This window comes from Haemophilus sp. oral taxon 851 str. F0397, from assembly GCF_000242295.1.
In the GTDB taxonomy this organism is placed as follows: Bacteria; Pseudomonadota; Gammaproteobacteria; order Enterobacterales; family Pasteurellaceae; genus Haemophilus.
Genome location: NZ_JH591067.1, coordinates 57,672 through 115,342, shown reverse-complemented (window position 1 = coordinate 115,342; position 57,671 = coordinate 57,672). Strand labels below are relative to the sequence as shown.

Genomic DNA, 57,671 nt, shown 5'->3' with positions numbered 1-57,671 from the left:
TGGTTTGAACAGACTCAAAATCCCCTTGAGAAGAAACAGGGAACCCCACTTCCATTACATCCACACCTAAACGTTCAAGTGCTAAAGCAATCTGTAATTTCTCTTTTACCGTCAAACTTGCTTTTAATGCCTGTTCCCCATCACGCAAAGTCGTATCAAAAATAATAACGCGATCTGTCATAACAATGTCCTTACTAAAAGTTCTTCTGAAATCACTCCAAAAGTGCGGTGCGTTTTCCTGTATTTTTTAGACAAAAAAACCCGCAGCTTATAAAGTGCGGGTTTAAAATTGGGTATTTACATCTGACTGTTTTTTATCCACAACTTAGCCGCACACAAAATGTGAGAGCAGCAGGTTGAGAGATAAAGAAACAATACGAGACATAAATAAAAATCCTTCTGTGTAAAACGCTTTTCATATTACGAATAAAAAACTGGCTGTCAAACTATTTTTTAGCGTTTTATATCAAAAAAATTTATTTCAACACAACATAAAATATACATTTAACTAATAAATTCAAAATAAAAAGAATATTCAACCAAGTCTATTACAATCAGCAAATTTTTATTATTTAATTTTTTACATTTTCAAAATAAGAAAAATTTTGCAATTTTTTACTCATCAAAAAGAATTTTTGCGATCTATATCGCAAAATGCTTTCAAGTTAATCGTTTCTTTCACTCGTTTTTTCCATACTAAATTTTCAAATCAAAAAGGAAAAAGCATGCACGATATTACTTACACGCTACTCCGCCTAATGCAAGTCCCTAAACTTGGCGGAGTGGGCATTGATAAAATTTTATCCAATATTACGCTAGATGAGTTGCTCAATTATGATGATGTTGCTTTTCGACAAATGGGATGGGGAGCCATTCAAATTCGTCGTTGGTTCAAGCCTGAAGCAAAATTTATTGAGCCAGCGCTAGAGTGGTCACAAAAAGAGGGAAATCATTTGGTGAATTATTTTTCCCCTTTTTACCCCTTTCTATTGAAGCAGATAGCGAGCTTTCCCCCTCTGCTATTTGTAAAAGGAAATTTGACCGCACTTTCACAACGTCAAATTGCCATGGTGGGAAGTCGCTACTGCACGGCTTATGGTGAATATTGGGCTAAATATTTTGCTACGGAACTATCATTGGCAGGCTTTACGATTACCAGTGGACTAGCATTGGGAATAGATGGGCATTGTCATCAAGCAGTTGTTGATATTCAAGGACAAACCATTGCCGTTTTGGGAAGCGGATTAGAACAAATTTATCCCGTAAAGCACCGCAAACTTTCAGAACTTATTTTGCAAAACAACGGTACATTAGTTTCTGAGTTTTTACCAAACCAAGCACCAATTGCGACAAATTTCCCTCGTCGTAATAGGATTATTAGCGGGCTTTCGGTTGGAACATTAGTGGTTGAAGCCACGGAAAAAAGCGGCTCTCTGATTACCGCTCGGTATGCATTGGAACAAAACCGAGAGGTTTTTGCTGTGCCAGGCAATATTCAAAGTGAATTTAGCCAAGGTTGTAATCGTCTCATTAAACAAGGCGCAATGTTGGTGGAAAATGCAAAGGATATTTTGGAAACTCTCTACCAACATTCTATCCATAGCCAAACTGAAATTGATTTTGACCAGATTGCCGTGCCTAATTACACGCCACCACCCGATCCTCGCCGATTGGTAGAAGCACCAAGTCACCCGAAACTTTACTCGCGTATCGGTTACACGCCTGTGAGCATTGATGATCTAGCTGAAGAATTTAACTTGAGTGTCGATGTTTTACTTGTTCAGTTGCTCGATCTTGAATTGCAAGATCTCATCATAAGTGAAAATGGACTATATAAACGCGTTTAGTGTAAATTTTTATGCTAATATACGCCCATTCTTTTTTCATAAAAGGACAATTATGTTAGCCATTATCTCCCCTGCGAAAACCCTTGATTTTGAAAGTGCGGTAAAAAATTTTGCTGTTTCTCAACCGCACTTTACTGATTACAGCGAACAGCTTATTGAAGTTTGTCGTAAACTTTCTCCGCAAGATCTTTCATCTCTTATGTCTATCAGCGATAAGTTAGCTGGTTTAAATGCCGCACGCTTTGCAGAATGGACAAAAATTCACAATGAAAACAATTCTCGCGCTGCATTATTTGCATTTAAAGGCGATGTTTATACTGGTTTAGATGCTGATTCCCTTTCAGAAGATGATGTTGCCTTTGCGCAATCCCATTTACGTATGCTTTCAGGGCTTTATGGGCTTTTAAAACCGCTTGATTTAATGCAACCTTACCGATTAGAAATGGGCACAAAATTAGCCAATCCGAAAGGAAAAGATCTGTATGCCTTTTGGGGAAATGTGATCACTCAAGCGGTTCAACAAGCTATAGATGCACAAGGTGATAATGTTCTGATAAATTTAGCCTCTGATGAATATTATAAATCTGTTAAAGAAAACCAGCTTAATGCCAAAATTATTAAGCCAGTTTTCTTAGACAATAAAAATGGCAAATACAAAGTAATTAGCTTTTATGCGAAAAAAGCTCGAGGCTTAATGTGCCGTTATCTTATTCAAAATCGTTTAACCGACATTGAACAGTTAAAAGAATTTGATTTAGCTAGTTATTGGTTTGATTCAGCATCATCCACTGAAACCGAATTTGTATTTAAGCGAGATATCAATGAATAAAATTTTTGTTATATTGACCGCACTTATACTCTCTGGCTGTGCAACTAAACTGACTCAATTAAATGTTCCTACACAGTTAGAGCACAACGGTAAAAATTATGCCCTTACCGGCAGCCAAGATTTAGAAACCATTGCACGCTATGTTTATATAGCTAAGCCAGATACGCTAGAAAATTGGCAATCTGAAATTGAAATTCTCTTTGATCGCAATCAACCTACGCGTTCAATTAAAGAGCGGATCGCATTGAGAGAACGAATTTATCGTAATACAGGCGTAAAAGATTTCCATTTCGATGCTATTCCAGAAAATTCTACGAATCCAAATGAATTAAATGGGTATGTCATCTATTCGCCAACAAAGGAAAATCCATCTTGGCAAGTAAATGTGATGAAAGGACGACAATTACCACAATGTGGCTTTGTTCAGTATCAATATTCGCAAAAAGTACAGCAACCAACACTTTCTAAACATTTATCCGTCGATAAAGTGCAACAACATTTGCAAAAATACGTTGTGGACATAGAAAGAAAACATTTACAAGATTTGAAGTGGCAACTGTTCTGTCAAAAATAATGTAAAAAATTATGCCGGATCAAAATCTCATCAGATTTTGCTAGAGCAGATACCTCTAATGATGTAATCTTATGCCAGTTTCCAATTACGGTTAAAAGTAGGTAAATATGATTAAAAAAATTGCAGTTTTAACAAGTGGTGGCGATGCGCCAGGTATGAATGCAGCAATTCGTGGCGTAGTACGTTCAGCACTTGCAGAAGGCCTAGAAGTGTTTGGTATCTATGATGGTTACCAAGGCTTATACAACAATAAAATCAAACAACTAAACCGCTACAGCGTATCTGATGTGATTAATCGTGGCGGTACTTTCTTAGGTTCTGCACGCTTTCCTGAATTTAAAGATCCAAATGTTCGTGTGAAATGCGCAGAAATTTTACGTTCTCACGGCATTGATGCACTTGTGGTTATCGGTGGTGACGGTTCTTACATGGGCGCAAAATTGTTAACCGAAGAACATGGTTTCCCTTGTGTTGGCTTACCTGGCACTATTGATAATGATGTTGCAGGTACTGACTATACCATCGGCTATCAAACTGCATTACAAACTGCAGTCGATGCAATCGACCGTTTACGCGATACATCAAGCTCACACCAACGGATTTCTATCGTTGAAATTATGGGGCGCCATTGTAGTGACTTAACAATTTCTGCAGGTATTGCCGGTGGTTGCGAATATATCGTCGCATCAGAAATTGAATTTAATCGCGAAGAATTAATTCAACAAATTGAACGTAGCATTATTCGTGGTAAACGCCATGCAATTATTGCAATCACTGAACTTTTAACCGATGTTCATTCTCTCGCAAAAGAAATTGAAGCTCGCGTTGGGCACGAAACTCGTGCAACTGTTTTAGGGCATATTCAACGTGGCGGTTCTCCTTGTGCTTTTGACCGTATTCTTGCTTCACGTATGGGCGCATACGCGGTAGATTTATTGCTGCAAGGTAAAGGTGGCTACTGCGTAGGCATCCAAAATGAACAACTTGTTCACCATGATATTATTGATGCAATTAATAATATGCATCGTGAATTTAAAGCTGATTGGCTTAAAGTGGCAAAACGTTTGGAATAATCGTTTATTTACTTTATATAAATCACCAAAACTTAATTAATATTTTTATCTCACTTAAACAGACACAGCAATGTGTCTGTTTTTTTTACAAAAGTGCGGTGATTTTTTCTTGAGTTTTCTATAAATCCTTTATCTTTTAAAATTTGAAAATAAACGCGACTGCCAGTTCTACCTAGATGATCTTTTTTGCTATAAAAATAGATATCCGATAAAATGCGCCAAGCAAAATAAGGTATAAAAATTATGACAAAGAAAAAAGTAAAACCAGGATCAAACACTATCGCACTGAATAAACGTGCGAGACATGATTATTTTATAGAAGATGAAATTGAAGCGGGTCTTGAATTACAAGGCTGGGAAGTCAAATCAATGCGCGCAGGCAAGGCAAACATTAGTGATAGTTATGTCATTTTTAAAAATGGCGAAGCCTTTTTATTCGGCGCAAGCATTCAGCCATTAAATGTTGCATCAACGCATATTATTTGTGATCCAACTCGCACTCGTAAGTTATTATTAAATAAACGCGAATTAGCATCCCTATTTGGCAAAGCAAACCGAGACGGTTTTACCATCGTAGCGCTTTCTCTTTATTGGAAAAGTGCATGGGCAAAAGTCAAGATTGGTTTAGCCAAAGGTAAAAAACAACATGATAAACGCGATGATATTAAAGAGCGTGAATGGAAAGTAACAAAAGATCGCATTATGAAAAATGCACATCGAGGATAATATATAGCAAAAAGCCCGAAATTATTCGGGCTTTTTATTCATATCTTATAGCTATTTAGCAGTCGGAACTTTTAATTCTGGCTCATCTGGTTTTTCAATTGGTGCAAAAGTTTTATCTTTATTCGCATCAATAATTTTTTGGGTATCATTGGCTAATGCTGTTAAACCCATTTTTTCATAAGCTTCTTTCATCAAAGACAAACCTTCATAAGTTGCTTTAGCATCAGGATATTGTTTCAACATTCCAACTACACGGTTTGACACTGCAACCCAAGCATCACGTTTTGCATAGAATTTTGCAATATCTAACTCATGGCGAGCAAGTGCATCTTTAATATAAGCCATACGCGCTAAAGCATCTTGAGCATAAGGACTATTAGGGAATACACGAACTAAATTTTGGAAATTAGAAAAAGCGGTACGCATAGAAGTGGTTTCACGTGTCGCACGATCAATTCCAAAGAAATCTTGAATGAAATTATCACCTGTTGCGGCATTGGTTAACCCCGCCATATAGACTGCATAGTCTTGGTTCGGACTTTGTGGGAATTGATGTAAAAAGCTATCTACCGTCAATAATACTTGCGTATAATCTTGTGCTTTATAGTTTGCATAAATTAAATCTAGCATCGCCTGCTCTTGATAAATACTACCAGGGAAACGTTCAGTCGCCGCTTTTAAATAACGAATAGCTTCAGAATAACCGCCTTCTTGTAATGATGTAACACCTTTAGTGTACAACTCATTTACTGATGCTTGCTCAACATCTTTTGAACTACTTGAACATCCAACAACCAATGCTGCCACGGCAAGCAATGCCAAAGATTTTATTTTACGCATTGTTTTTTCCTTAATTTTTACGAAAACCAATAAATAAGATACAATTGTCCGCTATTGTATAGAACATTAATCAATAAGCCAACTTTTAAAATTTTTGAGAGCTATTTATGCCACAAATTACCCTTTCAGCTGAAGTGCAGCCAGAACAAATGGGACAGCGTTTAGACCAAACACTTGCAGAGTTGTTCCCTGAATATTCTCGCTCCCGATTAAAAACGTGGATTGAAGCCGATCTCGTAAAACTTAATGATCGTATAGCCAATATTCCTCGTGAGAAAGTGCTCGGAGGAGAAAAAATAGAAATCACCGTTGAAGTGGAAGATGAGACACGTTTTGAACCAGAAAATATTCCATTGAATATCGTGTATGAAGATGACGACATTATTGTGATTAATAAACCTAAAGATCTTGTGGTACACCCTGGTGCTGGCAATCCAAATGGAACTGTGCTCAATGCGCTACTCTATCATTATCCGCCGATTGCAGAAGTACCGCGTGCAGGAATTGTACATCGATTAGATAAAGATACGACAGGCCTAATGGTTGTTGCGAAAACTATTCCAGCACAAACTAAGTTAGTACGCGACTTACAAAAACGCAAAATTACGCGTGAATATGAAGCTGTCGCTTCAGGCATTATGACCAAAGGTGGCACAGTGGATCAACCTATGGCTCGTCATGCAACCAAACGTACTTTAATGGCGGTTCATCCAATGGGAAAACCAGCAGTCACCCATTATCGTATTATGGAAAATTACCGTAACTACACCCGTTTACGTTTACGTTTAGAAACTGGCCGTACGCATCAAATCCGCGTTCATATGGCACATATTGCCCATCCATTGCTAGGCGATCAAACCTATGGAGGACGCCCTCGTCCGCCTAAAAATGCGAGTGAAGACTTTATGGAAGTATTGCGCAATTTCAAACGTCAAGCTTTACATGCTGTCATGTTACGCTTAGCTCATCCAATTACAGGTGAAATGATGGAATGGTATGCCCCATTACCTGATGACTTTGTTGAATTGCTAAATGCACTCAAAGCCGACTATCTCGAACACCAAGATGAGTTAGATTATTAATATGCAAGCGATTAACCCAAATTGGAACGTTCCAAAGAATGTTCATGCCTTTACCACTACTCGTGAAGGGGGCGTGAGCTTAGCGCCTTATTTTAGTTTTAACTTAGGCGATCATGTCGGTGATAACAAAAGTGCGGTAAAAACCAACCGCACTTTATTAGTCGAAAAATTTGGTTTGCCACAAACACCTATATTTCTAACTCAAACACACAGCACTCGAATCATTCAATTACCTTATTCAGGACAAAATCTTGAAGCGGATGCAGTTTATACAAATGTACCTCATCAAGTTTGTGCTGTTATGACTGCTGACTGTTTGCCGGTTCTATTCACCACAACATCAGGCAATGAAGTAGCTGCAGCACATGCTGGCTGGCGTGGTTTATGTGATGGCGTATTGGAAGAAACGGTAAAATGCTTTCAGGCCAAACCTAAAGATATTATCGCGTGGTTTGGCCCTGCAATTGGCCCAACAGCATTTCAAGTTGGAATTGATGTTGTAAAACAGTTTGTTACGGTAGATGAAAAAGCCAAACTCGCCTTTCAACCAGATGCAATGGAAGAAGGTAAATACCTAGGTAATCTTTATCAAATTGCAACTCAGCGATTAAACAATCTAGGCATTACGCAAATTTATGGTGGAAATCACTGTACATTCAATGAAAAAGAATTGTTCTTTTCTTATCGCCGTGACAATCAAACGGGCCGAATGGCAAGTGTCATTTGGTTTGAATAAATAGTCTAAAAGCGCATAAAATGCGCTTTTAGTATCTTTATTTTATATTCTTTCTTCAATAATCCCGCCGCCCAAACAAACCTCACCAAGGTAAAATACGGCAGATTGTCCTGGTGTGACGGCTGGTTGAGGTTCATCGAAAATCACTCTAATAGTTTCATCATCAATAGGTTCAATAACACAAGGAATATCTTGTTGGCGATAACGCGTTTTCACCGTGCAACGTAATAATTCACGCATTGGTTCGCGATCAACCCAATGTAATTGGCTAGCAATCAAACCTTTAGAAAATAAACGAGGATGGTCATGCCCCTGAGCGACAATAAGTTCATTATTTTCCACATCCTTATCTACCACATACCAAGCCTCATCACCCGCATTTTGTAAACCACCAATGCCTAATCCTTTACGCTGTCCCAACGTGTGATACATCAAACCATCATGACGACCAATAATTTCACCATCAACAGTACGAATATCACCAGGCTGAGCCGGTAAGTAACGAGCTAAGAAATCCTTAAATTTACGTTCACCAATAAAACAAATACCAGTAGAGTCTTTTTTCTTCGCCGTAATTAAGCCAAGATCTTCAGCAATAGCGCGAACAATCGGCTTCTCAATTTCACCAACAGGGAATAAACTTTGCCCTACTTGTTTATGGCTTAAGGTATAAAGAAAATAACTTTGATCTTTATTGGCGTCTAGACCACGTAATAATTTTGCATTTTCATCATCACCGGCCCTACGTACATAATGTCCTGTTGCAATGTAATGGGCACCAAGATCTTCAGCTGCATATTCTAAAAATGCTTTAAATTTAATTTCTTTATTACACAAAATATCTGGGTTCGGCGTGCGCCCTGCTTTATATTCAGTCAGAAAATGCTCAAAGACATTATCCCAATATTCTGCCGCAAAATTAATTTTATGTAGTTTAATACCCAACTTATCACATACAGCCTGAGCATCTGCAAGATCAGCTGCTGCAGTGCAGTAATCCGTATCATCATCTTCTTCCCAGTTTTTCATAAACAGGCCTTCCACCTGATAGCCTTGCTGTTGAAGAATAAAAGCTGACACAGAAGAATCCACGCCGCCAGACATACCACAAATTACTTTTTTGGTACCATTTCTCGCAAGCTGTTCTTGTGTAAGTTGAGGAAAGTGTTGATTATAAGTATTTGAAATTAACATAGTTCTCCCGTAACTTCGGTTAAGGCGAAGCACATTGGTCATTGAATGAGAAAACGGCAAAATAATTTTGCCGTTAATTTTATTTTGCACATAAAGTGCGGTCATTTTTGAGCAAGTTATTTCACTTCATAAAATTGCGAATCATCATCTTTTTTCGCAAATTTTTGCTCATATTCAGCTTTCGCTTGTTCATCGCCCGCATCTAATTTTGATTGAAGCGTGTCACAAGGTTTATCACAATCGCAAGCTTTAGCAATACCAAGGGCAGATAAACCACCGCAGCTGCCTTTTAAACTTTGTTTTTTGATAATAAATCCGATAGACATCAACAATATAATTGCGACGAAAGCGATCAAAGTAAAAAATAAAGTTTGCATAACTATTCTTTTGTTTCTGTTAATTTTTTGAAAGCAGAGGATGATTTTGTGATAAAACCATTATCTGTTTTAATGATTAAGTAAACGGCAAGATTATTTTTCTCAGCCACTTCTAACGCCTTGTCTTCACCCAGCACAAATAAGCCTGTTGATAGGCCATCTGCAGTCATTGAGGTTGGAGCAAGGACCGTAATTGAGGCTAAATGATGCTGAATTGGGTAACCTGTTTTCGGATCAATTTCATGAGCAAAGCGCTTACCATTTTCTTCAAAGTAAATACGATAATCGCCAGAACTTGCCATTCCCATATTGTCTAATCCAATGACGGCTTCAACTGCTCTTTCACCTGTCGTAGTTGGTTTTTCAATTGCGATCTGCCAAGGTTTACCTTCAATATTTTTTCCTTTCGCACGAATTTCACCTCCGATTTCAACCATGTAATTCTGAGCATTTAATTGTTCTAACTTCTCAGCGACCTGATCAACGCCAAAGCCTTTAGCAATCGAGGATAAATCGACATAAACTTGAGGAAGTGCTTTGCTTAATGTCGGTTTTGCACCGCTCATATCGAGGGCAATTTTATCAATACCAACCCATGCTTGGCGTTCAGCTAATTGTTCTGGCGTAGGTTGTTTTTCTGGGCGTTTTTCTGGGCCAAATCCCCATAAATTCACGACAGGACCAACAGTTACATCCAATGCACCTTCAGTCACTTTATTTAAACGAATCGCTTCAGCTAATACTTTGGCAAAATCTGCTGAAATCTCAATCGGTGTATTCACTTGGGTATTTTGATTGAAACGACTCAGTTCCGAATCTTTTTTGTAAGTGGACATTTTCGCGTTCACATCTTTTAAGATTGCTTCAATTTCTTCATGCGTCTTTTCAGATGTTGCTTTCATTGAGCCTTCATCAAGATATTTAACATGATAAGTCGTTCCCATTGTTTTACCACTTAATGAGATAACTTTTGTTTCTTTTTGACAGGCTGCAAGACTTAATGCGATTGTTACCGCCATGATACCGCTTATTAATTTTTTCATCTGGATTTCCTAAATCTGCGAATTACTGGCAAATTCAATAAAACTTACCTGTAATCATAGAAAATTTTCTAAAAACACCTTAAATTTTGACCGCACTTCATCACAAAGTGCGGTCAGTTTTTATGATGAATTGATTAACTAAAATCAGCCACCAAAGTCATCTAATAAAATGTTTTCATCTTCAACACCAAGATCTTTCAACATTTTAATTACAGCTGCATTCATCACCGGAGGTCCACACATATAGTATTCACAATCTTCTGGTGCTTCATGATTTTTCAAGTAGTTTTCATAAAGTACATTGTGAATAAAACCTGTATAACCAGTCCAATTATCTTCAGGCAATGCGTCTGATAACGCAACATGCCATACAAAGTTTGGATTTTCAGCTTGTAATTGGTCAAAGTCTTCTTGATAGAAGATTTCACGTTCTAAACGTGCACCATACCAGAATGACATTTTACGTTTAGAATGAAGACGTTTTAACTGGTCAAAAATATGAGAACGCATTGGAGCCATACCCGCACCACCACCGATAAATACCATTTCAGCATCAGTTTCTTTCGCAAAGAATTCACCAAATGGACCAGAAATAGTGACTTTATCACCCGCTTTTAATGACCAAATGTATGAAGACATTTGACCTGGAGGTGCATCAGGTTGACGCGGAGGAGGCGTTGCAATACGAACGTTAAGCATAATGATGCCTTTCTCTTCAGGGTATGAAGCCATTGAGTAAGCACGAATAATATGCTCGTCAACTTTAGAGACATAACGCCATAAATCATATTTATCCCAGTCTTCGTGGTATTCTTCAGGAATATCGAAATCTTTATAGTTCACTACGTGTGGCTCAGCTTCGATTTGGATATAACCACCCGCGCGGAAAGGTACTTCCTCGCCTTCAGGAATCGCTAATTTAAGTTCTTTGATAAAGGTTGCTTTGTTATCGTTAGAAATAACAGTACATTCCCATTTTTTCACGCCGAAGATTTCTTCTGGAAGTTCAACTTCCATATTACCTTTCACGTTAACTTGACAAGCTAGACGATAACCTTCTTTTGCTTCACGTTTGTTAATGTGAGAAAGTTCGGTTGGAAGAATTTCTCCGCCACCATTTTTCACTTTTACCACACATTGACCACAAGAGCCGCCGCCGCCACAAGCAGAAGACACGAAAATACCTTTACTTGCTAGAGCACCTAATAATTTACCACCTGCAGGTAATGTAATCACTTTCTCTGGATCGTTATTGATACCAATAGTAATATCACCAGAATCGACTAATTTTGACTTGGCAAACAAGATAATCGCAACGAGTACTAAAATAATAGCGGTAAATGCTGCAACACCTAATAATAAAATTGAAGATTCGCTCATTTATGCCTCCTTATAATTGAATACCAGAGAATGACATAAAGCCAAGCGCCATCAATCCAGCAGAAATAAAGGTTATTCCTAATCCTTTCAAGCCTGCCGGTACATCAGCATATTTCATTTTTTCAGTTAAACCTGCAAGCGCAACAATTGCTAACATCCACCCCAAGCCTGCACCAATACCGTACACGGCAGATTCTGCGAAGGTATATTCACGTTGAATCGCAAAGGATACGCCACCAAAGATCGCACAGTTTACGGCAATAAGCGGAAGGAAAATCCCCAATGCGTTATACAGTGCAGGGAAGAATTTATCGAGCGTCATTTCAAGAATTTGAACGATACCCGCGATAATACCGATAAATGTAATAAAGCTTAAGAAGGATAAATCTACCCCTTCAACTAAGGCGCCATCTTTTAACACATGTTCAAATACAAATTGGTTCGCTGGCACAGAAATGCCAAGCACAACTGTTACTGCAACCCCTAAGCCGAATGCGGTTGACACTTTTTTTGATACAGCAAGGAAAGTACACATCCCTAAGAAGAAAGAAAGCGCCATATTTTCAATGAAGATCGCCTTCACAAATAGGCTAATATAATGTTCCATTGATTATTTCTCCTGTTGCTCAGGTTTCCACGTTCTTAAGCCCCAAATGATGAAGCCGATAATAAAGAACGCACTTGGTGCAAGAAGGAACAAGCCGTTTGGTTGATACCAACCACCGTCTTGAATGGTTTGGAATACTGGAAAGCCAAGTAAACGACCAGAACCGATTAACTCACGTAACGTTGCAACAATTAATAAAATTGCACCGTAACCTAAACCGTTACCGATACCATCAACAAAGCTCTCAAGTGGACGAGATTTCATCGCAAAAGCTTCTGCACGGCCCATCACGATACAGTTAGTAATAATCAAGCCTACAAATACCGAGAGCTGCTTAGATAAACCATAAGCAAAAGCTTTCAATACTTGGTCAACTAAGATTACCAAAGAAGCGATAATTGCCAGTTGTACAATGATACGAATACTATTTGGAATGTAATGACGAATCATTGAAATAAACATACTAGAAAAACCAGTTACTAAACTTACCGCAATTGCCATAACGATCGCGGTTTGAAGTTGAGTTGTGACCGCTAATGCAGAACAAATACCCAAAATTTGCAGCGCAATCGGGTTATTTTTTACGATCGGATCAAGCAAAAGTGCTTTTAAATTGCTTTTTGCATCAGCCATTATCTTGCCCCCGCTTTAAATTTTGCTAAGAATGGACCAAAACCGTTTTGACTAAACCAATAATCAAAGGAACCTTGCACTCCATTTGAGGTTAAAGTTGCACCTGATAAAGCATCAACACCGTATTCTTTGTTAGAAGAAGCATTTTTAGCAATACGAATAGCCACACGTTGATCATCATCAAACAGTTTTTTATCTACGAAAAGTGCTTGCCAACGCGGATTGGCAATTTCACCACCAAGACCTGCTGTTTCACCTTGATCATAGTAAGTAATGCCTTTGATGGTATTGGCATCTGGGGCAACCGCAACAAAACCGTACATTGTTGACCATAAACCGCGACCGTACATCGGCAATATGACTTGATTGACTTGACCTTGTTCATCTTTTACAAGATAAACTCGCGCTTGATTGGCACGCACTTTAATTCCGGCTTTATCTTGTTCCACCGGAATTGCTTGACTAAGTGCGGTCGATTTTACTGCTGTTTTTGGATCAAATTTTTCTACATCCTCTTTTGATGCTTGAACAAAATCACCACTTTGCAAATCCACTAAACGTGGTTCAATAAACTTGTTATAAGTGTCTTTAATGACAGAAGCATTATCTTCTTTCATTAAGCCAGCAACCGTTAAAATATTACGTTGAACGTCCAGTGCTTTTTGCTCATCTTGTTTCGCTTTCAATGCCACCGCGGCACCGGAAACAATGATAGAACACACTAAACTTAGCAATACAACAACGGTAACTGTACCACCAACGCTGTCTTTATTAAACTTAGCCATTTGTTCTTGCTCTCCGACGTTTGATATTTGCTTGAACAACGATGTAGTCGAAAATCGGTGCAAATAAGTTTGCAAATAAAATCGCTAACATCATTCCCTCCGGATAAGCTGGGTTTACAGTACGAATTAATACAGCCATTACACCAATTAATGCACCGTACCACCACTTACCTGCATTGGTAAAGGATGCTGAAACAGGGTCTGTTGCCATAAATACCATACCTAATGCAAATCCACCTAAAACAAGGTGCCAATGCCAAGGCATTGAGAACATTGGGTTAGTATCAGAACCCACTAAATTGAATAGAGTTGAAGTTGCAATCATACCAATCATCACACCAGCAATGATGCGCCATGCAGCAATACGAGTGAACACAATCACTGCGCCACCGATTAAAATTGCAAGCGTAGAAACTTCACCCATTGAACCAGGTAAGTTACCAACAAAAGCATCCATCCAAGTGATTGGAGCGCCAGTGGCTGTATGTTGTAATGCTCCCTGACCACCTTGTGACCATTGTGAAAGTGCGGTTGCGCCAGAGAAACCATCAGCAGCAGTCCAAACAGTATCACCTGAAATTTGAGCTGGATAGGCGAAGAACAAGAAAGCTCGGCCTGCAAGTGCAGGGTTCATGAAGTTACGACCAACGCCACCAAAAATTTCTTTTGCAACAACGATACCAAAAGTAATACCTAATGCGGCTTGCCATAATGGCAATGTTGGAGGAACGATCAACGCAAATAAAATGGTTGAAACGAACATCCCTTCATTTACTTCATGACCACGCACCACTGAGAATAACAACTCCCAAATTGTACAAACGGTAAACACCACTAAGTAAATTGGTAAGAAGAAGATCGCTCCCAGAGCCATTTTTGAGCCCCAAGTTGCATTGGCTGTTAAATCTAAACCTAATGAACTTGCAAAGGCATAATGCCAATCGTTAGCAATTAGTTGATCTAAATTGCCTAATTGATTTAAGGCTGGAATCGCTTGGTTACCCACATTGTACATCCCGTAGAAAATCGCAGGGAACAACGCAAGGAAAACCGTAATCATCATACGTTTTGAGTCTAACGCATCACGAACGTGAGTATTTTTGTGCGTTACTGTACCTGGTGTATAAAGCAAGGTATAAATCGATTCAAAGATCGGATAAAGCTTGCTGTATTTACCACCTGGTAAAAACGCGGGTTCCATTTTTTCAAAAAGATTTTTCAAACCCATTTTTAACCTTCCTTCTCAATCTTATCTAGTACTTGACGCAAGATTGAACCGTATTCATATTTGCCTGGGCAAACGAAAGAGCATAATGCTAAGTCTTCTTCATCTAATTCAAGACAACCTAACGCTTGAGCACCATCGGTATCACCCACGATTAAATCACGTAATAATAATGTCGGTAAAATATCCAACGGCATAACACGCTCATAGCTACCAATTGGAACCATTGCACGCTCACCACCGTTTTCTGCGGTAGTAAAATTGAATAATTTCTTACCGAAGTGACCCAACACTGTACGAGTAATTGAATATTTATTTGATTGCGGTGTAATCCAGCCAAGAAATTCTTTCTCATTACCTTCAGCGATTACCGATACTTGCAATGCATAACGACTTAAATAGTCATGAGCACCTTTTGCAGTTTGGCCACAAAGCACTGAACCAGAAATTACGCGATTTTCACCCGCACTTAATTCATTTTGGGTTAATTGAGAGAGATTAGCGCCAATTACAGTGCGAATTAAACGAGGCTCTTTCACTTGCGGACCAGCAAGAGAAATAACACGTTCAACATAAAGCTCGCCTGTTGTAAATAATTTACCCACTGCGATCACATCTTGATAATTGATGTGCCATACAATTTTATTTACACCAACAGGATCAATAAAATGAATATGAGTACCAATAAGACCCGCAGGGTGAACGCCACCAAAATCATGAATCTGTAAATTTTCAAGATCAACTGTTGGGATATTGGTATCACCTGCTTTACACAAATGTAACGGTTTTGAAGGGAATAAACGACTTAATACCGTTAAACCATTCGTGAAATCTTGCCAAAATTCTTTTAGCACGATTGCAGGATCTGCGGCTAATGGATTGGTATCCATTGCATTCACGAAAATTGAGGCTGGTTCACTATCAATCGCAGGCACTTTGCTAAATGGACGAGTACGTAATGCAGTCCATAAACCTGATTCAACAAGGTTTTGTTTTACTTGTTCAGAAGAAAGCGTATTCAATTGTTCTGCACTATATTTTGCGAAAGTGATTTGCTCATTTCCTTCCACATTAATTACGACAGATTGTAATACGCGCTTCTCACCACGATTGATTACAGTGATAGTACCACTTGCAGGGGCTGTAAAAATCACACCTGGATTTTTCTTGTCTTCAAAAAGCACTTGGCCTTTCTTTACAACATCGCCTTCACGTACCTTCATCGAAGGACGCATCCCCACATACTCCTCACCTAGAATCGCAACTTGATTCACAACATTTCCGTTGTGGATTACTTGTGCTGGTTTTCCCGCAATCGGGAGATCCAAGCCTTTCTTAATTGTAATCATACTGTTTGCACTACTTTTCAAGGTTAAAAATACAATTGCAAATAAGCAAGTTAAATGCAATCTCGTGTTTGAGCGTGGCAAAATGCCTTTTAAAAGACATTAATGCCACAAAAATAAAAAACTCAAATCGGTTAACTTCACGATAAACATGCTTATCGAGAAATTGAATTTGGATAAAATTAAACGCCTTATTCTAGCGAAAATCTGCTTTTTTCGCTACTTAAACGCCTACTTTTTTGTAAAAACCTTTTGCGGTATATCAAAAAAATGTTACATTTTCATAACATAAAAAATTAATGTCCAACGCCTGCGCATTTCGTTGAAGTGGGAATTTTCTCACTTAATTCGCGCCATTCTTCTACAGTAAACAAATGCAATGCTAACGCATGAACACCGCTATTAAGCTCATCTGCAAGCAATTGATAAACACATTGATGACGCTGTACTTTGCGCATTCCTTCAAAAATATTACTCACAATCACACATTTAAAATGAGATTCCTCGCCACGACCAGAACTATGTAAGTGGCTTTCATTTTCTACACTAAAAAAGTGCGGTTGAAATTCTAGTTGAATTTTTTGTTCGATAGTTTGTTGAACAGACATCATAAATCTCCACAAAATCACAATGAAACGCTATACATTAGCAATGAAGTTTGCAAGAATAACACAGTTTTAACTGGCTCATTGGGGAAATTATGACATTATCAAACAAAATCAAAACATTATCAGCAGTAAGTATTACAGCCGCCACGCTGTTCCTTGCTGGCTGCCAAGCACAATCAAATACATTAACGTTCACACCACCAGCACCGAATGCCACAATGAACATTAATCAAAATGCGATTGTGTATGTAACAACGAAAGATAGCCGCACAACGCAAGATATCGCGAGCTATACCAAGCGTGGAGAACTCATTAAATTAAATTCATCACCGAGTGTTACACAATTATTCCAACAAGTGATGCAACAAAATCTTATTAGTAAAGGTTTCAGAATTGGTCAATCCAATGGATCAAATGCGTGGGTAACTGTAGATGTGCGTGAATTTGCTACGCAAGTAGAACAAGGTAATCTTCGTTATAAACTTAATACAAAAATTCAAGCAACTGTTTATGTTCAAGGCGCGAAAGGCTCATATAACAAAGCTTTTAATGCTACTCGTTCACAAGAAGGCGCATTAAACGCAGATAATGACGAAATTCAAAAAGTTCTATCTCAAACATTTAACGATATTGTGAATAACATTTATCAAGATCAAGAAGTATCCGCTGCGATTAACCAATATGCTAATTAATCACATAGCTAATTAGATATGCTCTTAAGTGGGGAAGGTTAATATAACCTTCCTCATTTTTTATGATGTCATTTTATTCTACATACTACTTTTCACGTAAAATCATCTAAAGCTAACCATCTGTTCAAAAGAATAAAAATATTCATAAAACCAATTACATCAATTTATAGCATTCTTCATAAAAATTAGGCAAAATACGGAAAATTTTTGAGTTCAAAAAAGGATCAAACTATGACTAAACATTATGATTACATCGCTATTGGCGGTGGCAGTGGCGGTATTGCTTCTCTAAATCGTGCTGCAAGCTATGGAAAAAAATGCGCAATTATTGAAGCAAAACATCTTGGCGGTACTTGTGTAAATGTAGGTTGCGTACCTAAAAAAGTAATGTTTTATGGTGCACACATTGCAGAAGCAATTAACAATTATGCACCAGATTATGGCTTTGATGTTGAAGTGAAAAAATTTGATTTTTCAAAACTGATTGAAAGTCGCCAAGCCTATATTGGTCGTATTCATACATCTTATAACAATGTATTAGCGAAAAATAACATTGATGTAATTAATGGTTTCGGAAAATTTGTAGATGCTCATACTATTGAAGTAACACTTGCTGATGGTAAAAAAGAACAAGTAACCGCAGATCATATTTTAATCGCAACTGGTGGTCGTCCATATCGTCCAAACATTAAAGGACAAGAATACGGCATTGATTCAGATGGTTTCTTTGCATTAACAGAATTACCAAAACGCGCTGCGGTTATCGGTGCCGGCTATATTGCCGTTGAACTTTCTGGTGTATTAAACAGCCTAGGCGTGGAAACCCATTTATTAGTGCGTCGCCATGCGCCAATGCGTAATCAAGATCCATTAATCGTAGAAACATTAGTGGAAGTACTTGCGCAAGATGGAATTCAATTACATACCAATTCCACACCATCTGAGATTGTTAAAAATGCAGATGGTTCACTTACAGTAAAATGTGATGGTCAATCTGATGTTACTGTGGACTGTGTTATTTGGGCGGCAGGTCGTGTTCCAGCGACAGATACAATTGGCTTAGAAAATGCTGGCGTAGAAACGAATGAACGTGGCTATGTCAAAGTAGATAAATATCAAAATACTAATGTGAAAGGCATTTATGCAGTAGGCGATATTATCGAAAACGGCATTGAATTAACACCGGTTGCAGTTGCAGCGGGTCGCCGCCTTTCTGAGCGTTTATTCAATAATAAACCGACTGAACATTTAGATTACAATTTAGTTCCAACCGTTGTATTCAGCCATCCACCAATCGGCACTGTAGGTTTAACTGAACCTCAAGCTATCGAACAATATGGCGCTGAAAATGTTAAGGTATATAAATCCTCTTTCACTGCAATGTACACTGCGGTCACTCAACATCGCCAACCGTGCAAAATGAAATTAGTTTGTGTGGGTAAAGATGAAAAAGTTGTGGGTTTACATGGCATTGGTTTTGGTGTAGATGAAATGATTCAAGGATTTGCCGTAGCAATCAAAATGGGCGCAACAAAAGCTGATTTTGATAACACCGTGGCTATTCACCCAACGGGTTCAGAAGAATTCGTTACAATGCGTTAATCTTCAAAGCAAAGAAACAAGAGCGGTAAAATTACCGCTCTTTTTTGTTTCTAATTTTGCTTAAGTATGTTTAGCTACGTTTAACCAATTTCGTCCAGTTATAATAACCGTACAACGAGTTAAGTAAGTAGGCTGAGTACATTAAGTACATGGCTGGTGTTTCTGCCCATAAGAAAATAGAAAGGATATTTAAAGCAATCCATAATAACCACTGTTCACGATAACGCAAAATCATTAAAATCTGTGCAGCTACCGTAATAATTGTGGTTAAACCATCTAAACCTGTTGAACTACCACCAGCCGCTTGTAATGCTTGAACAAAAAGCAAGGTCCCAACCGTAGTCGCAACGATTAATGTCATCCATCCTTTAACAGTTAAAGATTTTGCAATTACACTTTCTCCACCATCACTATTTTGCATATTGGCTTTCCACATGAAGTAACCAATAAATTGAGATGGCAAATATACATAGAGTACGGTATTCATTTCGCCTAAGAAATTTGATCCCCAAGCGACATAAAAATAAGTGTAAGCAAAAACTAATCCAAAGAAATAATTACTAATTTTACCTTTACTTACTAATACCACACACAAAATACCGGAAATACCAGAAATCATTGCTAACCAAGAATCTGGCGCTTGTACATAAGCCCAAATCTGTGCAATGATGAAAAGCGCAATCCAAACTACCTCAAAAGGTTTCCAACCAGAAACAAATTCTTGTTTTAAACGTTCTGACAAAGTCATGATTTACTCCTGTTGACTTAAATTTGAATGCGATCATTCTTGCATTGTGCGTTGATAATGTAAAGATTCAGAAAAATTTAATTCTCAACTTGTGAAATTCATCACATTTCAATCAAATCCTAAATAATCCATTATTCAGAAAACTCTCTAAAAATTTACCGCACTTTAAATACAATAATCTGGCTCAAGTGGTATTTTTGCTTGTAGCAAGAACTGTTTAGTTCGCTCGTGTTGTGGACAAGTAAAGAATTTATCTGCTGTATTTTGTTCTACAATATTCCCATCTGCCATAAAAATCACACGATCTGCAACATCTTTCGCAAACTGCATTTCATGCGTAACAATAATCATTGTCCAGCCTTCTTGAGCAAGCATTTTTAGTGTTTGTAACACCTCGCCAACTAATTCGGGATCTAACGCCGATGTAGGTTCATCTAATAAAATAATATCAGGTTTTACCGCAAGGGCTCGGGCAATTCCAACTCGCTGTTGCTGACCGCCAGAAAGTTGGGATGGGAATAAATCCGCTTTATTTTTTAGCCCTACCTTTTCTAACAAGCTAAGAGCCTTTTCTCTAGCCTGAGCCTTATCTTGTTTTTGCACGACAACCATTCCTTCCATAATATTTTCAAGGGCGGAACGATGAGGAAATAAATTATATTGTTGAAATACCATTGATGAACGTCGGCGCAACTTCAATTCATCTGCTTTACTAATTTTCTGGCTAAAATCAATTTTTAGACTACCATCAGTAAATTCCAAAATGCCTTGCTCTGGTCTCTCAAGCAAGTTTAAGCAACGTAAAAAGGTGGTTTTTCCAGAACCAGAAGGCCCTAAAATTGCGACCACTTCACCTTTATTAATTTCAAAATCAATGCCTTTTAACACATGATTGCCATTAAAGTTTTTCTGAATATTACTTACTTTTAACATAGACAATCCTTACAAGTGACGAGAAAGGCGTTTTTCTAAACGCATTTGACCAATAGATAACACAAGGCAGAAAACCCAATAAATCAATGCTGCCTCACTATAAATCAAAATAAACTCATAATTCTCAGCTGTAATATTTTGTGCGACACGGAATAATTCTGTCACTAAAACAAGAGAAGCTAATGAAGTGTCTTTCACTGTACTAATAAAAGTATTAGAAAGCGATGGTACTGAAATACGTAAAGCCTGTGGCATAATTGTACGAATAAATGCTTGTCGATAATTCATACCTATCGCATAAGAGGCTTCCCACTGTCCTTTAGGTATAGCAATAATTGAAGCACGAACTGTCTCTGCTGCATAAGCACCAATATTAATAGAAAATGCAATAATCGCTGTTGGAAAGGGCTCTAAAGTAATACCAACTTCAGGTAATCCATAAAAAATAATAAAAATTTGTACTAACATCGGTGTACCTCGAATTATAGAGATATACACTCGACATAAAGCCTGTAACAATTTTAAGGGTAAATTAGGGCTAGGCAAAGTACGAATAACTGCAACAATCACTGCAATAAGCAAACCACAGAAGAAGGAAATGACTGCCAATGGCAATGTGTATAAAATTGCTGCTTCCAACATAGGCCAAAACGAGCTGATTACATAATCAGCTCGTTCTGCGCTCATAAATGGAAGACTCGCTAACCAATTATTGAGTAATATCATCACCAAACCATTCAATTGAAATCTGTTTTAATGTACCATCTTGGCGAAGTGCTTCAAGTGCTTGATTAAATTTTGTAATCAATGCATCTTCACCTTGTAAAAAAGCAAAGGCAGTCGGAATTTTATCCCCACGGTCATAAGCAATTTTTAAACCAGCATTTGGGTGTTGTTTAAAATAATCTAATACCGCCAATTTATCATTAATTGTTGCCTCTGCACGGCCTTGTTTAATAAGCTCTAAGCTCTGTGCTAAACCATCCACTACAAGAATCTGCGCGCCTGCTGCTTTTGCATCTTTACCCCAGTTACTTGTTGCAGATTGCGCAGATTTACGCCCCTTCAAATCTTCAAATGATTTAATACTGTTATCCGATGATTTTGTTACAATCACCCCACCAGAATAATTATAAGGCGTTGTGAAACTATATTTTTTTAAACGCTCTGGGCTTGGGTTAGTTTGGTTTGCAATCACATCAAAACGTTTTGCATTTAACCCCGCATACATTGCATCCCATTGTGTTTCTTTAAATTCCACTTTCAAACCGAGCTTTTCAGCAACTTTACGAATAACCTCTACATCAAAGCCTGTTAATTTTCCACTTTTATCATGGAAAGTAAATGGCGCATAAGTACCCTCAGTTCCCACTAATAAAGTTTTAGTTTTTTCAACGCGGTCAGCAATTTCACCAGCGTGAGAAAATGTTGAGAAAGCAATACCAGCGCTTAAAAGTGCGGTTGTAAAAAGTAATTTTTTCATTTTTTCTTCCTTGTGTTGTGTTTGACTAGACGTGATTATAAAAACCAAACTTATGAAAAAACAAGATTATTTATTTATAGTTTATAAATTTTAGTTATAAAAAAGTGATATGACAGATTACTATCAAAATAAGAAAATAATCTACCGCACTTTCTTGCAGAAAAACAGGTTTCTAAACAATGTGTTCAATCTACCCTTATAAAATTTCAGTAAAAAAATGCCTTTCTAGAGAAAGGCATTAGTAGAAATTTAAGATTATAAATAAACTTGTAATTTCTAATAGAAAAGTGGAGTAGCTAATTACTCTTCATCACTTCCAGAAAAACGTTCAATTTTTGCACCTAGGCCACGTAATTTATCTTCGATATGTTCATAGCCACGATCGATATGATAAATACGATCTACAATGGTTTCACCTGTTGCGATACAACCTGCAAGAACCAAACTGATTGATGCACGTAAATCTGTCGCCATTACTTCGGCGCCAGATAACTGTTCAACACCGTGACATACCGCAGTATTCCCTTCAATTTCTGCTTTTCCGCCCATGCGAATTAATTCAGGAATATGCATAAAACGATTTTCAAAAATCGTTTCAGTAATAATACTTGTGCCCTCTGCCACCATATTTAATAAGGTGAATTGAGCCTGCATATCAGTAGGGAAACCTGGATGTGGCGCAGTGCGAATATTCACTGCTTTAGGGCGATTTCCAAGCATATCTAAAGTGATACTATTCTCAGTAACATCAACTTGAGCGCCAGCTTCACGAAGTTTATCAATCACTGCATCTAAGGTATCAGCCTTAGTATTTTGACAAACAACACGACCGCCCGAAATTGCTGCGGCAATTAAGAATGTACCCGTTTCAATACGATCTGGCACGACACTATGCTCACAACCAGTTAAACGTTCAACACCTTCAATCGTAATGTGATCAGAACCTGCACCAGATATTTTCGCACCCATTTTATTAAGGAAGTCAGCGGTATCTACAATTTCAGGCTCACGAGCCGCGTTTTCAATCACAGTGGTTCCTTTCGCAAGCGTTGCTGCCATCATAATAGATAAAGTTGCACCTACGCTCACTTTTTCCATGACAATGCGAGTGCCCACAAGACGATCTAATACTTGTGCTTTTACATATCCTTCTTCAAGAACGATGTCAGCGCCTAATTTTTCTAAACCACTAATATGGAGATCAACTGGACGAGCACCGATAGAGCAACCACCAGGTAACGATACTTGGCCTTGATGAAAACGAGCAACCAAAGGCGCCAATGCCCAAATTGAAGCACGCATGGTTTTAACCAATTCATAAGGGGCAGTGAAATGATCAATATTCGATGCATCTAATAAAACTGCACCAGTTTCATCACGATCTACCACCACGCCTAATTTACGTAAAATTTTCAAAGTGGTTTCAATATCTTTAAGTGCAGGAACATTCGTGAGTTTAACGGGTTCTGTTGCCAAAATAGCGGCAAAAAGAATTGGAAGTGCGGCATTTTTTGCACCTGAAATATTCACGGTTCCACTTAAACGAGATTGCCCATAAACACGAAATTTTTCCATTTTTTGAATCCTTAATTAAGTTGGTTTAATGCACGATCACGTTTCCACTTTTCAGTGGTATAAGTTTTAATTGTTAACGCGTGAATTTCGCCAGTAGTAAAATAAGCCATTAACGGAGCATAAATTGTTTGTTGTTGTTTTACGCGAGAAAGTGCAGCAATTTCATCACTCACTACAATCACGCCAAAATGCGCATTTTCACCTTGAGCATAAACCTCTTCTACGTTTAGCGCATCTTTTAAAATTCGTTCAATTTCTTGAAGTTCCATCAAATTTCCGTTTAATTAAGATCTGTAAAATTTGCGATCCAATCAGACAAACCAACAAGATCTGCAAGGGTTAATAATTGTTTTGGTGGATAAACTAATCGCACTGTTTTGTTAAGCTTTTGACACTCTTGTAAAAAATCACAAAGAGCTGCAAAACCTGCTGAATCAATATGTTGAATACCAGACAAATCCCATTCAACAACTTTTTTATCCAGCGCATTAGCTGATAAAAAAACATCACGTTGCTGCCACATAGGCAACAACGTGTTGCGAGATAGCTCCCCTGACAAAAGGAGCGCTATCTTATCATCATTTTTCTTTAAATCCCAATTTAACATGGCAACAAGATTATTTGCTTAATGTTACAGGTTGGGCTGCTGATTTTTGTACTTGTGCAGTTAATGCATCAATGCCATGTTGACGTAAGATACCACTCCATTCTTGTTGTTTTGTCACAACCATGCTCACGCCCTCAGCAACCATGTCATAAGCTTGCCATTCGCCAGTTTTACTATTTTTACGCCATTTAAAATCTAATTTAATTGGCGCAGCTCCATTAGCTTGAATGATATTCACACGAATATTTACTAAGTTTTTATCGCCTAATGCTTTTTCTGGCTCGATCTGGATTTGTTGATTTGAATATGCCGTTAATACTTGTGCATAAGCTTGTTCAATAAAATCACCAAAAGCTTTAAAGAATTTTTCACGTTGTTCAGGTGTAGTAGATTTGAAATGAGAACCTAAAACTAAAGAACCTGCATAATTGACTTGAACATAAGGCAGCAAATCATTACGAACGATAGTACGTAGATAATTTGGATTCTTTTTAATCTGGCTTTGATTTGCCTGAATATCAGAAAACAATTTATCTGACGCTTGTTGCATCAATACATAAGGGCTTGTTTCAGCCATAGCAGTACCAGCAGCAAAAAGTGCGGTAAATACTAAGGTTAAAATTGCAAACCATTTTTTCACTTGGAAAAATTTCATCATAAATCTCCTAAATAAATGTTAGTTGTTATTGCCCTGTAGGCTCAGTCTTTTCACTGTTACCATCAGATTTTTTATCGCCGTAAAGGAATTGGCCGATTAAATCCTCCAACACCATAGCAGATTTTGTGTCTTGAATTTGGCTACCCTCTTTAAGCATAGCCGATTCACCATCATCAAATCCCATTGTTAATGCAATATATTGCTCACCCAATAAGCCAGATGTCTTAATTGATAAAGAACTGTTTTCTGGGATTTCATTATATTCCTGATTAATTGCGATACTGACTTTTGGTAAATAGCTTTTTTCATCAAGTGTAATACCGCTCACGCGTCCAATAACCACTCCACCAACTTTTAATGGTGCACGTACTTTAAGTCCACCAATATTATCAAAAGTTGCCGTCACAGTATAAGATTTCGTCTCACCAAAACCTTGTACGTTGGCTACGCGTAAACCTAAAAAAACTAAGGCGCCAATACCAAGTAATAAAAATAACCCTACCCAAAATTCATATTTAATTGTTTGTCTCATAAAAAATCCTTAACCTGCTCCAAACATAATAGCAGTTAAAATAAAATCTAATCCTAGAACAACAAGAGAGGCATGAACAACTGTTCGTGTTGTAGCTTGGCTGATACCTTCTGATGTTGGCATACAATCATAACCATTAAAAAGCGCAATCCAAGTCACGGCTACAGCAAAGAAAATCGCTTTAATAAAGCCATTTAAAATATCATAGCTCCAACTCACGGAATTTTGCATCACAGACCAAAAGCTACCTGAATCAACACCTTTCCAATCCACACCAACTAAGGAACCGCCCCAAATACCAATCGCGATAAACAAGATTGACAAAATTGGCATGGAAATAACTCCTGCCCAAAAACGAGGTGCAATCACTCGACGTAAAGGATCGACAGCCATCATTTCAAGACTAGAAAGTTGTTCAGTCGCTTTCATTAAGCCTATTTCAGCGGTCAATGCAGAACCTGCTCGACCAGCAAATAAAAGTGCGGTAACAACAGGCCCTAATTCTCGTAAAAGAGAAAGCGCTACGAGCTGCCCCAAACTTGTTTCAGCAGAAAAATCGACTAACACAACATAACCTTGTAGTCCTAATACCATTCCAATAAATAAACCGGACAACAAAATAATGAGTAACGATTGGACACCTAAAACATGCATTTGCTTCACAAGCAAAGGAAAATGCTTACGAATTTGTGGCCTGCCGATCAATGCGCCAAATAACATAAAGCCTGCTCGCCCTAAGGCACGGAAAAAGTCGATCACCTGTTTTCCCATAGCAGAAATAAAATTGACGATCATTCAAACAATTCCTTTACATAATCTTGCGCTGGGTACTTAAAGCGCACAGGGCCATCAGATTCACCTTTTAAGAATTGCACCACGCGCGGATCTTGGCTCTGTAAAAGCTGCTCAGATGTTCCTTCTGCGATGACTTTTTGGTCTGCAATAATATAGGCATAATCTGCAATACTCAATACTTCCTCCACATCGTGCGACACGACGATAGAAGTCAGATTTAACGCTTCATTTAATCGTTTAATCAAGCTTAAAATTACGCCCATACTGATTGGATCTTGCCCAGTAAATGGCTCATCAAACATAATTAAATCAGGGTCAAGTGCAATAGCGCGTGCTAATGCAGCTCGACGAGCCATACCACCAGAAAGTTCTGAAGGCATCAATGCGGCAGCACCTCGCAACCCAACAGCTTCCAATTTCATCAATACGATTTGTCGAATTAAACTTTCAGGCAAATGCGTATGTTCACGAATTGGAAAGGCGACATTATCAAAAGTAGAAATATCCGTAAAAAGCGCGCCGGATTGGAATAACATCCCCATCCGCTTGCGTACTTCATACAGTTCACTATTAGATAGACGACAAATATCTTGTCCATCAAACAAAATTTCACCTTGTTCTGGTATTAGCTGCCCACCGATCAATTTAAGTAAGGTGGTTTTTCCAATCCCCGACGGCCCCATGATCGCAGTGATTTTTCCCTTTTTGACTTGCAAATTCAGGTTATCGTAAATCACGCGTTCACCGCGTTTAAAGGTGAGATTCTTAACTTCAATTAGATTTTGATTCATTAAAATCTCGTTTATAAATAAAAAGTGCGGTCGTTTTGACTAGCGTTTTTGTGAAAGGTTCATCTTACGACGAACAAACGCCATCATGCCGTGTAATACTAAAAACAACAATGACAAACCATATAAAGGCATATTTCCTAGCACAGAATAAGGGGTTTTGCCTTCCGCAGGTGCAATTTTATGCGTCAACGTTGTTTCAATAAACTGCGGTGCCTGCGCTAACACCTTACCTTGAGCATCAACAAACACTGAAATCCCCGTATTCGTTGCACGAATAAGCGGTTTACCCAATTCTAAAGAGCGCATTCTTGCCATCTGTAAATGTTGCCAAGGCCCAATTGAATCACCAAACCAGGCATCATTAGAAATTGTGAGCAAATAATCCGTATCTTGTTTCAAATTTTGTCGCACTTGTTCACCGAAAATAATCTCATAGCAAATTGCTGGCGAAAAAGCGCGTTTTTTTGCCATTAAAGATGGCTGAATCGCGTCCCCGCTTTGAAATGCAGACATCGGCAAATTAAACACTGAATTAAGTGGTCGCAAAATACTTTCTAGCGGAACATATTCACCGAAAGGCACGAGATGATGCTTACTATAACGATTTGACGTATCTGGCTGATAAGGAAAGTCTGGGTTTCCAACGGTCATAATAGAATTAAGCAACTTACCAGATTTCGTATCTTCGAATACCGTTCCAACCATTATCTCCGTTTTCGTTTCTTTAGCTGCACGATCTAATCCTTCAAAAAATGGCGTAATCGCATTTTCAAGAGTTGGCAACGCTGATTCAGGCAAAATAATTAAATCTGTTTTACCAAGATTTTCTGCGATTAATTTTTGATAAATCGCCAAAGTAGAATAGAAATAAGCTGGATCCCATTTTAGATTTTGTTCAATATTTCCTTGTGCAAGCGTGACTGAAATTGCCTTATCTTCAACAGCTTTTACAAAGTGAATTCGGGATAAATAAGCACTTAATCCCCCCACAATGATCAATAACAAAACGTTCGCCAAGACTAATTTAAGATTTTTCGTTTTAAACAAAGACGAAACGAGATTAAAAATTACCGCACTTGCCCAAACGGTAAAAAACGTCAATCCTGTTACCCCAAAAATCGGGGCGATGCCATAAAATGGGCTATCAATTTGTGTATAGCCAAACTGAAGCCAAGGAAAACCGGTAAAAATCCAACCTCGTAAAAATTCTGTCAATGTCCAAATCACGGCAAAAATTACCGCACTTTGAACGTTGAAACGCTGAACCAAATAAGTAAAGAGCATCGGGTATAGCGCAAGATAAGCTGCAAGTAAACCGACAAGGAAATAACTCACACCTAAAGACGCGCCACCAAATTGGTGAATACTGACATTAAGCCAACTCACCCCAAAGCAGAAAAATCCCATCGACCACAAAAACGTCGCTAAAAGTGCGGTGGATTTTTTAGGGTTTTTAGCGACATAAAGTAAACCGAGTAAAGAAACATAGGCTAAAGGCCAATAATCAAATGGCGAGAAGGCAAAAACACCAACTAAACCAGATATAATCGCAATAAGATAAGTAAAATATTTATTCATAATTTTGCACGCCCTCACGAGCGTCTTTGTGTTGAAATTTGAAATTCCATTTCAAGTAAATAAAAAGCACGCGTTAGAAAACGCGCGCCATCATTGAGGATGATTAAATGCTATTCAACTTTTTCTTCCACATCATCCATTTCTGCCAAATGTTCATCTGGCACAGTAACTCGAAGTTGAATCAATCGGCGACTATCTGCCGAAGTAACTTTAAATTGAAGATTTTTCAACATAATTTCTTCACCACGTTTTGGTAAATAACCAAAAGTTTGCATAATCAGCCCGCCAATGGTATCCACTTCTTCATCATCAAAATCCGTATTAAATTGCGCATTGAAATCATCAATATCTGTAAGCGCACGCACAGCATAAGTATGACGAGAAAGCTGACGAATATCCGCAATCTCTTCTTCATCAAATTCATCTTCAATATCGCCAACAATTTGTTCCAGTATATCTTCAATGGTAACAAGGCCTGATACCGCACCAAATTCGTCCACCACAATAGCCATATGGAAACGCTCAGAGCGGAAATCTTTCAACATACGATCCACTCTTTTGCTTTCTGGAACAATCACTACTGGACGTAATAATGAAGATAAATCAAACTCTTCGGCATCTTCACGTAAAAATTTCAATAAATCTTTCGCATGCAAAATACCTACGATATTATCGCGATCATCCGCATCGGCAATCACTGGGAAACGAGAATGAGCGGATTCAATAATTGTGTTTAAACAAGTATTTAAATCTTGTTGATCTTCAATAAAAATAATTTGTGAACGAGGAATCATAATATCGCGAACACGAAGCTCCGCGATTTCCATCACGCCTTCAATCATTTCACGCGTATTTTGATCAATTAAATCGTTTTGTTCTGAATCGCGAATTACTTCCACAAGTTCTTCACGATTTTTTAGTTCACCTTGAAAAAAGCGACCAAATAAAGATTGGAAAAAAGGTTTTTTCGTATTTTCAGATTGGTTTGAATTTTGCTGTTCGTCGTTCATATTGGTTTATAGTTGATGTCTTATTGACGGCGAAAAAGTATCATATTTTGAGCATCTTCGCAAAGATAAAGCAAAGGAAAAGAAAAGTGCGGTGAAATATCTCTTTATTTTCTACCGCACTTCAATTCTATAAGAACTTAAACTCCGTCCATTGATAATATCGCTCGCCTGCTTTTTGAATTCCACCGTAATTTTGCCATTCAGGATGATTAGGCGTGTCAGGCAAACATTGGGTTTCCAGTGCTACGCCAGAAAAATCGGCATATAATTCGTCATTTCTCGTTGGTGTACCTGCAAGATAATTACCCGTATAAACCTGCAATGCGGCTTGCGAGGTTCTTACTTCCAAACTTAAATCACCAGTTGGAGAAGTCAATAACACGCAAGGTTTTTGCCAAGCTTTATTGACAATAAAGGAATGATCGTAACCTTTTGTTGCTTGCTGATCCCCTTGTAAAAAATCTTGCTTGATGGGTTTAGCAATACGGAAGTCAAAACTCGTATTCACTACGTGCTTTAATGGAGAATTAGGAATCCCCTCATTATCTACAGGCAGATAAAAATCAGCATTTAAACGTAATGTATGTTCACGCACGTCACTGCCTTGCTCTGCATTTTCTAAATTGAAATAAGCATGATTCGTTAGGTTCAATGCAGTATCCTTATCACTCATCCCTGCATATTCAATTTTTACGCTATTATCATCTGTTAGCGTATAGGTTACAGACACATTTACATTACCAGGAAAACCTTGATCACCATGCTCTGAATGTAATGAAAAATGCACAAAATTCTGACCGCACTCTTCCACTTTCCAACGACGTTTATCAAAGCCCTCTCCACCATGAAGCTGATGTTTACCTTGATTACTTTTCAACTGAATGAGTTCACCATTCAATTCAAATTCTGCGTTTGCAATACGATTTGCATAACGCCCTACGCTTGCGCCTAAATAGCTTTGATGAGTGGGATAATCCTCTACCTTACAACCCAATAAAACCTCGCGTAAAGTGCCATTTACTGGCACTTTACAAGAAAGCCACGTTGCCCCCCAATCCATAAATTGAACACGCATCCCATTTTCATTTTGTAGGGTTATAAGCTGATAAGGTGCACCATCAGGCGCACTAAAAATGGTTTGTTCTAACATCATTTTCTCTTAAATCACTCGAACACCTTGTGATGCAGTGCATACATAAAAAGTTTCTTTTAAACCGGTCGTTTTCTCGTAATTATCCGCAATAATTTTACGAACCGCATCGACTTTATCATGCGGCGCAAGTGCGACAATACAACCACCAAAACCGCCGCCTGTCATACGTGCACCGCCACTTTTGCCAATAACAAGTTGAGCCAATTCAACTAAATAATCAATTTGTGGCACGGTGATTTCAAAATCATCACGCATTGAATCATGAGATTCCCCCATTAACTCACCTAAATGGGTCAAATCATTCTTCTTCAATGCTTCCACTGCATCGAGTACTCGTTGATTTTCTGTTACGACATGACGAGCGCGTTTTGCTGCTAACGGAGAAAGTGCGGTCAATTCCGCTTCTCTTTTTTGGAATTGTTCAACTGAAACATCACGCAATGCTTTTACTCCAAAAAATTTTGCCGCATCTTCACATTGCTGACGGCGAGTATTGTATTCGCCTGTTACTAAATCGTGCGGTACGTTTGAATTCACAATAATAACGGCGACATCTTGTGGCACGGGTGTTGGAGTGGTTTCAAGACTACGGCAATCGATCATTAGTAAGTGATTTTCCTGCCCAAGTGCGGAAATTAACTGATCCATATTGCCACAATTAGCACCGACAAATTGGTTTTCCGCTTTTTGCCCATTCAATGCAATATCCGTGTGAGAAAGCGGTAAATCGCCAAGTTGTTGGCAGAATTTACCCACCGCAACTTCTAGCGCTGCAGATGAACTTAATCCAGAAGAAAGCGGCACATTTCCAGAAATCACTAAATTTGCACCTTGTCGAAAGTGCGGGTAACGTTCTTGGATAAATTTTACAACCCCACGCACGTAATTAGCCCATTTGTGTTCACTCTTAGGAATTTCAACATTAAGAGAAAATTCATCAGTTTCATCAAGATCCGCCGCATAAACATTCCAAATATGATCATCTCGTTTTGTACCAGAAACGGCCGTACCAAAATTAATCGCACAAGGCATAACAAAGCCATCGTTGTAGTCAGTATGTTCACCAATGATATTTACTCGGCCAGGCGCATAGACGGTAATTTCTGGCAAATTTTTATGCTGTTTATTGAAAATTTGTTGAGCATTTTGGATTGGGGTCATATTTCTATCCTTTATATTAAATCTGTACTCGATCTAGCTCCCTCTTTGCTAAAGCTAAAGAGGGGGACTGGCTATATTATTTAATTCTTTCTTTATAATGAACTTCACTCAAAGCACGTAATCGCTCTGCAGCCTGTTCTGCCGTTAAATCACGTTGGCTTTCGCCTAACATTTCATATCCCACCATAAATTTACGCACGGTTGCTGAGCGTAAAAGAGGAGGGTAAAAATGAGCATGTAGCTGCCAATGTTCGTTATCTTCGCCATTAAATGGTGCGGCATGGAATCCCATTGAATATGGGAAAGAGGTCTCAAATAGATTGTCGTATTTGGTCGTCAATTTTTTCAAAATAATCGCAAGATCTTTTGATTGCTCGTCACTTAATTCAGTTAAACGTTTTACATGCGTTTTTGGTAAAAGCAATGTTTCAAATGGCCAAACAGCCCAATAAGGCACTAAAGCTACCCAATGTTCAGTTTCAACGACAATACGTTCTTTTAACTCCAGTTCTCGTTTCACATAATCAACTAACATGACTGAACCATGTTTTAATAAATAATCGCGTTGTGTGCGATCTTCACGAGCAACTTCATTTGGCAAGAAACTATTCGCCCAAATTTGACCATGTGGATGTGGGTTCGAACACCCCATTGCCGACCCTTTGTTTTCAAAAATTTGCACCCATTGGTATTTCGCGCCAAGTTCACGAAGTTGCTCTTGCCATACTTTAATCACTTCTTCAATCTCAAGTGCGGTCAATAATGGTAAGGTTTTACTATGATCTGGGGAGAAACAGATAACACGGCTTTCACCACGAGCTTGAGAACTTTGGAAAAGTGGATCTGAGGATTTTTCAGGGGCTGGCGTATCTTCTAAAAGCGCGGAAAAATCATTTTTAAACACATAAGGTTTACGATAGTCTGGATTTAATTCACCTGTAATACGCTTATTACTCGGGCAAAGATAACAAGTTGGATCATAGCTTGGTTTTTGTTCTTCATTGACTTTTTCCTGTTGTCCTTGCCATGGACGCTTAGCACGATGTGGTGATACCAAAACCCATTGATCGATTAACGGATTATAGCGACGATGTGGATGCTCTGTTGGTTCAAAAATATCACTCATAATTGGCTCCCTTTCTAAATTGTAAACGATTACATAAAATACTGCGCATAAGATAGCAAATTCACAAAAATAAACCGTGATCAGTATCACATAATGGGAAAATCTCTGAAAGTTTTTTGTGATCTCGGTTACAAATCAGAAAGTAACCGCTTTCAATTTTATTTATAAAGAACATAATAAGAAACGTGATTTCATTATGGAGAGCATTCTATGAGCACCATTCATGATGTAGCCGAATTAGCCCATGTATCTATTGCGACTGTTTCTCGTGTTGTAAATCAACATCGCTCAGTGAGTGAAGACACCCGCCTTGCAGTAAAACAAGCAATTGAGCAACTTAATTATCAGCCAGATGCAAATGCTAAAGCCCTTGCAATACAAAACACTGATACTATTGGTGTGGTTGTTACCGATGTAACAGACTCGTTTTTTGCTATTTTAGTGAAAGCCGTAGATAAAGTTGCAGAAGCACATCATAAAACAATCTTGATTGGTATTGGTTATCACCACGCAGAGAAGGAACGTGAAGCTATTGATACTTTACTTCGCAAGCGTTGTAGTTGTTTAGTTGTGCATTCGAAAGCGTTATCTGACGATGAACTTAGCCATTATTTGAAAACAGTACCAGGAATGGTGATTATCAACAGAGTGATTCAAGGATATGAAAATCGTTGTGTAAGTTTAGATAATAAAAAGGGAACCTACTTAGCAACGGAAATGCTTATCCGTTGTAGTCATAAACATATCGCATATATTGGATCTAACCATGCTATTTTCGATGAAATTGAGCGTCGAGATGGTTATCTGACTGCATTAAAAGATCACAATTATCCAATTGTTGAGCATGCCATAACGCACAATTCACCAGACTTCGAAGGGGGTGAAAAAGCAATGATTGATTTGCTTAGTTATAACAAAGATCTCACTGCAGTTGTAGCTTATAACGATTCAATGGCTGCGGGAGCCATTTCAGTTCTCAATGAAAACAATATTAGTGTACCAAGCCAATTTTCAATCATTGGTTTTGACGATATGCCAATTGCTCGTTATTTAATTCCTAAATTGACGACCATTCGCTATCCTATTGATTTAATGGCAACTTATGCAGCCAACCTTGCATTAAGTCTTGTCGATAATGAGGTGAGAACGCCATCAACAATTCAATTTAACCCAACATTAGTACGTCGTTTTTCTGTGGAATCTATCTAAATTTGAAGATAAACGCACTCATAAAATGTGATGGCGATCACAAATCCGAATTTTTAATGTAATCGTTTTCATTTATGTGAGTTTGATCACAGATTCCAAGCAGATTATTCGCTAATATGGCATCAATTGCAGAATGTAATGCAATATTTATCTCTAACATCAACATTCCAAAATAGGAGCGTTATTATGAAAAAAACAGCAGTATTAAGTGCAGTTGCTTTGGCTATCGGTTTAGGTGCAGCATCTTCTAGCTTCGCAGCAAGTAACAAAATTGGTGTAACCATTTACAAATACGATGACAACTTCATGTCTTTAATGCGTAAAGAAATCGACAAAGAAGCTAAAACACTTGGTGGCATTAACTTATTAATGAATGACTCCCAAAATGCACAATCAATTCAAAATGACCAAGTTGATGTATTACTTTCCAAAGGTGTGAAAGCTCTTGCAATTAACTTAGTTGACCCAGCTGCAGCGCCAACTATTATTAGCAAAGCAAAACCAGATAACATTCCTGTTGTATTCTTTAATAAAGACCCTGGTGCAAAGGCTATCGGTTCTTATGAACACGCTTACTATGTAGGTACTGATCCAAAAGAATCAGGCTTAATTCAAGGGGATTTAATTGCAAAACAATGGAAAGCTAACCCAGCTCTAGACTTAAATAAAGATGGTAAAATCCAATTCGTATTATTAAAAGGTGAACCAGGTCACCCAGATGCTGAAGCACGTACAAAATTCGTAGTTGAAGAACTTAATGCGAAAGGTATCCAAACTGAACAATTATTTATTGATACCGGTATGTGGGATGCTGCAATGGCGAAAGATAAAGTAGATGCTTGGTTATCTAGCTCTAAAGCAAACGACATTGAAGTAATTATTTCTAACAACGATGGTATGGCATTAGGCGCATTAGAAGCAACCAAAGCACATGGTAAAAAACTCCCTATCTTCGGTGTGGATGCGTTACCAGAAGCATTACAACTCATCAAAAAAGGTGAACTTGCTGGTACTGTGTTAAACGATGGTGTGAACCAAGGTAAAGCAGTTGTTCAATTATCTAACAACTTAGCACAAGGCAAAGCAGCAACTGAAGGCACAAAATGGGAATTAAAAGATCGTGTTGTACGTATCCCTTATGTTGGTGTAGATAAAGACAACTTAGGCGACTTCTTAAAATAATTTCTCATCAATTTTTGTTGTAATCCAAGGGGAAGTTGCCCTTCCCCTTTTTAACGAGGTTGGATATGACATCTCAAACTCAAAGTCAAGACAGCCAAGTGCTGCTCACTATGACCAATGTCTGCAAGTCCTTTCCGGGTGTAAAAGCCTTAGATAATGCAAACTTAACGGTTCGTTCACATTCTGTTCATGCTTTAATGGGTGAGAACGGCGCAGGCAAATCTACATTACTAAAATGCTTATTCGGTATTTATGCCAAAGATGAAGGTGAAATCCTTTTCTTAGGTCAACCCGTCAATTTTAAAACATCTAAAGAAGCCCTTGAGAATGGTATTTCAATGGTGCACCAAGAACTCAACCTCGTGCGCCAAACTAGCGTAATGGATAACTTGTGGCTTGGACGCTATCCACTTAAAGGACCTTTTGTCGATCACGCCAAAATGTACCGTGATACTAAAGCGATTTTTGATGAATTGGATATTGATGTAGATCCTAAAGAAAAAGTCGCCAAACTTTCAGTTTCTCAAATGCAGATGATCGAAATTGCGAAGGCGTTTTCATACAACGCTAAAATCGTAATCATGGATGAACCAACATCCTCCCTTTCTGAAAAAGAAGTTGAGCATCTGTTTAAAATTATCGATAAATTAAAACAACGCGGTTGCGGCATCATTTATATTTCTCACAAAATGGATGAAATCTTCAAAATCTGTGATGAAATTACTATTTTACGCGACGGTAAATGGATCAACACGGTAAATGTGAAAGAATCCAGCATGGAACAAATTGTCGGAATGATGGTAGGTCGTGAATTAACACAGCGTTTCCCTGAAAAAACAAACACGCCAAAAGAAGTAATTTTACAGGTGGAAAATCTTACTGCTAAAAATCAACCATCCATTCAAGACGTATCTTTTGAATTACGAAAAGGTGAAATTCTCGGTATTGCAGGCCTTGTGGGGGCGAAACGTACTGATATCGTTGAAGCTATTTTTGGCGTACGTGAATTAACCGAAGGAACTATCAAGTTACACGGAAAAACCGTGAAAAATCATACCGCACTTGAAGCGATTAATAATGGCTTTGCATTGGTAACTGAAGAGCGTCGTTCAACTGGTATTTACTCTAATTTAAGCATTGAATTTAACTCATTGATTTCAAATATGAAATCTTATCTCACACCATGGAAATTACTTAGCACGAAGAAAATGAAAAGTGATACCCAGTGGGTAATTGATTCAATGAATGTTAAAACGCCATCACATAGAACAACAATTGGTTCTCTTTCTGGCGGTAACCAACAAAAGGTCATTATCGGTCGTTGGCTTTTAACTCAACCTGAAATTCTGATGCTTGATGAGCCAACTCGTGGTATCGACATCGGGGCAAAATTTGAAATTTACCAACTCATTCAAGAACTCGCTAAAAAAGATAAAGGCATTATTATGATTTCATCCGAAATGCCTGAATTACTAGGTGTAACTGACCGTATTTTAGTGATGAGTAACGGTAAATTGGCGGGTATTGTAGAAACTGCAAAAACTTCACAAGAAGAAATCTTGCAACTCGCTGCGAAATATTTATAAAGATAAAAGGAACAAATCATGAGTGCCTTACAAAAAAACAAATCCTTTGATTTATTAAAACAAAATGCGATTTATTTTGTCTTGCTGATTTTGCTCGGTATTATTATTGCGCAAGATCCAACCTTTTTAAATTTAATCAACTTCAGTAACATCTTAACTCAATCTTCTGTGCGCTTAATTATTGCTCTCGGGGTTGCAGGGTTGTTGATTACACAAGGAACTGACTTATCTGCTGGTCGCCAAGTTGGTTTAGCAGCGGTTATCTCTGCAACCATGCTGCAATCAATGGAAAATATGAACCGAGTATTCCCTGAAATGGGTGAAATTCCAATTCCTGTAGTAATTCTTGCAGTTTGTGCTATCGGTGCAGTAATTGGTTTAGTGAATGGTTTAGTTATCGCTTACTTAAATGTAACGCCATTCATCGCAACCATGGGTACCATGATCATCGTATATGGTTTCAACTCACTATACTATGATGCTGTAGGTGGTTCTCCAATCGCAGGTTTTAGCGAAAACTTCTCAACATTCGCTCAAGGATTCTTCCGCGTCGGCAGCTTTAAACTATCTTACATCACTATCTATGCAGCTATCGCAGCATTATTAGTATGGATTATGTGGAACAAAACTCGTTTTGGTAAAAACGTATTTGCTATCGGTGGTAACCCTGAAGCTGCGAAAGTATCAGGTGTAAACGTTGCGCGTAACTTAGTTGTCATCTACATGATTGCAGGTATGTTCTATGCATTCGGTGGTATGCTCGAAGCTGGTCGTATCGGTTCTGCAACTAACAACTTAGGTTTCATGTATGAATTAGATGCTATCGCCGCTTGCGTAGTGGGTGGCGTATCCTTTGCAGGTGGTGTAGGTACCGTTATTGGTGTAATCACTGGGGTTATCATCTTTACAGTTATCAACTACGGTTTAACTTACATCGGTGTAAACCCTTACTGGCAATACATCATCAAAGGTAGCATTATTATTCTAGCTGTTGCTATCGACTCCTTAAAATACGCGAAGAAAAAATAATACGAATAATCTCTCTAAAGATAACAAAAAAGTGGGCGTCCTTGCCCACTTTTGTTTTATATATTCAATTCAGCGTGAATTCATCACCTAACTAACGATATTTATGCAATAATCAGCAAACCTTGTATAATTGCGCCACCATTTTTATAGAGAGATAATCATGCAAATTAACTTTACACAAGTATTGCAAGACAGTTGGAACTTCTTCCGTAATCAACAAAAACTCATGCTGCAATTTGTCGCAATTTTATTTATTGTGCAAAGCGCGAGTGCACTTTTAAGTTTTCCAGTTAATGATGAAAATAAAAATGATGTATTAAATCTAGCCAATACAGATATCACTGGTTTTATCTTTTCATTTGCAATCACTCAAATTTTAACGAGTTTTATTGCAGCTTGGGGATTAACCTCAATCCATAAAATTAGCTTACAAAATTACCGCACTTTAGGTGAAACCTTCTCACTTACCTTGCGTCGTTTTGCAGGCGTAATTCTGTTAGATCTATTAATGGTTGCACCAATGTTACTCGGTCTTGGAGAAGCTTTTGCTGCGTTACTCACAAAAAAATCGCCCTCTATTATGTCACTTATCGCGATGATTGTTGGAGTTTGGTTCTTCGCCCGTTTAAATTTAACGACAGTACATTATCTTTCAACTCAAGATACACTTTCTCAAACTATCCGAAAAATTTGGATGCAAGGAAATACTCGAAAAGGCGTATTGTTTATTTATACCCTACTGGTTTATTTTCTAGTGCCAGTTCTCATTTTCCAATTAAGTGCATTTTCCAATAACGCTATATTTGATATGGTAATAGGTATTTTCACCGCATTACTTAATATTTTTATGCTAGTAGTGACTTATCGTTTCTACAGCTTATTTATGAAGGATTAATCAATATGAAACAACTCCTTGACTTTATCCCTTTAATTTTATTTTTTGTCACTTATAAACTCGGTGGTGTACGTGAAGCAGCCATCGTATTGGTGGTTACAACAATTTTACAAATCGTAATTTTAAAATGGAAATACGGAACCGTTGAAAAACAACAAAAAATTATGGCAAGTGTGGTCGTTTTTTTTGGACTTTTAACTGCCTACTTTAATGAAATCCGCTATTTGCAATGGAAAGTGACAATTATCAATGCCTTGTTTGCCATTGTTTTGCTCGTCGCACAATTTCAATTTAAAACCCCATTAATCAAGAAATTGCTTGGTAAAGAGCTACAACTGCCCGAAAAGGCTTGGAATACACTTAACCTCGGTTGGTCAGTATTCTTTATTATTTGTATGTTGGTGAATATTTATATCAGCCATAATATGTCGGAAGAAGCTTGGGTTGATTTCAAATCTTTCGGAATTATTGGTATGACGATGATTGCAACCATTATTTCAGGCGCTTATATCTATCGCTATTTACCTAAAGATGATTCAAATTCAAAAGATGGAGAAAAATAATGTCTTCCAATTTTACTGATAAAAATGGCCGCCATTCCAAAGGGATTCTATTACTAAGAACCTTAGCGATGCCTTCTGATACCAATGCTAACGGGGATATTTTTGGCGGTTGGATCATGTCTCAAATGGATATGGGCGGTGCGATTTTAGCAAAAGAAATCGCACATGGGCGCGTAGTTACCGTTGCGGTTGAAAGCATGAATTTCATCAAACCAATCTCTGTGGGCGATGTGGTTTGTTGCTACGGTCAATGTCTAAAAGTAGGACGTTCTTCCATTAAAATTAAAGTAGAAGTATGGGTGAAAAAAGTGGCAAGTGAGCCAATTGGTGAACGTTATTGTGTGACTGATGCAGTATTTACTTTCGTTGCAGTAGATAATAATAGTCGCTCACGCACGATTCCTCGTGAAAATAACCACGAATTAGAAAAAGCATTGGCCTCAATTGCAGAGTTTGAGGCTGAACAAAACGCCTGTTAATAGAAGGAAATAATGATGTTCTATGTGATTTTTGCTCAAGACATTCCAAATACATTAGAAAAACGTCTTGCGGTACGCGAGCAACACTTAACTCGTTTAAAACAGCTTCAAGCTGAAAACCGCTTACTTACGGCAGGCCCAAATCCAGCTATTGATGATGAAAATCCTGGAGAGGCTGGTTTTACTGGTTCAACCGTAATTGCACAATTCGCAAATTTGCAAGCGGCAAAAGACTGGGCGGAACAAGATCCTTATGTAGAAGCTGGCGTATATGGTGATGTTATTGTAAAACCATTTAAAAAAGTATTTTAGCCCTCCTCAATTCTGATAAGCTAACATGAAAAAAGTCGCTTTAATTTCTCTTTGTATTTTGACCGCTCTTTCTGCTTTTGCCGATACACCTAACACGGCAACAGCATCCATCAATCTTGAGCAAGAAAAACAAAACTGGGCGTCTGCACAGCATCAAGACTACTTAACACGTTTAAAACAACGTGAAACCTTTTTGCAGGTTGAAGGTTTGCTAAAAAGTGCGGTAAAAAACCAGCAATTTTCTGAAGCGACTCAAAATATCACAAAAATCTTAATAGATTCATTGCAAGGCTATCCTTTGCAATACGATTTGCTAGCACGCTTTTGGGAAACCAAAATTGCCTTTTTAAAAAGTGATGACATTCAAGGCAAACAACAAGCAATAAATGAACTCAATGCATTAGCACAACAAAATTACCCTTTTGTAACGCCAGCATTTCAAGCCTTATTACAAAAACTATCCACGTTAGAGGAACAACAAACATCAGCAACGTCGGATAATGCTAAAGAAAATAACAGGGTTCAAGAAGAACAAAATCAAGTAGAAAATCCTAAACAACTTGCTGAGATTATAAAGAACAGTAATCCTAGCACGTTAGATAAAAATGCATTAATCGATGCTTTTCCTCGTTATCTAAAAACATTATCGAAACAAATAGAAAATCCAAATTTTGAACTCTATCAACAATGGGCTGAAACTTGGCAACTCTCAGAAGATGAAATCAAACAGTGGAAAATAGCCTTTTTAAATCGTTTTTTTGATAATGAAAACGCTGATTTTCAAAAATGGCGTGATGAACAAATCCGACAATTACAGACTGATAATCTAACCGAACGCCGTTTACGAATGGCAATTTGGCAGAAGACCGACCGTTCTCCGTGGCTTAATTCACTTACTGCTGAAGGAAAAGCAAAACAAGAATGGCGTTATTGGGAGGCTAAACAAGATATATCAAAAAATATAGAAAAACTAACCGCACTATCAAAAGAGCGGGGATTCTATCCAATGTTGGCTGCGACACAATTAAAGCAAGCATATAAAGTCGATTTTCCAATAGTTCCAAGTTTTACAGTGGCAGAACAACTTCCTTTCGAGCAAGTTTTCGCCATGATTCGAGAACTTAGAGAACTTGGACGAAATGGTTTAGCAAAACAACGTTGGCGAATTTTACTTGATAATGCTGATTTCACGACTCAGCTAAAACTTGCAGAATATGCCGAAAACCAACAATGGTTTGAATTAGCTGTTGATGCTTCTATTGTTGCAAAAGCGTGGGATTACCTGTCTCTTCGTTTGCCAAATGCTTATTCAGAATACTTCAATGCAGCATTACAGAATTTAAATATCAGCAAAACTTTTGCTATGGCAATCGCCCGTCAAGAAAGTGCTTGGAATCCAATGGCACAATCTTCTGCAAATGCGCGGGGCTTAATGCAACTTCTGCCAAGCACAGCAAAATTGACTGCAGAGAATAATCAGCTGCCTTATCAAGGCGAACAAGATTTATTCAAACCATTGAATAATATTTTGCTAGGTACCGCACATCTGAATGAACTCAATGGAAAATATCCTAATAATCGAATATTGATTGCAGCTGCTTACAATGCAGGGGCAAATCGGGTAGAAAAATGGTTAAGTCGCGCCAATGGAAAATTAGCATTAGACGAATTTGTCGCATCTATTCCTTTTTACGAAACTCGTGGTTATGTGCAAAATGTAGTCACTTATGACTTTTACTATCAAATTTTACAAAATAAAGAAAACCCACAAATCTTTAGCCAAGAAGAATTGAATCGGCTATACTAAACGCACTAGTTTAATAGTGTAAATGGGAGCGTAATTATGTATATCAGCCGCAATTTAGAACAATGGAATTCATTTCTTCAAATGCTAAAAATCGCCTTTGATGAAAACAAAGCACAGGAGTTTCTAACTTTATTATTAACTGCAGACGAACGAGATGCTGTAGGGTTGCGCTTGCAGATTGTCTCTCAGCTGATTGATAAAAATATGTCTCAGCGTGAAATTCAACAAAATCTTAATACAAGTGCCGCCACAATCACTCGAGGTTCCAATATGATTAAAACGATGGATCCTGATTTTATGCAATGGATGAAACAACATCTTGATCTCATTGAAAAAAACTAAGCGAATTTTTACCGCACTTTCACGCTTATTTAGCCCTAAATGGTGGAAAAAAAACTGGCAGCGAGTTGTCTTTCGTTTTTTTTTCGCAGTTTTTGCTTTGTTGCTGCTTTTTCGCTTTGTCCCTATTCCATTTTCCGCTTATATGGTACAACAAAAAATCGCTAATCTTTTACAAGGAGATTTTCGATATCAAATCCAATATAACTGGGTCAGCCTAGAAAATATCTCCCCAAACATTCAATTAGCTGTGATTTCATCAGAAGATCAGCGTTTTCCTGAACATTTAGGCTTTGATTTTGAGGCTATCCAACGAGCAATTCGATATAACGAAAAATCTAAAAAGGGAATCCGAGGAGCATCAACCATTTCCCAGCAAACCGCTAAAAACTTAATGCTTTGGCACGGACAAAATTGGCTACGAAAAGGTTTAGAAGTTCCAGCAACTATGTTGCTCGAGCTGACTTGGTCAAAAAAACGTATTTTAGAAGTGTATTTAAATATTGCAGAATTTGGGAACGGCATTTTTGGTGTAGAAGCGGCAAGTCGCTATTACTTTAAAAAGTCAGCTAAAAATTTATCTCAAAATGAAGCCGCACTTTTAGCTGCTGTGCTGCCCAATCCAATCATTTATAAAGTAAATAAGCCAAGCTTATTAGTTCGTAAAAAACAAACTTGGATTTTGAGACAAATGGGAAATTTAGGTACTGAATACTTGAGCCATTTATAAGAAATTCAATCAAATTTCTAAAGTAAAACAAACTAAAAAATATTTACTTAATACATAAAATAAAAAAACGAGTCTAAGACTCGTTTTTTTATTTATAGCATTTTTATTATAGGTTTATTACCGCAAATAATACCCAAACAGTATAGATTGTGGCTAAACCATAAAAGATAAATCCAGCTGCTGGCACATGCACTTTAAGATCATGCATACCGTGGTGAATACGGTGCAAACCACACCACATTGGGAAAATAGTAAGCACCAAAATAACTAATTTACCAATCCAAGAATAAGCAAAAGTAATTAAATTATGCGCATCGACTAAACCAAATGGTAATAACAAACCGATGATTAAAATAACGACAGGGAAGAAAATTGCACTCACTGTGCCGCCAGCACCGAACATTAACCATACTGGCGGTTCGCCGGAGCGTTTTGGATTTTGATCAACCATTTTTTCTCTCCCTTAAATATAAACTAAAACTAATGCAAGCACGCTAACTAATGCCGTTACTGCCCAAAGTGCATTTCTTACCACAGTATGTGGTAGGCGTTCATTTTTCACAATGATATTCATCACTTTTGGTGTCATTAAGAAATATGTCACCGTATGATAAAGTGTTGCGATAAGCGTAATAATATTTAAGAAAACCACAATTGGGTTTCTTAAAAACTCAATAAAGCTCAAAATTCCTAAGCCAGGTATTGGATTGCTTGCGAGGCAAAGAACACCATAAAGCAACACAATACAAAACCATACAGCAAAGATTGAAGTCGCTTCACGTAGCATATAGGCTTTATAGAAGTCCAATTTTTGCCACCAAGTCGCTGTCATTGGACGAACATATTTTTTACGTTTACTCACTGTTACTGACATTCCTTCCCCCTTAGCCTTTTGGTTTTAGCATAGAGATAACATAATCTTTGGCACTTTCCACTTTTCCTTGGTTAATTGCAGAAGCAGGATCCACATGTTTTGGACAAACTTCTGAGCAATAGCCAACGAAAGTACAACTCCAAACCCCGTTTTTACCATTTAACAATGACATACGTTTTGCTTTGCCATGGTCACGGTTATCAAGATTATAACGATGAGCCATAGTAATAGCTGCAGGGCCTAAGAATTCAGGATTTAAACCAAATTGAGGGCAAGCGGCATAGCATAAACCACAGTTGATACACATTGAGAATTGACGATATTTCTCAAGCTGTGCAGGCGTTTGTTTAGTACGGCTTACTTGCAATTCTTTCGATGGATGTGGTTTACCATCTAATGCTGGTGCTTCGTTACCAATAATATAAGGTTTAATTGCCTCTAAACTTTCAATAAAGTGGCTTAAATCAACCACTAAGTCGCGTTCAATTGGGAAGTTTGCTAACGGTTCAATACGCATATGGCCGCTGTAATCACGTAAGAACGTTTTACAAGCCAATTTCGGTTTGTTATTCACCATCATCCCGCAAGAACCGCAGATCGCCATACGGCAAGACCAACGATAAGAAAGAGATGGTTCAAGTTTATCCTTAATATAGCCTAACGCATCAAGTAATGAGGTTTGATTATCATAAGGTACTTGATAAGTACTTAAATGCGGCTCTTGATCGATTTCAGGATTGTAGCGTAATACTTCAACATTCATTACTAGTGAATTAGCCATTTGCTTGCTCCTTAGCTTTTGCAGCGGCTTCTTGAGCTTCTGCTTCCGCACCGTAAACACGTTTTGCAGGTTGAGATTTAGTAATTTTCACCGGGCTATATTCAATGCGCGGTGCACCATTCTCATTGTAGAAAGCAAGTGTGTGTTTTAAATAATTTACATCATCACGTTCAGTGTAATCTAAGCGTTGGTGAGCACCACGAGATTCTTTACGTTCAATCGCTGAATTTGCAATAGATTGTGCAACATCTAGGATGTAGCCTAACTCAACTGTATAAAGTACATCTGTATTGAACACGCTTGAGTTATCTGCTACACGAATACGTTTGTAACGTTCTTTTAATTCTGCAATTTTATCTACTGCTTTTTGCATGCTTGCTTGGTCACGGTAAATACCACAGCCTTCTTCCATTACAGAACCCATTTCGTCACGGATTTCAGACCAAGATTCATTACCTTCTTGTTTATGAAGGGCTTCTAAACGAGCAACGACATCTTTTGCTTGAGCATCAACCGCACTTTGATTTACAGATTGAGCCTCAACTGCACGTTGCGCCGCATATTCCCCTGCTACACGACCTAACACAACAAGTTCAGCTAAAGAGTTAGATCCTAAACGATTTGCACCATGTAAACCTGAAGATGCACATTCACCTACAGCAAATAAACCTTTGATACGAGTTTCGCTATTGAAATCGACTTCAATACCGCCCATCGTGTAGTGAACAACTGGACGAACAGGGATTGGCTCATTCACTGGATTTACACCTTCATAAGCACTTGCTAGTTCACAAATGAATGGAAGACGCTCATGTAAATATTTTTCACCAAGATGACGTAAATCTAAATGCACAACATCTACGCCTTTCGCTGTTTTTAAGGTATTACCTTTTTTCCATTCTTGCCAGAATGCTTGAGAAACTTTATCACGAGGACCAAGTTCCATATATTTATTTTGTGGTTTTCCAATTGGTGTTTCTGGTCCTAGACCGTAATCTTGAAGATAGCGGTAGCCATCTTTATTCACTAAGATACCGCCTTCACCACGACAACCTTCAGTCATTAAAATACCTGTATTCGGTAAACCTGTTGGGTGATATTGAACAAACTCCATATCACGAAGTGGTACACCATGACGATACGCCATAGATAAGCCGTCACCTGTTACAATACCGCCATTGGTATTGAATTTAAATGCACGACAACCACCACCAGTTGCAATAACAACCGCATTTGCATTAATTTGAACCAGCGAACCTTCCATCATGTTCATTGCAACCATACCACGAGCATGGCCATCATCAACAAGAATATCTAATACGAAGTGTTCATCAAAACGTTGGATTTGTGGATATTGAATAGAAGTTTGGAAAAGCGTGTGTAATAAGTGGAAACCTGTTTTATCAGCGGCGAACCAAGTACGCTCAATTTTCATTCCACCAAAACGACGTACATTTACATCGCCATCAGCTTTACGGCTCCAAGGACATCCCCAACGTTCTAATTGAGTCATTTCCACTGGTGAATGTTGTACGAAATATTCCACAACATCCTGTTCGCAAAGCCAGTCACCACCAGCCACAGTATCTTGAAAGTGTTTATCGTAAGAATCTTCTTCTTTGATAACTGCCGCTGCGCCACCTTCTGCTGCCACAGTATGGCTACGCATTGGGTACACTTTTGAAACTAATGCAATTTTTAAGTTAGGATTTGCTTCTGCTGCTGCAATCGCTGCACGTAAACCGCCACCACCAGCGCCAACAATCGCAATATCGACATTAACTATTTGCACGATATCCTCCAATAAATGTAGAAAGTAAAAAATAGAAATCACCCTAAAAGGGTAATCTAGTGAGGCCATTCTGCCATTTTTTGTTACAAATTAATAACGTTTTTTATGTAGCGAAAGGGGGAAAAGGATGATTTTGTGATCTACCTCAAAAAACCTTAGATTGAGTTGAGAAGAGCTCTCGTTTACAATGATGAAAATTTAAAAATGGGAATAAAAATGACCGAACTTACTCATTGGCAACCTTCTGCCGATATAAAAAATCTTCTTAAACGTGCAAAAATTATTGCTGAAATTCGTCAATTTTTTACAGAGCGAGGCTTGCTTGAAGTTGAGACGCCTGTTCTAAGTGAATTTGGCGTTACTGATTTGCACCTTTCCACATTTAGCACGGAATTTCTCGCGCCTTTTGGTGAACAATCCAAAACACTTTGGCTTTCTACAAGCCCTGAATATCATATGAAACGCTTGCTCGCTGCAGGCAGTGGACCGATATTCCAAATCAGTAAAGTATTCCGTAATGAAGAGGCTGGTAATCGCCACAATCCAGAATTTACCATGTTGGAATGGTATCGACCGCACTTTAGTATGCATCGTTTAATTAATGAAGTGGATGATTTACTCCAACAAATTTTAGATTGCCCACCTGCAGAAAGTTTAAACTATCAGTTTGTTTTCCAAGAATATGTAGGCTTAGATCCCTTATCTGCAGAACGTTCAGAATTAATCGAAGCGGCGCGTAAACATAACTTTATGGCTGAAGATAATGAAGATCGCGACACTTTATTACAGTTTTTATTTAGTGAAGTCGTTGAACCTCAAATAGGAAAAGATCGACCTGTTGCGATTTATCATTTCCCTTCAACACAAGCCGCCCTAGCACAAGTGAGTCCAGAAGATCAACGAGTTGCAGAACGCTTTGAGTTTTATTACAAAGGGCTAGAACTGGCAAATGGTTTCCATGAATTGACAGATGCACGAGAACAAAGACATCGTTTTGAATTGGATAATCAACAAAGAACGAAACATGGATTGCCAATTCGAGACATTGACGAACGTTTTCTAGCTGCATTAGAAGCTGGCTTACCAAACTCTTCTGGCGTTGCGCTGGGAGTTGATCGCCTAATTATGGTTGCTTTAGGTTGTGAAAAAATTAATGAAGTGATTTCTTTTGCCGTAGATAATGCCTAGACGAAAAGTGCGGTAAAAAATTTACCGCACTTTTGATATTTTTAGTTACTGATCCATAATGGCAATCGTATAGTAACAGCAAGCCCGCCTAGTGGGCTTTTTTCAGCCCAGACCTTTCCTTGATGCTCCTGAACAACATTAGACACAATCGCCAATCCTAGTCCTGTGCCACCAGTCGTTCTAGTTCGCGTCTCATCCACTCGATAAAACGGTTTGAAGATTTTTTCAAATTCATCTGGATGGACTCCAGATCCGTTGTCATCTATACGGATCCTGAGAAATTCTTCTTCTTCTTCTTCTTGTATAAAAATATGAAGTTCGATCTTATCCTTGGTGTATTTAAGTGCATTTGTCACGATATTTTCAACCGCACTTTCCAGCAATCTAAAATTTCCGTTAAGTTGTAATTCATTTTTGGGTAAACGAATATTTGTGAGAAACGTTATACCTCGTTGCTCTGCTTCAAATTTGGCATCGTTGATAATATCAGTCCAAAGCATATTGGCATAAAAAATATCTCGTTCCACTTGACTATTCATTTTATGGCGTGAAAGTAGAAGTAGCTCACTAATCATTTTATCCATTCGCTCTATTTCTCTTTCAATGCGTTTTACGCTCTCTGTTTCGCCATATTCATGGCGAACAAGCGCTGTAGCCAACTGTAAACGAGTGAGTGGTGTTTTTAATTCATGTGAAATAGATGAAAGTAATGTTTGTTGATTAGACATTAGATGATCAATAGAGGCTGCCATTCGATTAAAACTTTGACCAACTTGACGTAGCTCTAATGGACCATTAGCCACTAAGCTCTTATCAATTTTAAAATTACCTAATGCCACTGAATTCGCTGCTTCTTGCAAGCGAGAAATAGGCCTAATCAGCATTCTTGTAAACCACCAAAGCAATGGGCTAGTGATTAAAAGAATAATCAAAATCAATATAATGGGTCTATCAAAAACATAATTAAAGATCTCACGCTGTGGGTTAACGTAAGAAATAAAATACAAGGCATAAGAGGCTGTATCCCCTAAATAAACCAGGAACGGTCCTGAAAGCTGAAGCTCATTAAAATTTTTACGTTTAGGTTCTGAAAAATCGCTGGATACATCTGCAAATCTTCGAATATAAGGCGCTTCCTCTGGTAATTCACCTAGAATATCTTTAGTTTGTAAATTAATCAGAACTGGTCTAGAAGGTTGAAATTTATCTGAAGGTAAAACAGGCACTTCTGAAATTAGCCCCTGTAATTGACCATTACGAACGATATTTAGGATTTCTTTTTGATAGTTAACAATATCTGCTTCTTCTAGAGGGGAATAGAGTCTAAGATCGAGATTGGGTAGCACGATCACAAGGCTCATCATGATGAAAAAAGAAAACCAGAACAGAGTAAATGTTCTGATTGCAAGTTGATTTAAACAGAAAAAACTACGCAATTTCATAAAACTAAGTGACTAAAAGATAGCCTTTTCCGCGTAAAGTTTTAAACCAAGGCAATTTGCTTTCTCGCTCTGGTAGCTTTCGTCTCAAATTAGATATATGCATATCAAGAGAGCGGTCGAACGGACTTAATGTTTTTCCTAGCACTTCCAAACTTAATTCTTCACGAGTAACAATATCCCCCTTTGATTCTATTAATCGCTGAAGGATCTTAAACTCATAATCTGTTAAATTTAAGTTTTCCTCACTATACATCGCAGTTTGGCGAGTCAAATATAAGGTTACATTCTCAAAAGATAATATTTCTTTTGTATCGTCAACACTATTTGATGGCGACACACTTCGACGCAAAATCGCTCTAATTCTTGCCACTAATTCACGATCATTAAATGGTTTAGGCAAGTAATCATCCGCCCCCAATTCTAAGCCAAGCACTCGATCGATATCGTCACCTCTTGCAGTAAGCATCATCACTGGCACATTAGAGACTTTACGAATTTCTTTTAATGTATCAAGGCCATTTAGCTTCGGCATCATGACATCAAGTAAAACCAACTCATAGCTTTCATCAAGTTTTTGTAATGCCTTTAATCCATTATTTGCTATTTGAACATCAAACCCTTCTAGCATTAAAAGGGATGAAAGTAATTCCGTCAATTCAACATCATCATCAACGAGCAAGAGTTTTGACATTGGGGATTCCTTTTTATCAATCGTTCTTGTTGTAGTGCGGTGAAAATAGAAAGATTATTTCCAGAATTGCCACCAGCTTGATTTTGGTTTCTCACCAGTTTGAATAATGGTGTTATTCTCGCCTTGTTGCGAAACTTCTGGCAAAGGTTTATCGAGATTGGTTTCTGTCACCATACCACGTTGATCAAATTTTACAGTGAAAGTATGTTGAACTGGTGTTTCATAAGCACGTTGTTGTAAGAACACATAGTACCAAGTCTGACTATTATAAGGATCGATTAATACTGGCGTACCCAACAAATATTGTACTTGTTGAGCAGTCATGCCTTCTTTAACTTGAGCAACTGTAGTCGCTTCTAAATAGTTGCCTTGCGGTACATCAATTCGATATACAACTTTTTCAACGGTGGAACAAGAAGCGACGCTTAATGCTAAAAAGGTTGCGCCTAAAAGTGTTTTAACTTGCATTTTCTTTACCTTATTTGTGCAAAAGTACTGTCAAATAATACCTAAGTTTGAGCATATTGCCAAATTAATTCTCTGATTTTAAAGCCTTTTGTAATTGATCTTTTAAATTCGGTGGCAAACCTTTGATAGTAAGCGTATCAGTCATCGGTTCCCATTGAATTCGAGTATTCAATAAATCAGCATCGAAACTAATACTCACCCCCTTTCCTGAACCAGTGAATTTCGTTAGGGATTTTAAAGTTGAACGTACTGGCGGAATGCGGTCTTCCAAGCCATAATTCTGTTCTCCCGCAAAGGTAACAAAAGGCTGTTCGTTTAGAGTGGGTAAGGAATCAGAAAGTTCCTGCAATTCAATTTCATCACCGCCTGCAAGTTGAGCTTTGCAATATTCAAACACTTGTTTTTTTACTACTTGAGTTTGCTCTTTGTTGAGTTCGCCTTGATCGCAGTAATCACTCACTGCTTGCAATAAACTCTGATTTTGTACTTGTGGATTTAATCCTTCTTCGGCACCTAAAAAATCCATGAAAAAATCACTAATTTTTCGACCGACACGGCCTTTTATGAAAGTTAAATAACGATTAGAGTTTGCATTCACCTGCAAATCCGTCAAATTCACTCTTGCCGCAATATCAAACTGAGTAATATCAAGATATTCTGTACGGCGAATATCTAAATGCTCATCGACTAACATACTATGACGGCTATCAAGCAATGCAATAAACAAATAATCTGTTGCTAAGAAATTATATTGACATAAAATCAAAGTACCACTTTCTGCAAAGTTATATTTACCTAGCTCATCTGCAAGCAATTTTGTTGAGTATTGACTAAAACCTAAAAACTCAATTTCTTGTTCCAATAAACGATTTAAATGTTGTGCAAATATAGACTTTTCCTGAAACACGCCAAAAGCCTTCGCTTTATTTTGATAGCCTTGATGAAGTTGCAACATCATTTGTTCTACTTCTGGTGTAATTGACAACAGCTCATCGCGTAATACGCTTTCCATTTTTATGCTGTCGCCATCCACATTTTTGACTAACTGATGCAAAACAATTTGATTAACGGTAATACTCATTTTTGTCACCTTTGAAAAATTTGCCGCAAATTATAACCGCACTTTTTAAGCAAGAAAAAAGAAATTATTTAGGTTCTACCAAATAATCGGGTATCATAAGCCAAATTTTTTGTTTTATTTTTAACATTATGGCTCAACATTCTAAATATTCTGATGCTCAATTAAGTGCGATTGTAAACGATATGATCGCAGTATTAGAAAAACATAAAGCCCCTGTAGATCTTTCCTTAATCGCTCTGGGTAACATGGCAAGCAATTTATTAACCACCAGTGTGCCGCAAACTCAACGTGAGGCATTAGCCCAAGCGTTTTCTAATTCCTTAATTAATGCGGTAAAAGCACGTTAATATGAAATGGATTAAAAAAGGCACTTTCAGCGGCAAACAATACCGCGATGACGTTTCACGAAAAATTTCGTGGGGTCACTGGTTTGCCTTTTTTAATATCATTGTTGCCATTCTTATTGGCGCACGTTATGCCTTTATCATTGACTGGCCAGATACTTTCGCAGGAAAACTTTATTTCTTTGTGAGTTTGCTCGGACATTTCAGTTTCAACGTTTTTGCGTTGTACTTACTCGTGGTCTTTCCACTGAGTTTCATTGTTAAAAATCACCGCACTTTTCGCGGATTAACCGTGATATTTTCCACGATTTGTACAACCTTATTATTATTTGATACCGCCGTTTTCAATCGTTTTAATCTGCATTTATCCTCTGTTGTATGGAATTTGCTGGTCAATCCAGAAAATGGTGAAATGTCACGCGATTGGCAAATATTCTTTGCACCAATGCCAATAATTTTACTGGCACAAATGTTATTTTCTCGCTGGAGTTGGGAAAAATTACGCAGTCTTGAACGCCAAAAATGGCTAAAAGGCACCGGAATATTCTTAACCGCAACGTTCATTGCGACGCATTTAATTTATGCTTGGGCTGATGCTTATTTGTATCGGCCTATCACCATGCAACGCTCTAATTTCCCTTTATCTTATCCAATGACAGCTCGTTCTTTTTTAGAAAAACACGGTTTCTTGGATGGAGAAGAATATACGCAAAAATTAGCGCAAGAAGGTCGTTTAGATGCCTTAAAAATTGATTATCCGAAAAAAGAACTTACTTACGCACCAATTACGCACAAACCTAATATTCTGATCGTAACGGTTTCGGGTTTACGCCATGATGCGATTTCTAATAAAAAGATGCCAAAACTTGCTGAATTTGCAACAAGTTCAACGGAATTTACTAATCATTACAGCACAGGCAACAGTAATAACGCAGGCTTAATTGGGTTATTTTACGGGCTAAATGCAAATTACACCGATAGCGTTTTAAGCAATCATACCCAATCTGTTTTAATCGAAAAATTACGTGCTGAAAATTATCTATTGGGTTTATTTTCGGCTACAAATTTCAAAGATAGCGTCTTCCGCCAAGCATTATTTCGAGAAATGAAACTTTCATCGAATAAAACCAACAAACCAAATAATGAAAGTGCGGTAAAAAATCTCAATGATTTTATTAAAGCACAAAAAACTGACTCACCTTGGTTTGCTTATTTGGATTTAGCCTTGGAGGCTAAAAATCCATCAGATTATGACCGCACTTTGCAGGACATTGATTCTCTTTTAGCAAAAGCGTTAGAAAGTACACCGCTTGAAAATACATTAGTCATCATCACGTCAGAGCATGGTTTAAGTTTTAATGAAATGAATGAAAAAGAGCGAGAAAACTACTTTGGGCGTGATGAAATTCAAGTCCCATTGCTTGTGTATTGGAAAGATTTACCAGTAGGCAAACAAAATGGATTAAGTAATCATGCGGATATTTTCTCTGCATTAATGCAGACAGTATTCCGTGTAGAAAACCCGTTGATGGATTATAGTCAAGGACGTAATCTCTTTGATCTTAAGGGCGATGACTGGGTGCTTGCCTCTAATTTCCACTGGAATGTGGTGATTCAACCTGATGGAACACAATATCACATTGATCGCAAAGGTAATTACAAAAAATTTGATAAAGATTATATCGAGCAATCGTCAGACAGACCGCCACTTGGAATCTTCTTAGAAGTCTTCCAATTACAAAATATCTTCTTTGAAAAATAATTTATAAGGGCATAAAAGAATAGATTTTTTGCCCTTAAGCCTTTATACTCACGCCTCAGTTTAAGACTGAAAAATGTTATTAATGAAAATCCGTGAGTTTTTCATAACATTACCATAATGCTTCTCGCCGTACTTACAGCACCTTTCAATTAATATACATTCTCGTCTTTTTATCCTTTCTTTTTTACGGAGTTTGTATGAAAAGCCACGTTCGTAGTTTTAAAACCTATATTCGCGATGAAATTATCAAAAAAGGCGGGTGGGTAAATGCCCATGCTCATGCTGACCGCGCTTTTACGATGACGCCAGAGAAAATTGGGATTTATCATAGCAGTAATTTGCAACAAAAATGGGATTTAGTGGATGAAGTAAAACGCACTTCCAGTGTTGATGATTATTACGCACGTTTTTGCCAATCTATTGAATTAATGATATCCCAAGGTGTAACCGCATTTGGTACTTTTGTCGATATAGACCCAATTTGTGAAGATCGTGCAATTATTGCCGCCCACAAAGCTCGTGAAGTGTATAAACATGACATTATTTTGAAATTTGCCAATCAAACTTTAAAAGGGGTAATAGAACCCACTGCGCGTAAATGGTTTGATATTGGTGCAGAAATGGTAGATATGATTGGTGGCTTACCATATCGTGATGAATTGGATTATGGACGTGGCCTAGAGGCGATGGATATCTTGTTAGATAAGGCCAAATCTCTTGGGATTATGTGTCATGTACATGTCGACCAATTCAACAATCCAAGTGAAAAAGAAACCGAGCAACTTTGCGACAAAACCATTGAACATGGAATGGAGGGGCGAGTTGTGGGTATCCACGGTATTTCCATTGGCTCACATTCGAAAGAATATCGCTACAAACTTTACGAAAAAATGCGTAAAGCCAAAATGATGATGATAGCCTGTCCGATGGCATGGATTGACAGTAATCGCAAAGAAGATCTTATGCCATTCCATAATGCACTCACGCCAGCAGATGAAATGATTCCCGAAGGTATCACTGTTGCCCTAGGCACAGATAATATTTGTGATTATATGGTTCCTCTATGTGAAGGTGATTTATGGCAAGAATTAAGCCTATTAGCTGCGGGTTGCCGTTTCCCACACTTAGATGAAATGGTCAACATCGCAAGTATTAACGGCCGTAAAGTATTAGGACTAGAGCCAATTTAGCTTTTTATTCCGCCCAATCAAAAGTGCGGTCAAAATGGGCAACATTTAAAAGTTGATTCAAAAATCTAGCTTTTAAATGTTGCCCATTTTCGTTGTACTTTTGTGTTTTTTAACTTGCCAAAAAACAAAAAATAAATAAAATGAACGCTGATTCATTTTTGAGCAATTATTGTTCCTTATTTTACTCAAGGATCTTATGCGACAAGCTAAAACAGACTTAGCTGAACAGATTTTTCCAGCGACAGATCGTTTAATGGCAAAAGAAGGGTTGAATCAGCTGTCTATGCACAAACTTGCGAAAGAAGCAAATGTAGCCGCAGGAACGATTTACCTTTATTTCAAAAACAAAGATGAGTTGCTTGAACAATTTGCACACAGAGTGTTTTCAATGTTTATGGCAACGCTTGAAAAAGATTTTGATGAATCTAAGCCTTTTTTCGAACAGTATCGACAAATGTGGAAAAAAATTTGGTATTTCTTACAAGAAAATCCCACCATTCTATCCAATTTAAAGCAATATGAATCTTTGCCTAATTTCAAGGATATTTGTAAAAACGTTAAAAATTGCCGTTGGGATTTATTTTGTCATCAAGCACAAAAAGCTGGCTTATTAGCTGAATTATCTGAAGATATTCTCTTTTTATTAAGTTTGAAAACGGCGATAAATTTAGCCTCTGATGCAAAATTTATCGATTTCGATCTTAAGCCTGAAATTTTAGAATCAGTGATTGAACGCTCTTGGCGTGCGATTCAGAAATAATTGTTGTTATTTTTATAACGGAGCTTTAAACATGAGTCAAACTCAACATCAAAGACCAAAACGCTCACATATTTTCTTTATGAAAATAATTTTAGTGGTATTTGTCTTAATTTTTGCCTGTGTCATCGGTTTTAATATGATAAAAGGCGTAATGATAAGCCGAGCCATTGCGGGAATGCCAGAACCTTCAAGCCCAGTGACCGCACTTGAAGTACAACCTCGTGAATGGACGCCAGTTATTAACACAACAGGTCTTGTGCGTCCAAATCAAGGTGCGATGCTCAGTACACAAAATGCAGGTACGATTTCTCAAGTGCTCGTGCAAAATGGCCAACAAGTGAAAAAAGGCGATTTACTCATTGAACTCGACAGTTCAGTAGAACATGCTAGCCTTCAAGCTGCACAAGCACAACTCCCAGCTCTTCGTCAAACTTATCAACGTTATGCGAATTTATTGAAAAGCAATGCTGTTTCACGACAAGAAATGGATAACGCAAAAGCGGCTTATGATGCTCAACTAGCCAATATAGAATCTCTAAAAGCAGCAATTGAACGCCGTAAAATCGTTGCGCCATTTGATGGCAAAGCAGGTATTGTGAAAGTAAACGTTGGTCAGTATGTGAATGTTGGAACAGAAATTGTGCGCGTGGAAGACACCAGTTCGATGAAAATTGACTTTGCCCTTTCGCAAAATGATTTGGATAAATTACATATCGGTCAACGCGTCACTGCGACAACAGATGCTCGCTTGGGCGAAACATTTTCAGCTCGAATCACGGCTATTGAACCCGCCATTAATTCATCAACTGGTTTAGTTGATGTTCAGGCTACATTTGATCCTGAAGATGGGCGTAAATTGCTTTCAGGCATGTTCTCTCGTTTACGCATTGCGCTACCAACTGAAACAAATCAAGTTGTCGTTCCACAAGTAGCCATTAGCTACAACATGTATGGTGAAATTGCTTATTTACTCACACCATTATCTGATGAAGATAAAGAGAAAATGGCTGAGAATAAAAAATTAGATCGTTTATATCGAGTAAAACAAATCACTGTATTTACTAAAGATCGCCAAGGTATTTATTCTCAATTACAAGGTAATGAGGTAAAACCTGGTGATAAAATTATCACTGGCGGTCAACAAGGTATCGGCAATGGCAGTCTTGTAGAATGGATTGAAAAAGACATTGTAGGTGCAACAGAGCCAGTAAATAAAACTAACCTTTAATTAACTAGGAAATACGAATGAAATTTACCGATATATTTATTCGTCGTCCTGTTTTAGCGATTTCAATTAGCTTGCTTATTATTATTTTAGGTTTGCAAGCTATTTCGAAATTGGCAGTGCGTGAATACCCTAAAATGACCACCACAGTAATTACGGTAACAACCGCCTACCCTGGTGCTGATGCAAATCTAATTCAAGCATTTGTTACTTCTACATTAGAAGAATCTATCGCCCAAGCAGATAACATTGACTATATGTCATCTAGCAGCGCACCAAATGCATCGACTATTACAGTCAAAATGAAACTAAATACCGATCCTGCTGGGGCGCTTGCCGATGTATTGGCCAAAGTAAATGCTGTACGTTCTAAATTACCAAGTGGAATTGAAGCACCAACCGTGGCCTCTTCATCTGGAGGCACGGGGATTATGTATATAAGTTTCCGCTCCAACAAACTCGACTCAAGTCAAGTTACGGACTACATTAATCGCGTAGTAAAACCTCAATTCTTTACGATTGAAGGTGTGGCCGAAGTACAAGTATTTGGTGCGGCTGAGTATGCATTACGTATTTGGTTAGATCCACAAAAA

General features: G+C 37.9%; 63 protein-coding genes (2 of these 63 cut by a window edge). 27 read left to right on the top strand and 36 right to left on the bottom strand.

Annotated features, from left to right (window positions below):
* A protein-coding gene (gene leuA, locus HMPREF9096_RS07355; protein WP_009499815.1) for a 2-isopropylmalate synthase crosses the window boundary here: on the bottom strand, positions 1–181 show its beginning. 1,367 nt of this gene lie to the left of the window's left edge; only the first 181 of its 1,548 coding nucleotides appear in the window; it begins with the start codon at positions 179–181; its stop codon lies off the left edge, out of view.
* A gap of 544 nt (positions 182–725) precedes the next feature.
* Here leuA and dprA point away from each other — a divergent pair.
* The 5 genes from dprA (at position 726) to smpB (ending at position 5,049) form a co-directional block, all read left to right on the top strand.
* Positions 726–1,847, top strand: coding sequence for a DNA-processing protein DprA (gene dprA, locus HMPREF9096_RS07360; protein WP_032803243.1), 1,122 nt, complete (start codon positions 726–728; stop codon positions 1,845–1,847).
* Positions 1,848–1,899: 52 nt separating this feature from the next.
* Complete coding sequence (gene yaaA / locus HMPREF9096_RS07365; RefSeq protein WP_032803242.1) at positions 1,900–2,676, top strand: peroxide stress protein YaaA; 777 nt, start codon at positions 1,900–1,902, stop codon at positions 2,674–2,676.
* Entirely contained in the window at positions 2,669–3,250 is a 582-nt protein-coding gene (locus tag HMPREF9096_RS07370; protein WP_009499810.1) for a hypothetical protein, read from the top strand. The genes yaaA and HMPREF9096_RS07370 overlap by 8 nt, the downstream gene beginning before the upstream one ends.
* 107 nt (positions 3,251–3,357) lie before the next feature.
* Entirely contained in the window at positions 3,358–4,323 is a 966-nt protein-coding gene (pfkA, locus tag HMPREF9096_RS07375; RefSeq protein ID WP_009499809.1) for a 6-phosphofructokinase, read from the top strand.
* 243 nt (positions 4,324–4,566) lie between these two features.
* Positions 4,567–5,049: an SsrA-binding protein SmpB gene (gene smpB, locus HMPREF9096_RS07380; RefSeq protein ID WP_005645898.1), complete on the top strand. Its 483-nt coding sequence runs from the start codon at positions 4,567–4,569 to the stop codon at positions 5,047–5,049.
* 51 nt (positions 5,050–5,100) lie between these two features.
* Here smpB and HMPREF9096_RS07385 read toward each other — a convergent pair whose 3' ends face one another.
* A complete protein-coding gene (locus HMPREF9096_RS07385) occupies positions 5,101–5,889 on the bottom strand; it encodes an outer membrane protein assembly factor BamD (RefSeq protein WP_032803241.1) in 789 nt (262 codons plus the stop codon).
* Between the two features lie 107 nt (positions 5,890–5,996).
* Here HMPREF9096_RS07385 and rluD point away from each other — a divergent pair, with 107 nt between their 5' ends.
* Positions 5,997–6,971 (top strand): 23S rRNA pseudouridine(1911/1915/1917) synthase RluD, encoded by a 975-nt coding sequence (gene rluD / locus HMPREF9096_RS07390; RefSeq protein WP_005633366.1) that lies wholly within the window; start codon positions 5,997–5,999, stop codon positions 6,969–6,971.
* A 1-nt stretch (position 6,972) separates the two neighbouring features.
* A complete protein-coding gene (gene pgeF / locus HMPREF9096_RS07395; RefSeq protein ID WP_009499805.1) occupies positions 6,973–7,707 on the top strand; it encodes a peptidoglycan editing factor PgeF in 735 nt (244 codons plus the stop codon).
* 42 nt (positions 7,708–7,749) lie between these two features.
* Here pgeF and mnmA read toward each other — a convergent pair whose 3' ends face one another.
* The 10 genes from mnmA to HMPREF9096_RS07445 form a co-directional block, all read right to left on the bottom strand.
* Positions 7,750–8,901 carry a tRNA 2-thiouridine(34) synthase MnmA gene (gene mnmA / locus HMPREF9096_RS07400; RefSeq protein ID WP_156791777.1) on the bottom strand — a complete coding sequence of 384 codons (1,152 nt, stop codon included), beginning with the start codon at positions 8,899–8,901 and terminating at the stop codon, positions 7,750–7,752.
* Between the two features lie 116 nt (positions 8,902–9,017).
* Positions 9,018–9,278, bottom strand: a complete 261-nt coding sequence (nqrM, locus tag HMPREF9096_RS07405; RefSeq protein WP_005633372.1) for a (Na+)-NQR maturation NqrM — start codon at positions 9,276–9,278, stop codon at positions 9,018–9,020.
* 2 nt (positions 9,279–9,280) lie between these two features.
* Positions 9,281–10,321, bottom strand: coding sequence for an FAD:protein FMN transferase (locus tag HMPREF9096_RS07410; RefSeq protein WP_009499802.1), 1,041 nt, complete (start codon positions 10,319–10,321; stop codon positions 9,281–9,283).
* A gap of 144 nt (positions 10,322–10,465) precedes the next feature.
* Positions 10,466–11,701 (bottom strand): NADH:ubiquinone reductase (Na(+)-transporting) subunit F, encoded by a 1,236-nt coding sequence (gene nqrF, locus HMPREF9096_RS07415; protein ID WP_009499801.1) that lies wholly within the window; start codon positions 11,699–11,701, stop codon positions 10,466–10,468.
* Positions 11,702–11,711: 10 nt separating this feature from the next.
* Positions 11,712–12,308, bottom strand: coding sequence for an NADH:ubiquinone reductase (Na(+)-transporting) subunit E (nqrE, locus tag HMPREF9096_RS07420; RefSeq protein ID WP_005633378.1), 597 nt, complete (start codon positions 12,306–12,308; stop codon positions 11,712–11,714).
* A gap of 3 nt (positions 12,309–12,311) precedes the next feature.
* A complete protein-coding gene (locus HMPREF9096_RS07425; protein WP_005633380.1) occupies positions 12,312–12,941 on the bottom strand; it encodes an NADH:ubiquinone reductase (Na(+)-transporting) subunit D in 630 nt (209 codons plus the stop codon).
* Positions 12,941–13,726 (bottom strand): Na(+)-translocating NADH-quinone reductase subunit C, encoded by a 786-nt coding sequence (locus HMPREF9096_RS07430; RefSeq protein WP_009499798.1) that lies wholly within the window; start codon positions 13,724–13,726, stop codon positions 12,941–12,943. Before HMPREF9096_RS07430 ends, HMPREF9096_RS07425 begins: the two co-directional genes overlap by 1 nt.
* A complete protein-coding gene (locus HMPREF9096_RS07435) occupies positions 13,719–14,954 on the bottom strand; it encodes an NADH:ubiquinone reductase (Na(+)-transporting) subunit B (RefSeq protein ID WP_009499796.1) in 1,236 nt (411 codons plus the stop codon). Before HMPREF9096_RS07435 ends, HMPREF9096_RS07430 begins: the two co-directional genes overlap by 8 nt.
* Before the next feature lie 2 nt (positions 14,955–14,956).
* Positions 14,957–16,300, bottom strand: a complete 1,344-nt coding sequence (locus tag HMPREF9096_RS07440; protein ID WP_009499795.1) for a Na(+)-translocating NADH-quinone reductase subunit A — start codon at positions 16,298–16,300, stop codon at positions 14,957–14,959.
* A gap of 293 nt (positions 16,301–16,593) precedes the next feature.
* Positions 16,594–16,905, bottom strand: coding sequence for a BolA family transcriptional regulator (locus HMPREF9096_RS07445; protein ID WP_032803239.1), 312 nt, complete (start codon positions 16,903–16,905; stop codon positions 16,594–16,596).
* Positions 16,906–16,997: 92 nt separating this feature from the next.
* Between HMPREF9096_RS07445 and HMPREF9096_RS07450 the strand changes: the two genes are divergently transcribed.
* Together HMPREF9096_RS07450 and gorA are read left to right on the top strand one after the other, a co-directional pair.
* Positions 16,998–17,597 carry a YajG family lipoprotein gene (locus HMPREF9096_RS07450; RefSeq protein WP_009499792.1) on the top strand — a complete coding sequence of 200 codons (600 nt, stop codon included), beginning with the start codon at positions 16,998–17,000 and terminating at the stop codon, positions 17,595–17,597.
* 231 nt (positions 17,598–17,828) lie between these two features.
* Positions 17,829–19,199 (top strand): glutathione-disulfide reductase, encoded by a 1,371-nt coding sequence (gorA, locus tag HMPREF9096_RS07455; protein ID WP_009499791.1) that lies wholly within the window; start codon positions 17,829–17,831, stop codon positions 19,197–19,199.
* A gap of 70 nt (positions 19,200–19,269) precedes the next feature.
* Here the strand turns inward: gorA and pnuC are convergent, their stop codons facing one another.
* The 16 genes from pnuC to galT form a co-directional block, all read right to left on the bottom strand.
* Complete coding sequence (gene pnuC / locus HMPREF9096_RS07460) at positions 19,270–19,947, bottom strand: nicotinamide riboside transporter PnuC (RefSeq protein WP_009499790.1); 678 nt, start codon at positions 19,945–19,947, stop codon at positions 19,270–19,272.
* Between the two features lie 165 nt (positions 19,948–20,112).
* A complete protein-coding gene (locus tag HMPREF9096_RS07465; protein ID WP_009499789.1) occupies positions 20,113–20,880 on the bottom strand; it encodes an amino acid ABC transporter ATP-binding protein in 768 nt (255 codons plus the stop codon).
* Positions 20,881–20,889: 9 nt separating this feature from the next.
* Positions 20,890–21,606 carry an amino acid ABC transporter permease gene (locus tag HMPREF9096_RS07470; RefSeq protein WP_009499788.1) on the bottom strand — a complete coding sequence of 239 codons (717 nt, stop codon included), beginning with the start codon at positions 21,604–21,606 and terminating at the stop codon, positions 20,890–20,892.
* Positions 21,590–22,363 carry an amino acid ABC transporter substrate-binding protein gene (locus tag HMPREF9096_RS07475; RefSeq protein ID WP_009499785.1) on the bottom strand — a complete coding sequence of 258 codons (774 nt, stop codon included), beginning with the start codon at positions 22,361–22,363 and terminating at the stop codon, positions 21,590–21,592. The genes HMPREF9096_RS07470 and HMPREF9096_RS07475 overlap by 17 nt, the downstream gene beginning before the upstream one ends.
* A 300-nt stretch (positions 22,364–22,663) precedes the next feature.
* Complete coding sequence (gene murA / locus HMPREF9096_RS07480) at positions 22,664–23,938, bottom strand: UDP-N-acetylglucosamine 1-carboxyvinyltransferase (RefSeq protein WP_009499784.1); 1,275 nt, start codon at positions 23,936–23,938, stop codon at positions 22,664–22,666.
* 11 nt (positions 23,939–23,949) lie between these two features.
* Positions 23,950–24,207 (bottom strand): BolA family protein, encoded by a 258-nt coding sequence (locus HMPREF9096_RS07485; protein WP_005631356.1) that lies wholly within the window; start codon positions 24,205–24,207, stop codon positions 23,950–23,952.
* A gap of 11 nt (positions 24,208–24,218) precedes the next feature.
* Positions 24,219–24,545 carry a lipid asymmetry maintenance protein MlaB gene (locus tag HMPREF9096_RS07490; RefSeq protein WP_009499783.1) on the bottom strand — a complete coding sequence of 109 codons (327 nt, stop codon included), beginning with the start codon at positions 24,543–24,545 and terminating at the stop codon, positions 24,219–24,221.
* A gap of 10 nt (positions 24,546–24,555) precedes the next feature.
* On the bottom strand, positions 24,556–25,200 hold the full coding sequence (gene mlaC / locus HMPREF9096_RS07495) for a phospholipid-binding protein MlaC (RefSeq protein ID WP_172633380.1): 645 nt from the start codon (positions 25,198–25,200) through the stop codon (positions 24,556–24,558).
* A 28-nt stretch (positions 25,201–25,228) separates the two neighbouring features.
* A complete protein-coding gene (mlaD, locus tag HMPREF9096_RS07500; protein WP_009499781.1) occupies positions 25,229–25,735 on the bottom strand; it encodes an outer membrane lipid asymmetry maintenance protein MlaD in 507 nt (168 codons plus the stop codon).
* A gap of 9 nt (positions 25,736–25,744) precedes the next feature.
* Positions 25,745–26,530, bottom strand: coding sequence for a lipid asymmetry maintenance ABC transporter permease subunit MlaE (gene mlaE / locus HMPREF9096_RS07505; RefSeq protein ID WP_009499780.1), 786 nt, complete (start codon positions 26,528–26,530; stop codon positions 25,745–25,747).
* Positions 26,527–27,321, bottom strand: a complete 795-nt coding sequence (gene mlaF, locus HMPREF9096_RS07510; RefSeq protein WP_009499779.1) for a phospholipid ABC transporter ATP-binding protein MlaF — start codon at positions 27,319–27,321, stop codon at positions 26,527–26,529. The genes mlaE and mlaF overlap by 4 nt, the downstream gene beginning before the upstream one ends.
* 39 nt (positions 27,322–27,360) lie before the next feature.
* Positions 27,361–28,899, bottom strand: a complete 1,539-nt coding sequence (gene lnt / locus HMPREF9096_RS07515; protein ID WP_009499778.1) for an apolipoprotein N-acyltransferase — start codon at positions 28,897–28,899, stop codon at positions 27,361–27,363.
* 110 nt (positions 28,900–29,009) lie between these two features.
* Positions 29,010–29,909: a CNNM family magnesium/cobalt transport protein CorC gene (corC, locus tag HMPREF9096_RS07520; RefSeq protein ID WP_009499777.1), complete on the bottom strand. Its 900-nt coding sequence runs from the start codon at positions 29,907–29,909 to the stop codon at positions 29,010–29,012.
* 127 nt (positions 29,910–30,036) lie between these two features.
* Positions 30,037–31,059, bottom strand: a complete 1,023-nt coding sequence (gene galM, locus HMPREF9096_RS07525; protein WP_032803238.1) for a galactose-1-epimerase — start codon at positions 31,057–31,059, stop codon at positions 30,037–30,039.
* Between the two features lie 9 nt (positions 31,060–31,068).
* Positions 31,069–32,223: a galactokinase gene (gene galK / locus HMPREF9096_RS07530; RefSeq protein ID WP_009499775.1), complete on the bottom strand. Its 1,155-nt coding sequence runs from the start codon at positions 32,221–32,223 to the stop codon at positions 31,069–31,071.
* A gap of 76 nt (positions 32,224–32,299) precedes the next feature.
* Positions 32,300–33,349, bottom strand: coding sequence for a galactose-1-phosphate uridylyltransferase (gene galT / locus HMPREF9096_RS07535; RefSeq protein ID WP_009499774.1), 1,050 nt, complete (start codon positions 33,347–33,349; stop codon positions 32,300–32,302).
* Positions 33,350–33,559: 210 nt separating this feature from the next.
* Here galT and HMPREF9096_RS07540 point away from each other — a divergent pair, with 210 nt between their 5' ends.
* The 11 genes from HMPREF9096_RS07540 (at position 33,560) to mtgA (ending at position 43,480) form a co-directional block, all read left to right on the top strand.
* A complete protein-coding gene (locus HMPREF9096_RS07540; RefSeq protein WP_009499773.1) occupies positions 33,560–34,558 on the top strand; it encodes a substrate-binding domain-containing protein in 999 nt (332 codons plus the stop codon).
* Positions 34,559–34,744: 186 nt separating this feature from the next.
* On the top strand, positions 34,745–35,740 hold the full coding sequence (gene mglB, locus HMPREF9096_RS07545) for a galactose/glucose ABC transporter substrate-binding protein MglB (RefSeq protein ID WP_009499771.1): 996 nt from the start codon (positions 34,745–34,747) through the stop codon (positions 35,738–35,740).
* A 65-nt stretch (positions 35,741–35,805) separates the two neighbouring features.
* Positions 35,806–37,326, top strand: coding sequence for a galactose/methyl galactoside ABC transporter ATP-binding protein MglA (gene mglA, locus HMPREF9096_RS07550; RefSeq protein WP_005633425.1), 1,521 nt, complete (start codon positions 35,806–35,808; stop codon positions 37,324–37,326).
* A gap of 18 nt (positions 37,327–37,344) precedes the next feature.
* Entirely contained in the window at positions 37,345–38,355 is a 1,011-nt protein-coding gene (gene mglC, locus HMPREF9096_RS07555; RefSeq protein WP_005645969.1) for a galactose/methyl galactoside ABC transporter permease MglC, read from the top strand.
* 160 nt (positions 38,356–38,515) lie between these two features.
* On the top strand, positions 38,516–39,250 hold the full coding sequence (locus HMPREF9096_RS07560) for a hypothetical protein (RefSeq protein WP_009499770.1): 735 nt from the start codon (positions 38,516–38,518) through the stop codon (positions 39,248–39,250).
* 5 nt (positions 39,251–39,255) lie between these two features.
* Entirely contained in the window at positions 39,256–39,813 is a 558-nt protein-coding gene (locus tag HMPREF9096_RS07565) for a septation protein A (RefSeq protein ID WP_009499769.1), read from the top strand.
* Entirely contained in the window at positions 39,813–40,292 is a 480-nt protein-coding gene (yciA, locus tag HMPREF9096_RS07570) for an acyl-CoA thioester hydrolase YciA (protein ID WP_005633431.1), read from the top strand. Before HMPREF9096_RS07565 ends, yciA begins: the two co-directional genes overlap by 1 nt.
* A 15-nt stretch (positions 40,293–40,307) precedes the next feature.
* Positions 40,308–40,604 carry a YciI family protein gene (locus tag HMPREF9096_RS07575; RefSeq protein ID WP_032803237.1) on the top strand — a complete coding sequence of 99 codons (297 nt, stop codon included), beginning with the start codon at positions 40,308–40,310 and terminating at the stop codon, positions 40,602–40,604.
* Positions 40,605–40,629: 25 nt separating this feature from the next.
* Positions 40,630–42,411 (top strand): transglycosylase SLT domain-containing protein, encoded by a 1,782-nt coding sequence (locus HMPREF9096_RS07580; RefSeq protein ID WP_009499767.1) that lies wholly within the window; start codon positions 40,630–40,632, stop codon positions 42,409–42,411.
* A 36-nt stretch (positions 42,412–42,447) separates the two neighbouring features.
* Positions 42,448–42,753 (top strand): trp operon repressor, encoded by a 306-nt coding sequence (trpR, locus tag HMPREF9096_RS07585; RefSeq protein WP_009499766.1) that lies wholly within the window; start codon positions 42,448–42,450, stop codon positions 42,751–42,753.
* Positions 42,740–43,480: a monofunctional biosynthetic peptidoglycan transglycosylase gene (gene mtgA, locus HMPREF9096_RS07590; protein ID WP_009499765.1), complete on the top strand. Its 741-nt coding sequence runs from the start codon at positions 42,740–42,742 to the stop codon at positions 43,478–43,480. The genes trpR and mtgA overlap by 14 nt, the downstream gene beginning before the upstream one ends.
* Before the next feature lie 106 nt (positions 43,481–43,586).
* On the opposite strand, the gene frdD is transcribed toward mtgA, so the two are convergent.
* Genes frdD through frdA form a run of 4 tightly spaced genes read right to left on the bottom strand, consistent with a single transcriptional unit; the run spans position 43,587 to position 46,927 of the window.
* Positions 43,587–43,931 (bottom strand): fumarate reductase subunit FrdD, encoded by a 345-nt coding sequence (gene frdD / locus HMPREF9096_RS07595; protein WP_009499764.1) that lies wholly within the window; start codon positions 43,929–43,931, stop codon positions 43,587–43,589.
* 12 nt (positions 43,932–43,943) lie between these two features.
* Positions 43,944–44,354, bottom strand: a complete 411-nt coding sequence (gene frdC, locus HMPREF9096_RS07600; protein ID WP_005639272.1) for a fumarate reductase subunit FrdC — start codon at positions 44,352–44,354, stop codon at positions 43,944–43,946.
* Positions 44,355–44,364: 10 nt separating this feature from the next.
* Complete coding sequence (locus HMPREF9096_RS07605; protein WP_009499763.1) at positions 44,365–45,135, bottom strand: succinate dehydrogenase/fumarate reductase iron-sulfur subunit; 771 nt, start codon at positions 45,133–45,135, stop codon at positions 44,365–44,367.
* Positions 45,128–46,927, bottom strand: coding sequence for a fumarate reductase (quinol) flavoprotein subunit (gene frdA, locus HMPREF9096_RS07610; protein ID WP_032803235.1), 1,800 nt, complete (start codon positions 46,925–46,927; stop codon positions 45,128–45,130). The genes HMPREF9096_RS07605 and frdA overlap by 8 nt, the downstream gene beginning before the upstream one ends.
* A 216-nt stretch (positions 46,928–47,143) precedes the next feature.
* Between frdA and epmA the strand changes: the two genes are divergently transcribed.
* Positions 47,144–48,115: an elongation factor P--(R)-beta-lysine ligase gene (gene epmA / locus HMPREF9096_RS07615; RefSeq protein ID WP_032803234.1), complete on the top strand. Its 972-nt coding sequence runs from the start codon at positions 47,144–47,146 to the stop codon at positions 48,113–48,115.
* Positions 48,116–48,156: 41 nt separating this feature from the next.
* On the opposite strand, the gene cpxA is transcribed toward epmA, so the two are convergent.
* From cpxA to yejK, 4 genes are all read right to left on the bottom strand, one after another.
* On the bottom strand, positions 48,157–49,557 hold the full coding sequence (gene cpxA / locus HMPREF9096_RS07620) for an envelope stress sensor histidine kinase CpxA (protein ID WP_032803232.1): 1,401 nt from the start codon (positions 49,555–49,557) through the stop codon (positions 48,157–48,159).
* A gap of 4 nt (positions 49,558–49,561) precedes the next feature.
* Positions 49,562–50,248: a response regulator gene (locus HMPREF9096_RS07625; RefSeq protein WP_009499759.1), complete on the bottom strand. Its 687-nt coding sequence runs from the start codon at positions 50,246–50,248 to the stop codon at positions 49,562–49,564.
* Positions 50,249–50,302: 54 nt separating this feature from the next.
* On the bottom strand, positions 50,303–50,716 hold the full coding sequence (bamE, locus tag HMPREF9096_RS07630; protein WP_009499758.1) for an outer membrane protein assembly factor BamE: 414 nt from the start codon (positions 50,714–50,716) through the stop codon (positions 50,303–50,305).
* A gap of 64 nt (positions 50,717–50,780) precedes the next feature.
* Positions 50,781–51,797, bottom strand: coding sequence for a nucleoid-associated protein YejK (yejK, locus tag HMPREF9096_RS07635; protein ID WP_009499757.1), 1,017 nt, complete (start codon positions 51,795–51,797; stop codon positions 50,781–50,783).
* 128 nt (positions 51,798–51,925) lie between these two features.
* Between yejK and HMPREF9096_RS07640 the strand changes: the two genes are divergently transcribed.
* The 6 genes from HMPREF9096_RS07640 to HMPREF9096_RS07665 form a co-directional block, all read left to right on the top strand.
* Positions 51,926–52,144, top strand: coding sequence for a YejL family protein (locus HMPREF9096_RS07640; protein WP_005637371.1), 219 nt, complete (start codon positions 51,926–51,928; stop codon positions 52,142–52,144).
* A 1-nt stretch (position 52,145) separates the two neighbouring features.
* Positions 52,146–53,903 (top strand): DUF3413 domain-containing protein, encoded by a 1,758-nt coding sequence (locus tag HMPREF9096_RS07645; protein ID WP_009499756.1) that lies wholly within the window; start codon positions 52,146–52,148, stop codon positions 53,901–53,903.
* 197 nt (positions 53,904–54,100) lie between these two features.
* Positions 54,101–55,093 (top strand): amidohydrolase family protein, encoded by a 993-nt coding sequence (locus HMPREF9096_RS07650; protein WP_005631292.1) that lies wholly within the window; start codon positions 54,101–54,103, stop codon positions 55,091–55,093.
* 196 nt (positions 55,094–55,289) lie between these two features.
* The gene (locus HMPREF9096_RS07655; RefSeq protein WP_009499755.1) at positions 55,290–55,853 is read left to right on the top strand and encodes a TetR/AcrR family transcriptional regulator; all 564 of its coding nucleotides are present in this window, start codon (positions 55,290–55,292) and stop codon (positions 55,851–55,853) included.
* 31 nt (positions 55,854–55,884) lie between these two features.
* Positions 55,885–57,081, top strand: coding sequence for an efflux RND transporter periplasmic adaptor subunit (locus tag HMPREF9096_RS07660; protein WP_009499754.1), 1,197 nt, complete (start codon positions 55,885–55,887; stop codon positions 57,079–57,081).
* A 17-nt stretch (positions 57,082–57,098) separates the two neighbouring features.
* A protein-coding gene (locus HMPREF9096_RS07665; RefSeq protein ID WP_009499753.1) for an efflux RND transporter permease subunit crosses the window boundary here: on the top strand, positions 57,099–57,671 show its beginning. The gene runs 2,508 nt beyond the window's last position; 573 of the gene's 3,081 nt are visible here — the first part of the coding sequence; it begins with the start codon at positions 57,099–57,101; its stop codon lies off the right edge, out of view.

Coding starts and splice junctions, on each gene's coding strand:
- dprA (WP_032803243.1), top strand. CDS start 726: ATGCACGATATTACTTACACGCTACTCCGCCTAATGCAAGTCCCTAAA.
- yaaA (WP_032803242.1), top strand. CDS start 1,900: ATGTTAGCCATTATCTCCCCTGCGAAAACCCTTGATTTTGAAAGTGCG.
- HMPREF9096_RS07370 (WP_009499810.1), top strand. CDS start 2,669: ATGAATAAAATTTTTGTTATATTGACCGCACTTATACTCTCTGGCTGT.
- pfkA (WP_009499809.1), top strand. CDS start 3,358: ATGATTAAAAAAATTGCAGTTTTAACAAGTGGTGGCGATGCGCCAGGT.
- smpB (WP_005645898.1), top strand. CDS start 4,567: ATGACAAAGAAAAAAGTAAAACCAGGATCAAACACTATCGCACTGAAT.
- HMPREF9096_RS07385 (WP_032803241.1), bottom strand. CDS start 5,889: ATGCGTAAAATAAAATCTTTGGCATTGCTTGCCGTGGCAGCATTGGTT.
- rluD (WP_005633366.1), top strand. CDS start 5,997: ATGCCACAAATTACCCTTTCAGCTGAAGTGCAGCCAGAACAAATGGGA.
- pgeF (WP_009499805.1), top strand. CDS start 6,973: ATGCAAGCGATTAACCCAAATTGGAACGTTCCAAAGAATGTTCATGCC.
- mnmA (WP_156791777.1), bottom strand. CDS start 8,901: ATGTTAATTTCAAATACTTATAATCAACACTTTCCTCAACTTACACAA.
- nqrM (WP_005633372.1), bottom strand. CDS start 9,278: ATGCAAACTTTATTTTTTACTTTGATCGCTTTCGTCGCAATTATATTG.
- HMPREF9096_RS07410 (WP_009499802.1), bottom strand. CDS start 10,321: ATGAAAAAATTAATAAGCGGTATCATGGCGGTAACAATCGCATTAAGT.
- nqrF (WP_009499801.1), bottom strand. CDS start 11,701: ATGAGCGAATCTTCAATTTTATTATTAGGTGTTGCAGCATTTACCGCT.
- nqrE (WP_005633378.1), bottom strand. CDS start 12,308: ATGGAACATTATATTAGCCTATTTGTGAAGGCGATCTTCATTGAAAAT.
- HMPREF9096_RS07425 (WP_005633380.1), bottom strand. CDS start 12,941: ATGGCTGATGCAAAAAGCAATTTAAAAGCACTTTTGCTTGATCCGATC.
- HMPREF9096_RS07430 (WP_009499798.1), bottom strand. CDS start 13,726: ATGGCTAAGTTTAATAAAGACAGCGTTGGTGGTACAGTTACCGTTGTT.
- HMPREF9096_RS07435 (WP_009499796.1), bottom strand. CDS start 14,954: ATGGGTTTGAAAAATCTTTTTGAAAAAATGGAACCCGCGTTTTTACCA.
- HMPREF9096_RS07440 (WP_009499795.1), bottom strand. CDS start 16,300: ATGATTACAATTAAGAAAGGCTTGGATCTCCCGATTGCGGGAAAACCA.
- HMPREF9096_RS07445 (WP_032803239.1), bottom strand. CDS start 16,905: ATGTCTGTTCAACAAACTATCGAACAAAAAATTCAACTAGAATTTCAA.
- HMPREF9096_RS07450 (WP_009499792.1), top strand. CDS start 16,998: ATGACATTATCAAACAAAATCAAAACATTATCAGCAGTAAGTATTACA.
- gorA (WP_009499791.1), top strand. CDS start 17,829: ATGACTAAACATTATGATTACATCGCTATTGGCGGTGGCAGTGGCGGT.
- pnuC (WP_009499790.1), bottom strand. CDS start 19,947: ATGACTTTGTCAGAACGTTTAAAACAAGAATTTGTTTCTGGTTGGAAA.
- HMPREF9096_RS07465 (WP_009499789.1), bottom strand. CDS start 20,880: ATGTTAAAAGTAAGTAATATTCAGAAAAACTTTAATGGCAATCATGTG.
- HMPREF9096_RS07470 (WP_009499788.1), bottom strand. CDS start 21,606: ATGATATTACTCAATAATTGGTTAGCGAGTCTTCCATTTATGAGCGCA.
- HMPREF9096_RS07475 (WP_009499785.1), bottom strand. CDS start 22,363: ATGAAAAAATTACTTTTTACAACCGCACTTTTAAGCGCTGGTATTGCT.
- murA (WP_009499784.1), bottom strand. CDS start 23,938: ATGGAAAAATTTCGTGTTTATGGGCAATCTCGTTTAAGTGGAACCGTG.
- HMPREF9096_RS07485 (WP_005631356.1), bottom strand. CDS start 24,207: ATGGAACTTCAAGAAATTGAACGAATTTTAAAAGATGCGCTAAACGTA.
- HMPREF9096_RS07490 (WP_009499783.1), bottom strand. CDS start 24,545: ATGTTAAATTGGGATTTAAAGAAAAATGATGATAAGATAGCGCTCCTT.
- mlaC (WP_172633380.1), bottom strand. CDS start 25,200: ATGAAATTTTTCCAAGTGAAAAAATGGTTTGCAATTTTAACCTTAGTA.
- mlaD (WP_009499781.1), bottom strand. CDS start 25,735: ATGAGACAAACAATTAAATATGAATTTTGGGTAGGGTTATTTTTATTA.
- mlaE (WP_009499780.1), bottom strand. CDS start 26,530: ATGATCGTCAATTTTATTTCTGCTATGGGAAAACAGGTGATCGACTTT.
- mlaF (WP_009499779.1), bottom strand. CDS start 27,321: ATGAATCAAAATCTAATTGAAGTTAAGAATCTCACCTTTAAACGCGGT.
- lnt (WP_009499778.1), bottom strand. CDS start 28,899: ATGAATAAATATTTTACTTATCTTATTGCGATTATATCTGGTTTAGTT.
- corC (WP_009499777.1), bottom strand. CDS start 29,909: ATGAACGACGAACAGCAAAATTCAAACCAATCTGAAAATACGAAAAAA.
- galM (WP_032803238.1), bottom strand. CDS start 31,059: ATGTTAGAACAAACCATTTTTAGTGCGCCTGATGGTGCACCTTATCAG.
- galK (WP_009499775.1), bottom strand. CDS start 32,223: ATGACCCCAATCCAAAATGCTCAACAAATTTTCAATAAACAGCATAAA.
- galT (WP_009499774.1), bottom strand. CDS start 33,349: ATGAGTGATATTTTTGAACCAACAGAGCATCCACATCGTCGCTATAAT.
- HMPREF9096_RS07540 (WP_009499773.1), top strand. CDS start 33,560: ATGAGCACCATTCATGATGTAGCCGAATTAGCCCATGTATCTATTGCG.
- mglB (WP_009499771.1), top strand. CDS start 34,745: ATGAAAAAAACAGCAGTATTAAGTGCAGTTGCTTTGGCTATCGGTTTA.
- mglA (WP_005633425.1), top strand. CDS start 35,806: ATGACATCTCAAACTCAAAGTCAAGACAGCCAAGTGCTGCTCACTATG.
- mglC (WP_005645969.1), top strand. CDS start 37,345: ATGAGTGCCTTACAAAAAAACAAATCCTTTGATTTATTAAAACAAAAT.
- HMPREF9096_RS07560 (WP_009499770.1), top strand. CDS start 38,516: ATGCAAATTAACTTTACACAAGTATTGCAAGACAGTTGGAACTTCTTC.
- HMPREF9096_RS07565 (WP_009499769.1), top strand. CDS start 39,256: ATGAAACAACTCCTTGACTTTATCCCTTTAATTTTATTTTTTGTCACT.
- yciA (WP_005633431.1), top strand. CDS start 39,813: ATGTCTTCCAATTTTACTGATAAAAATGGCCGCCATTCCAAAGGGATT.
- HMPREF9096_RS07575 (WP_032803237.1), top strand. CDS start 40,308: ATGTTCTATGTGATTTTTGCTCAAGACATTCCAAATACATTAGAAAAA.
- HMPREF9096_RS07580 (WP_009499767.1), top strand. CDS start 40,630: ATGAAAAAAGTCGCTTTAATTTCTCTTTGTATTTTGACCGCTCTTTCT.
- trpR (WP_009499766.1), top strand. CDS start 42,448: ATGTATATCAGCCGCAATTTAGAACAATGGAATTCATTTCTTCAAATG.
- frdD (WP_009499764.1), bottom strand. CDS start 43,931: ATGGTTGATCAAAATCCAAAACGCTCCGGCGAACCGCCAGTATGGTTA.
- frdC (WP_005639272.1), bottom strand. CDS start 44,354: ATGTCAGTAACAGTGAGTAAACGTAAAAAATATGTTCGTCCAATGACA.
- HMPREF9096_RS07605 (WP_009499763.1), bottom strand. CDS start 45,135: ATGGCTAATTCACTAGTAATGAATGTTGAAGTATTACGCTACAATCCT.
- epmA (WP_032803234.1), top strand. CDS start 47,144: ATGACCGAACTTACTCATTGGCAACCTTCTGCCGATATAAAAAATCTT.
- cpxA (WP_032803232.1), bottom strand. CDS start 49,557: ATGAAATTGCGTAGTTTTTTCTGTTTAAATCAACTTGCAATCAGAACA.
- HMPREF9096_RS07625 (WP_009499759.1), bottom strand. CDS start 50,248: ATGTCAAAACTCTTGCTCGTTGATGATGATGTTGAATTGACGGAATTA.
- bamE (WP_009499758.1), bottom strand. CDS start 50,716: ATGCAAGTTAAAACACTTTTAGGCGCAACCTTTTTAGCATTAAGCGTC.
- yejK (WP_009499757.1), bottom strand. CDS start 51,797: ATGAGTATTACCGTTAATCAAATTGTTTTGCATCAGTTAGTCAAAAAT.
- HMPREF9096_RS07640 (WP_005637371.1), top strand. CDS start 51,926: ATGGCTCAACATTCTAAATATTCTGATGCTCAATTAAGTGCGATTGTA.
- HMPREF9096_RS07645 (WP_009499756.1), top strand. CDS start 52,146: ATGAAATGGATTAAAAAAGGCACTTTCAGCGGCAAACAATACCGCGAT.
- HMPREF9096_RS07650 (WP_005631292.1), top strand. CDS start 54,101: ATGAAAAGCCACGTTCGTAGTTTTAAAACCTATATTCGCGATGAAATT.
- HMPREF9096_RS07655 (WP_009499755.1), top strand. CDS start 55,290: ATGCGACAAGCTAAAACAGACTTAGCTGAACAGATTTTTCCAGCGACA.
- HMPREF9096_RS07660 (WP_009499754.1), top strand. CDS start 55,885: ATGAGTCAAACTCAACATCAAAGACCAAAACGCTCACATATTTTCTTT.